The organism is Ruficoccus amylovorans, from assembly GCF_014230085.1.
GTDB lineage: Bacteria > Verrucomicrobiota > Verrucomicrobiia > Opitutales > Cerasicoccaceae > Ruficoccus > Ruficoccus amylovorans.
In genome coordinates this window covers 284,856-342,526 of record NZ_JACHVB010000035.1, presented here as the reverse complement: position 1 = coordinate 342,526, position 57,671 = coordinate 284,856, and the positions used below count along the sequence as shown (strand labels likewise).

40 protein-coding genes, 1 tRNA gene, 1 pseudogene and 1 CRISPR repeat array (2 of these 43 cut by a window edge) are annotated in these 57,671 nt (G+C 59.4%); of the genes and pseudogenes, 11 read left to right on the top strand and 31 right to left on the bottom strand.

From position 1 onward, the window contains the following. Window positions 1-137, bottom strand: partial view of a Gfo/Idh/MocA family protein gene (locus tag H5P28_RS13080; RefSeq protein WP_185676155.1) — the 5' portion only. Its footprint begins 1,177 nt before the window's first position; 137 of the gene's 1,314 nt are visible here — the first part of the coding sequence; its start codon is at window positions 135-137; its stop codon lies off the left edge, out of view. Window positions 138-283: 146 nt separating this feature from the next. On the opposite strand from H5P28_RS13080, the gene H5P28_RS13075 reads away from it, so the two are divergent. Continuing rightward, a complete protein-coding gene (locus tag H5P28_RS13075; protein WP_185676154.1) occupies window positions 284-1,048 on the top strand; it encodes a helix-turn-helix transcriptional regulator in 765 nt (254 codons plus the stop codon). A 17-nt stretch (window positions 1,049-1,065) separates the two neighbouring features. Here the strand turns inward: H5P28_RS13075 and H5P28_RS13070 are convergent, their stop codons facing one another. After that, window positions 1,066-1,701 carry an SGNH/GDSL hydrolase family protein gene (locus tag H5P28_RS13070; protein ID WP_185676153.1) on the bottom strand — a complete coding sequence of 212 codons (636 nt, stop codon included), beginning with the start codon at window positions 1,699-1,701 and terminating at the stop codon, window positions 1,066-1,068. A gap of 305 nt (window positions 1,702-2,006) precedes the next feature. On the opposite strand from H5P28_RS13070, the gene H5P28_RS13065 reads away from it, so the two are divergent. Beyond that, a complete protein-coding gene (locus H5P28_RS13065; RefSeq protein ID WP_221773421.1) occupies window positions 2,007-2,519 on the top strand; it encodes a DOMON domain-containing protein in 513 nt (170 codons plus the stop codon). An 89-nt stretch (window positions 2,520-2,608) separates the two neighbouring features. Here H5P28_RS13065 and H5P28_RS13060 read toward each other — a convergent pair whose 3' ends face one another. The 5 genes from H5P28_RS13060 to H5P28_RS13040 form a co-directional block, all read right to left on the bottom strand. Then, window positions 2,609-3,709: a PfkB family carbohydrate kinase gene (locus tag H5P28_RS13060; protein WP_185676151.1), complete on the bottom strand. Its 1,101-nt coding sequence runs from the start codon at window positions 3,707-3,709 to the stop codon at window positions 2,609-2,611. Between the two features lie 94 nt (window positions 3,710-3,803). Continuing rightward, complete coding sequence (locus tag H5P28_RS13055) at window positions 3,804-4,856, bottom strand: beta/alpha barrel domain-containing protein (RefSeq protein WP_185676150.1); 1,053 nt, start codon at window positions 4,854-4,856, stop codon at window positions 3,804-3,806. 42 nt (window positions 4,857-4,898) lie between these two features. Then, window positions 4,899-6,113, bottom strand: a complete 1,215-nt coding sequence (locus tag H5P28_RS13050; protein WP_185676149.1) for a Gfo/Idh/MocA family protein — start codon at window positions 6,111-6,113, stop codon at window positions 4,899-4,901. A gap of 21 nt (window positions 6,114-6,134) precedes the next feature. Then, complete coding sequence (locus H5P28_RS13045) at window positions 6,135-7,070, bottom strand: sugar phosphate isomerase family (protein ID WP_185676148.1); 936 nt, start codon at window positions 7,068-7,070, stop codon at window positions 6,135-6,137. A 19-nt stretch (window positions 7,071-7,089) separates the two neighbouring features. After that, a complete protein-coding gene (locus H5P28_RS13040) occupies window positions 7,090-7,902 on the bottom strand; it encodes a PIG-L deacetylase family protein (RefSeq protein WP_185676147.1) in 813 nt (270 codons plus the stop codon). A 522-nt stretch (window positions 7,903-8,424) separates the two neighbouring features. On the opposite strand from H5P28_RS13040, the gene H5P28_RS13035 reads away from it, so the two are divergent. Beyond that, the gene (locus H5P28_RS13035; RefSeq protein ID WP_185676146.1) at window positions 8,425-9,288 is read left to right on the top strand and encodes an HAD-IIA family hydrolase; all 864 of its coding nucleotides are present in this window, start codon (window positions 8,425-8,427) and stop codon (window positions 9,286-9,288) included. A 73-nt stretch (window positions 9,289-9,361) separates the two neighbouring features. Here the strand turns inward: H5P28_RS13035 and H5P28_RS13030 are convergent, their stop codons facing one another. Beyond that, entirely contained in the window at window positions 9,362-10,423 is a 1,062-nt protein-coding gene (locus H5P28_RS13030; protein ID WP_185676145.1) for a substrate-binding domain-containing protein, read from the bottom strand. 352 nt (window positions 10,424-10,775) lie between these two features. Between H5P28_RS13030 and H5P28_RS13025 the strand changes: the two genes are divergently transcribed. Beyond that, window positions 10,776-11,006, top strand: coding sequence for a hypothetical protein (locus H5P28_RS13025; RefSeq protein ID WP_185676144.1), 231 nt, complete (start codon window positions 10,776-10,778; stop codon window positions 11,004-11,006). 65 nt (window positions 11,007-11,071) lie between these two features. Here H5P28_RS13025 and H5P28_RS13020 read toward each other — a convergent pair whose 3' ends face one another. The 3 genes from H5P28_RS13020 to H5P28_RS13010 are packed head-to-tail and all read right to left on the bottom strand — an operon-like array spanning window position 11,072 to window position 16,768. Beyond that, window positions 11,072-12,550 (bottom strand): efflux transporter outer membrane subunit, encoded by a 1,479-nt coding sequence (locus tag H5P28_RS13020; RefSeq protein WP_185676143.1) that lies wholly within the window; start codon window positions 12,548-12,550, stop codon window positions 11,072-11,074. Between the two features lie 32 nt (window positions 12,551-12,582). Continuing rightward, window positions 12,583-15,693 carry an efflux RND transporter permease subunit gene (locus H5P28_RS13015; protein ID WP_185676142.1) on the bottom strand — a complete coding sequence of 1,037 codons (3,111 nt, stop codon included), beginning with the start codon at window positions 15,691-15,693 and terminating at the stop codon, window positions 12,583-12,585. A 7-nt stretch (window positions 15,694-15,700) separates the two neighbouring features. Continuing rightward, window positions 15,701-16,768 (bottom strand): efflux RND transporter periplasmic adaptor subunit, encoded by a 1,068-nt coding sequence (locus H5P28_RS13010; protein WP_185676141.1) that lies wholly within the window; start codon window positions 16,766-16,768, stop codon window positions 15,701-15,703. A 328-nt stretch (window positions 16,769-17,096) separates the two neighbouring features. Here H5P28_RS13010 and H5P28_RS13005 point away from each other — a divergent pair, with 328 nt between their 5' ends. Further along, window positions 17,097-19,223 carry an alginate lyase family protein gene (locus H5P28_RS13005; RefSeq protein ID WP_185676140.1) on the top strand — a complete coding sequence of 709 codons (2,127 nt, stop codon included), beginning with the start codon at window positions 17,097-17,099 and terminating at the stop codon, window positions 19,221-19,223. Window positions 19,224-19,597: 374 nt separating this feature from the next. Next, window positions 19,598-19,682: transfer RNA gene (locus tag H5P28_RS13000), tRNA-Leu, on the top strand. Window positions 19,683-20,309: 627 nt separating this feature from the next. Here H5P28_RS13000 and H5P28_RS12995 read toward each other — a convergent pair. From H5P28_RS12995 to H5P28_RS12985, 3 genes are all read right to left on the bottom strand, one after another. Continuing rightward, window positions 20,310-23,207 carry an alpha-amylase family glycosyl hydrolase gene (locus H5P28_RS12995; protein WP_221773420.1) on the bottom strand — a complete coding sequence of 966 codons (2,898 nt, stop codon included), beginning with the start codon at window positions 23,205-23,207 and terminating at the stop codon, window positions 20,310-20,312. A gap of 218 nt (window positions 23,208-23,425) precedes the next feature. Continuing rightward, entirely contained in the window at window positions 23,426-24,562 is a 1,137-nt protein-coding gene (locus H5P28_RS12990) for an ABC transporter ATP-binding protein (RefSeq protein WP_185676139.1), read from the bottom strand. 155 nt (window positions 24,563-24,717) lie between these two features. Further along, window positions 24,718-28,887: a TIM-barrel domain-containing protein gene (locus tag H5P28_RS12985; RefSeq protein ID WP_185676138.1), complete on the bottom strand. Its 4,170-nt coding sequence runs from the start codon at window positions 28,885-28,887 to the stop codon at window positions 24,718-24,720. A gap of 464 nt (window positions 28,888-29,351) precedes the next feature. Between H5P28_RS12985 and H5P28_RS12980 the strand changes: the two genes are divergently transcribed. Beyond that, window positions 29,352-32,231 (top strand): alpha-amylase family glycosyl hydrolase, encoded by a 2,880-nt coding sequence (locus tag H5P28_RS12980; protein ID WP_185676137.1) that lies wholly within the window; start codon window positions 29,352-29,354, stop codon window positions 32,229-32,231. 388 nt (window positions 32,232-32,619) lie between these two features. On the opposite strand, the gene H5P28_RS12975 is transcribed toward H5P28_RS12980, so the two are convergent. The 3 genes from H5P28_RS12975 to H5P28_RS12965 all read right to left on the bottom strand — a co-directional run bounded on the left by H5P28_RS12975 (window position 32,620) and on the right by H5P28_RS12965 (window position 38,361). Beyond that, the gene (locus H5P28_RS12975) at window positions 32,620-33,402 is read right to left on the bottom strand and encodes a hypothetical protein (protein WP_185676136.1); all 783 of its coding nucleotides are present in this window, start codon (window positions 33,400-33,402) and stop codon (window positions 32,620-32,622) included. Between the two features lie 256 nt (window positions 33,403-33,658). Continuing rightward, window positions 33,659-35,854: a glycoside hydrolase family 66 protein gene (locus H5P28_RS12970; RefSeq protein WP_185676135.1), complete on the bottom strand. Its 2,196-nt coding sequence runs from the start codon at window positions 35,852-35,854 to the stop codon at window positions 33,659-33,661. Next, complete coding sequence (locus H5P28_RS12965) at window positions 35,854-38,361, bottom strand: MGH1-like glycoside hydrolase domain-containing protein (RefSeq protein WP_185676134.1); 2,508 nt, start codon at window positions 38,359-38,361, stop codon at window positions 35,854-35,856. The genes H5P28_RS12970 and H5P28_RS12965 overlap by 1 nt, the downstream gene beginning before the upstream one ends. A 146-nt stretch (window positions 38,362-38,507) precedes the next feature. Between H5P28_RS12965 and H5P28_RS12960 the strand changes: the two genes are divergently transcribed. Beyond that, the gene (locus H5P28_RS12960) at window positions 38,508-39,530 is read left to right on the top strand and encodes a LacI family DNA-binding transcriptional regulator (RefSeq protein WP_185676133.1); all 1,023 of its coding nucleotides are present in this window, start codon (window positions 38,508-38,510) and stop codon (window positions 39,528-39,530) included. 8 nt (window positions 39,531-39,538) lie between these two features. Here the strand turns inward: H5P28_RS12960 and H5P28_RS12955 are convergent, their stop codons facing one another. The 4 genes from H5P28_RS12955 to H5P28_RS12940 all read right to left on the bottom strand — a co-directional run bounded on the left by H5P28_RS12955 (window position 39,539) and on the right by H5P28_RS12940 (window position 43,451). Continuing rightward, on the bottom strand, window positions 39,539-40,252 hold the full coding sequence (locus H5P28_RS12955; RefSeq protein ID WP_185676132.1) for a type II secretion system protein: 714 nt from the start codon (window positions 40,250-40,252) through the stop codon (window positions 39,539-39,541). 93 nt (window positions 40,253-40,345) lie between these two features. After that, complete coding sequence (locus H5P28_RS12950) at window positions 40,346-41,188, bottom strand: carbohydrate ABC transporter permease (protein ID WP_185676131.1); 843 nt, start codon at window positions 41,186-41,188, stop codon at window positions 40,346-40,348. Next, the gene (locus tag H5P28_RS12945) at window positions 41,185-42,102 is read right to left on the bottom strand and encodes a carbohydrate ABC transporter permease (protein ID WP_185676130.1); all 918 of its coding nucleotides are present in this window, start codon (window positions 42,100-42,102) and stop codon (window positions 41,185-41,187) included. The genes H5P28_RS12950 and H5P28_RS12945 overlap by 4 nt, the downstream gene beginning before the upstream one ends. Further along, window positions 42,099-43,451 (bottom strand): ABC transporter substrate-binding protein, encoded by a 1,353-nt coding sequence (locus H5P28_RS12940; RefSeq protein WP_185676129.1) that lies wholly within the window; start codon window positions 43,449-43,451, stop codon window positions 42,099-42,101. The genes H5P28_RS12945 and H5P28_RS12940 overlap by 4 nt, the downstream gene beginning before the upstream one ends. Before the next feature lie 380 nt (window positions 43,452-43,831). On the opposite strand from H5P28_RS12940, the gene H5P28_RS12935 reads away from it, so the two are divergent. After that, window positions 43,832-44,281, top strand: a complete 450-nt coding sequence (locus H5P28_RS12935) for an outer membrane protein (RefSeq protein WP_185676128.1) — start codon at window positions 43,832-43,834, stop codon at window positions 44,279-44,281. Window positions 44,282-44,369: 88 nt separating this feature from the next. Further along, a CRISPR array of direct repeats spans window positions 44,370-45,875; the repeat unit is 33 nt; unit sequence GTTTCAATCCGCACCCCCCTCGCGGGGGGTGAC. A gap of 197 nt (window positions 45,876-46,072) precedes the next feature. On the opposite strand, the gene cas2 is transcribed toward H5P28_RS12935, so the two are convergent. Genes cas2 through cas5c form a run of 6 tightly spaced genes read right to left on the bottom strand, consistent with a single transcriptional unit; the run spans window position 46,073 to window position 51,426 of the window. Then, window positions 46,073-46,366, bottom strand: a complete 294-nt coding sequence (gene cas2, locus H5P28_RS12930; RefSeq protein ID WP_185676367.1) for a CRISPR-associated endonuclease Cas2 — start codon at window positions 46,364-46,366, stop codon at window positions 46,073-46,075. A gap of 11 nt (window positions 46,367-46,377) precedes the next feature. Then, window positions 46,378-47,412 (bottom strand): type I-C CRISPR-associated endonuclease Cas1c, encoded by a 1,035-nt coding sequence (cas1c, locus tag H5P28_RS12925; RefSeq protein ID WP_185676127.1) that lies wholly within the window; start codon window positions 47,410-47,412, stop codon window positions 46,378-46,380. Next, complete coding sequence (cas4, locus tag H5P28_RS12920) at window positions 47,409-48,044, bottom strand: CRISPR-associated protein Cas4 (RefSeq protein WP_185676126.1); 636 nt, start codon at window positions 48,042-48,044, stop codon at window positions 47,409-47,411. The genes cas1c and cas4 overlap by 4 nt, the downstream gene beginning before the upstream one ends. Window positions 48,045-48,065: 21 nt before the next feature. After that, window positions 48,066-48,920 carry a type I-C CRISPR-associated protein Cas7/Csd2 gene (gene cas7c / locus H5P28_RS12915; RefSeq protein WP_185676125.1) on the bottom strand — a complete coding sequence of 285 codons (855 nt, stop codon included), beginning with the start codon at window positions 48,918-48,920 and terminating at the stop codon, window positions 48,066-48,068. An 11-nt stretch (window positions 48,921-48,931) separates the two neighbouring features. Next, window positions 48,932-50,704 carry a type I-C CRISPR-associated protein Cas8c/Csd1 gene (cas8c, locus tag H5P28_RS12910; protein ID WP_185676124.1) on the bottom strand — a complete coding sequence of 591 codons (1,773 nt, stop codon included), beginning with the start codon at window positions 50,702-50,704 and terminating at the stop codon, window positions 48,932-48,934. Further along, window positions 50,701-51,426: a type I-C CRISPR-associated protein Cas5c gene (cas5c, locus tag H5P28_RS12905; protein ID WP_185676123.1), complete on the bottom strand. Its 726-nt coding sequence runs from the start codon at window positions 51,424-51,426 to the stop codon at window positions 50,701-50,703. Before cas5c ends, cas8c begins: the two co-directional genes overlap by 4 nt. 112 nt (window positions 51,427-51,538) lie before the next feature. Here cas5c and H5P28_RS12900 point away from each other — a divergent pair, with 112 nt between their 5' ends. After that, window positions 51,539-51,727 (top strand): hypothetical protein, encoded by a 189-nt coding sequence (locus H5P28_RS12900; RefSeq protein WP_185676122.1) that lies wholly within the window; start codon window positions 51,539-51,541, stop codon window positions 51,725-51,727. A 75-nt stretch (window positions 51,728-51,802) separates the two neighbouring features. Here the strand turns inward: H5P28_RS12900 and H5P28_RS12895 are convergent, their stop codons facing one another. The 3 genes and pseudogenes from H5P28_RS12895 to H5P28_RS12890 all read right to left on the bottom strand — a co-directional run bounded on the left by H5P28_RS12895 (window position 51,803) and on the right by H5P28_RS12890 (window position 56,338). Beyond that, complete coding sequence (locus H5P28_RS12895; RefSeq protein WP_246456189.1) at window positions 51,803-53,530, bottom strand: CRISPR-associated helicase/endonuclease Cas3; 1,728 nt, start codon at window positions 53,528-53,530, stop codon at window positions 51,803-51,805. Between the two features lie 18 nt (window positions 53,531-53,548). Continuing rightward, a pseudogene (locus tag H5P28_RS20130) lies at window positions 53,549-54,088 on the bottom strand (CRISPR-associated endonuclease Cas3''); the annotation flags it as partial. A gap of 867 nt (window positions 54,089-54,955) precedes the next feature. Beyond that, a complete protein-coding gene (locus tag H5P28_RS12890) occupies window positions 54,956-56,338 on the bottom strand; it encodes a sulfatase family protein (RefSeq protein WP_185676120.1) in 1,383 nt (460 codons plus the stop codon). Window positions 56,339-56,472: 134 nt separating this feature from the next. Here H5P28_RS12890 and H5P28_RS12885 point away from each other — a divergent pair, with 134 nt between their 5' ends. Further along, on the top strand, window positions 56,473-57,108 hold the full coding sequence (locus tag H5P28_RS12885) for an acetylxylan esterase (RefSeq protein WP_281398234.1): 636 nt from the start codon (window positions 56,473-56,475) through the stop codon (window positions 57,106-57,108). Between the two features lie 36 nt (window positions 57,109-57,144). Here the strand turns inward: H5P28_RS12885 and H5P28_RS12880 are convergent, their stop codons facing one another. Beyond that, window positions 57,145-57,671, bottom strand: the 3' portion of a protein-coding gene (locus H5P28_RS12880; protein ID WP_185676118.1) for a thioredoxin-like domain-containing protein. Its footprint extends 175 nt past the window's final position; 527 of the gene's 702 nt are visible here — the last part of the coding sequence; its start codon lies off the right edge, out of view; its stop codon occupies window positions 57,145-57,147.

The following is a 57,671-nucleotide window of genomic DNA, read 5'->3' as shown; positions in this document are numbered from 1 at the left end:
GTTTGTGTCCGGTCACACAGGGCGACCAGTTCCGAGGTGCCGGAATAAGTTCCGAGCAAAGCCTCTGAGAACAGGCTGGAGCGCCCCCCCAACCCGACAATAGCATAACGTTTCCTGGAAGATGAAGAGTCTGACATGCCGCTATAATAGCGTAGACAGCCGATAGCGTCCATGACATGGACGCTCATTAATTTGACATTTTCACTCAGTCGGATACATTTCCGATATGCTCGCCTATTTCAGTTATGGCAAACGTCTCTACTACGAAAATCCGATTGCCATAATGACCCGAAAATTCTGGGAGTTCCAGGTAGTCCTAGACGGCAGCATAGCTCAAATCAGCACCGACCATCCCTCCGGGCACACCTCCCCCGCCTCAAGTCGTCTCTGGATATCTCCGCCGGGCTCCAAACACGGATGGACCGGAATCCCCGGACAACCGGCGACGATTGTTGTATTTCATTTCCACTACATTTCCGAAGAACTCAGCGCCCGCCTGATTGGCCGCAGTCATAATACCGTGATCGACCTCAGCAACGGGGAGGTACAGGAACTGCAAAGACTCGCCATCAGGGTCAACCGATACTGGCATCAACCCAGCGCTGAAACGCAACTTTGCTTCGAGCATGCGCTACTCAGCCTCTGCCTGCTCTCCTGCGAGGGCCTTAATCGCCAGGAACCGCCCAGCGGCTACCATCAAGCCGAAAAGCGCGTGCGTATCGCCCTCACCTGGTATCGGGAACACATGCACCTGGCTCCGGCTTTGCCCGAAATTGCCCAGGCAGCCCACAGCTCACCAGCCAATCTTCGCCGCCTCTTCCATCGGGTATTCCGGGCGTCACCGAAGCAGCTATTCGACCAGTTACGCTACCAGCGCTCCATGCAGTTGCTCACGGAAACCCAACTGCCGCTATCCGAGATCGCAGAACGCTGCGGGTTCCAGGACCTGAGCACTTTTTCGCGGGCCTTCAAACAGCGTTTCGGCTACTGCCCGAGCGAGACGCGTTCGCCGCCAGCGTCCAGCCCTGGATCAAGGCTATCCGGCTAAGCCGGAGGTTCAGCAGCTCAAGCTTCAAGCCCCACTGTTGCCAGCCAGTGCCGAGCCATGAGGGCATGACCGGCCGGAGTCGGGTGAATCCCGTCCACCGTCCAGTAGCTGGGGGGCTGCTTCATGGAGGCAGCAGCGAAGACGCCGTCGAAAGGGACATAAGGAGTCCCAAACTCACGTGCTAACTCACGGACTGCCTGTATCTTGGGGTCGAGATCTTCACGCCATACCTTGCGATCTTCCGGATACGGAAGAAGAAAAGGCTCACACAGGATCAGCCGGCAGCCCGCCTCAACACACTGCGTCAGAATACTCCGGTAACGCTCATAAAAATCCTCCACAGAGGTTGGGTCAGCGCTGTCGTAACGCCTCCAGGTGTCATTCAGGCCAATGAGGACCGACACCCAGTCTGGCTTCAACTCCAGGCAATCTTTTTGCCACCGCTCTACCAGATCAGTAATGCGGTTTCCGCTCATTCCCCGATTAATAAAGGACAGCCCAAGTTCCGGCCGGGAAGCCCCCAGCCAAGCCGCCGCCATTGAGGCGTAGCCACGCCCCATGTCAGCGAGATTCGTCTCCTTGTCGCGAAGAGCGTCAGTGATGCTGTCCCCTTGGAACAGGATGGTTTGACCAGGGTTGAAAAGCAGACTCATAGCAGTTAGTATTTGATTTTGGAGCTTTGGTTATTCTTTCCGCGCAAAACGTGTTTACAATACAAATTTGTTAACATACAAAATAAATACAGTTTCCATTCATTTCTACCATGTCCTTTCCAGCTTACTGCATTCTGACACTAGCTCCGTTTCTAAGCATGCCCGATACTCCCGCCATACCTGAGTCAACTGGCCCAGCTACCCCCGAGGACCATCAGCCATCGCAGGAGCAGGCTTCGCACACACTGAACTTTCGCCAGCATTGGCTCGATACCCCCAGCGATGATTTCACTGACGGGCAGGTAATGCTCCATTCCGACCAAATGGGACTCACCCTCAACATAACCCTTGAGGACAAAGATATCCACAACGAAGCAACCCGCCCCAATCAGCGTACCTGGGAGCTGGGCGACGTGGTGGAGATCTTCGTCGCAGTCCCGGGGAGCGCCCGCTATTGGGAACTCCATATCACGCCCGGTAATCAGCGGCTGCAACTGGCCTGGGACCCAGCCGGGTTTAAAGCGTATCGTCAAGGCGACCGCCCATTCAGCGATTTCTTCGTGGAGGACATGGGCTTTATGCAAAGTCAGACCCAGATCGACTCTGCAAACAACCGCTGGCACATACAGGCTTTTATTCCGTGGAGTTCACTGGGCCTGCCTGACGGTCAAAGCGAATACGCACTTGAAATCGCCGTCTGCCGCTACGATGCCACCCATAACAAGGACAAGGCGACGCTGTCATCCACCGCTCCCCTGACCAAGGCCAGCTACCACCGTCGCCACGAGTGGGACACCTTGCGACTGGCCACAGAATAACTACCAGTTCCTCAATAGCGGTCTACCAGACCTGAGCAACAAAGAGTCAAGCACCGACCCGGCAGGCCGCACCATCACGGCTTCCACCGTCAACTCGTCGTCAGAAAATCTATCAGTTCGGAAAGGGTGGCACTCCGACCAAGCCTCACATACAAACCGGAAGACGCCGTCCCAAGCGCCACACACTCCTGCGGCGGTAACTCCAGCAGCAAGCCCAAGGCGTAACCGGCGTTGAAGCGGTCGCCTGCGCCCGTCGATTTCGCTGGTTTCTCACAAAAGCGTCCCTCCCCCGCATGGACGCCGGAAGCGTTGGCCGCTACGGCGTATTTATGCGCGTGGATAACCACTTCATCTATCTTTAATGCACGGCGCAACACGGCAGCCTGCGAAGCGGTTTCGGCAATCCCCGGTTCCGCCAGAGCCTCGCCACCTGTGATTCGGGACAGGATGTTCGCCTCGTTCTGGTTCAACCCCAACGTGATCGGCCCACAGTTTTCAAAGCCCGGAAGCGCCTCGATCATACTACCGATGTCCGCCTCAGAGCGGCTTGAAGGATCGACCAGATCGATAAAAAATCGCGGACGAGCGGACAAGTGCTTGAACACTTCTTGCTGCAAGAGACGCCAGCATTCCGTCATGTGCGGATAGAGCGACCAATCGGTCAGTGCGATGACGCCAGCTCTTTCACAGGCCAGCCGGAAGCTTCCATCGGCCAGCCTCCCGGCGACGTACTCCGGGGTAAAGTCCGACAAAGGCGTAACGGCGGAAAACATCAGCTTTCCGTCGGCGAACTCGAAGGCAAGTGTGCGCCCCGGCTCGCGGCCCCAGGAATGCAACGAAGCCTGCCCTGCATAGGCGGCGAACGCATCGTCGCAGGGCTCACCTGCCGTGGCGAACGTGTCCACACGCACCCCGAATGCCGCCAGCCCATCCCCCATGTTAATCGCGCATCCGCCCGGTTCCCTGCGGTTGACCACAATCTCACGCAGGCTGCTGTGCCCGGCGGCCGACTTGATTAACTCGCCGAATTGCGAAATGGTTTCTACACGCCGGTAGGCTTCCAAGTGATGACGCTCATCGACCACGGAGATCATTTCATCCACGAAGGCATCAAAGCCGGTGACCGCCCTGCACCCACTGATGCGCGCGCGGTTCTCGTTAAGTAGCTGCGCTAGTTCACCAGAGTTCATAACCGTTGTTTGCTTACTGTTCGGCCTTTCCGGGCCCAATCCTGTTTGACTCCACTCGCAAGAGCCTCATGGAAAGCACCCATAAATAGCATGGTCAGGAATAGCTCATCTTGGCGTCCGTGAGCACGAGATCGTCCTGCAGGCTGCGTGCCGGGGAAATACCGCTCCGCTGCAAATGACCGTGGTAAGCCTTGACGGCTTCACGTGGATCGACCTCCCCGTCAGTAATACGCCGGAGGTACTCAATGAAAGCCAGAGGATGCTCCGAGAGGTTGATCTTACGCCCAAACAATGCCACCTTCGCACCATACTTTTGCGCGTCATGAATCAACTGAAAAGCATCGAGCGTAGTACCTGCACTTCCACCGAGGATGCCCACGACGAGACTGCTGTCGTAAGAAACCAGTTCCTCCAGCGGCCCCGGGCCGTTGTAAGGGATTTTGAGAAAGACCGGACGCCCCACGCGTGTCACACCTGCGAGGCAGCGGATGATGTTGTCATTAAGGAAGCCACCGACCTCTTTCGGATCGAAGCCCGGATCTACGTTCGGGTTAAAAACTTCCAGAAAGTAGCGGAAGTGCTTTCGCTCTGCTTCGAGACGGAAGTTATGAAACGCCTCCAGAGCCGTATAATCCCAATCCAGATTATTCGTGAATGTGATCGAATACAACCCCAGGTCCGCACCGGCCGGGGGCTTATGGTAGTTGGTCTCAAGCTTGCCATACTTGATGTGGTCCAGAGTCGCAGTACGGAAGTGGCGCGACGGCTCCTTGGGGTAGTGCCCCTCACGCACCGCCCATACATCAGTGGTATCATTTGCGCGGGCCGCCGGGGTGATCGGGGAATTCCTGAACACTCCCTCGTCAATCGCCAGCCGCTCAAGATTGGAGGCGGACAAAAGCATGATGTCCACCAGCCGCTGATTGATCACCTCGCGAATCTGGGCCAGGTAGTCAGTCAGCGTCTTATAGCAGCCCTGCCTCCGGTCGTAGCCGTGAGGACAGGTTCCTGCCCGGTTAGGCCCCGGAGCCATCACCCCAAAGGCCATGTCCGCATCTTTAGCATCGGCTATAATAAAGTCACTGCGAGTCGCCGTCCCCGCATGAATGCGGGCAAGTTTCTGGTCCAGGCTTTTTCTGAAAAACATAGAATTAGATCAGTTGAAGGTTAGAAACGGAAGCCGGGGCTCTTATAATTCGACTCGCCTCGCCCGGACTGTCCAGGTCAGGGGAGGTTGATCAAATTCGGAAAAAAGCACACCGCGCTCAAAACAGATTTCCATAGCAGTCGCAAGCCCCGGCATATAGACGAGACGGTTCCCCGGCTCAGTTTCCTTCTCCCGTATTTCATCGGGGGGAAACTCCTGCACGGGCATATGCTGGATCCCCTCAACGCAGAGAGTGTGGGCGGCAGCAGCCTCAGGCGGGCAAACAGCAGCACCCTTGCCTCCATCTCGACAGCGCTGGATACAGTGACGCATTTTGCGCATCGGATCATCGATGGGCGAGCCATAGGCTTTTACGGCACCATCACCAAAGCGGGCAACCATGCCGCCCTCCATCGTAAACTCAACCACCGCATTCTCATATTCGTAGCGCATGAGCGGACCGGAATACTCCTCTACACAATGCGCCGAATAAAACAGAATCTCCACCCCCTCGCGCGTTTCAATACGGCAACAGGCAGCATCGAAATTCTCAATCTTGTTCGCACGGTAACACTCCGCTGTAACGGCTGTCGGTCTCGCAGCGGCGCTGGACTCAAGGCCCGCGATGTAAAGCATGGCATGCAGATGATGAGCGGTCGCGTTATTGACCGGGCTGTCATAAACTACCCGCCCGGCGGCATCGCGGACTGCCCCGGCCCAGTTATTGCGCCCGTAGTAAGCACTTCCGCGCGGCCAGGCCACGCGCGTGAGAAAACGTCGAGGCGCCCCCAGCAAGCCCGCCAGCGCATCGCTTTTTAGCTCCTGCACAGCTTGGCTGAACACCCATTGGTATCCGATTTCGAGAAACCTTCCGCTGGAATCGCGATGCGCGATCATCCGCCGAGCCTCGTCCATCGTCGCGCAAATCGGTTTCTCACACAGCACATTCATTCCCGCCTCCAGGGCCAGGCAAGCTTGATGCGCATGAAATGCGATGGGTGAAGAAATCGCCGCCAAATCCGCACGGCTGCCACTGGCAAGGTAATCCTCCAGCGTCGAGAAATGCGGCACACTTTCAGCCTTGATCCGCTCCCAGGCGGGGCAATTTTCCGGGCACGGATCAACAACCGCCACCAAACGCGCCATACCCTTATGGGCGTATTCCCTGACCGCCTCAAGGTACCTCATCCCATAGCCGCCAATCCCTACGATCAGCACCTCGACCGGTTTCACTTCATCCGCCTTTCGTTTGTTCATGAGCTTCCGGACACGCAAATCTCAGTGCATTTCGACCGCGACCTCTCCGATTCCCGATCTCAGATAACTGAAACGCACATTGGGATGATCCGCCAGCAGAGACATCGGTACCGCCGTGTCCATGATGCTGTTGGCAATCATGAAAGCGGTAAGACGAATACCGAAGGGATTGTCGTGGTGGCCGGGATGCCAGATCGACACGCAATCAGCCTTCCAGGTCTCCCGCGGCCCCACCGTAACGGCTTCCGTCGGCACCATGCTTACGTTACCTCCGCCGCTCGTACGGGCATTTTGCATGACAGTAACGGGGTGAAGTTTTACTCTGCGCGTGCCCAGCGAACGATATTCATCCGGCGTGGGCGGCACATCGGTATATGCGCCTTCGCGCATCAGCGGGTCATTGAATGCCCAGTGCTTCACCTCGCCCTGGCCGCCCTGCATGATCGCGCAACGCACCGTGTCATAGCTCGCACTGTAGGCTTCAAGGTCACCCGTCGGAAAATGCTTGTTGGCCTCGGGCATGGCGAGCGCTGACTCGATACGGTCAAAGCACAGCTCGTTGTCGCAGCGCGCAAAGGAAAGCGGATGCTTTGGGCTGACGGTTTCACCATCAATCAGCCATTCGTCCATCCCCCAGAAATGCGCCTCGTGCCTGCCCAAGTCGAACCTCATCGCGTTCACCATCTGAGCCACCAACGGAAGATGTTCGGTCGGCCCGATCGGGCCGCAGATGCCCACCGGATTATCCGGAGTGGATTCACGCCAGGCCTCCAGGTACTCCAGTGCCTGCGCCGCGTAAAACTCCTGCGGCGTATCATAGATCCGTACCGAGAACCCAGGCCGGGAGAGTTGGGTCAGGTCCCTGGCGCTGAGCCGGGCAGCGTCGTTCAGGATCGCAGGGTCCAGTGTCGTATAGTCCCACCAGGCGGGAGCCAACTTGCTAATCGGTCGTGACATAGTGATTGGTTATTTGCGGTTAGCTACCCCGAGGTGACTGCGGGTAGTTTTTGTTGAGCCAAAGCGCACCCGCCAGCACTTCTTCCAGCGGGCGGTAGCTCTCGGCGGAAAGCCCAAGCGAAGAATGCCGGGTAAAACCTTCAGCGAACTTAAAGCATCCGGTGTCGCTCCCCTGCTCCAGCGCCATGCGCTCCATCTCCTCCAGATAAGCGTCCATTCCCTGCGTCTGATCCAGCCAGAGCTTCTGGCTCTCGTGGCAGGCAAGCGCTTCGCGCTTTAACGACAGAGCCTCACTGATATCGATATAGAAAGAAGGATAAGCCCGCGTGCCGTCACGTGGGCTTCGAAGCCCGTGCGGCAGCGCGTGGTAGAGCGCACAACTACCCGCTACCGGCGGGACGGAGGGTTCGGTAACATAGTTGGGCATCGACGCCGTAAAGGCCGCATGCAACGCCAGTCGAGCCGTCTCCATATGGTCCTCCATGTAGTCCTCAACCGCGTGCGTCAGGATAATATCCGGGCGAATGCGGCGGACAACAGCACTGACCCGCTGAGCACTTTCGCGCCCGTAAAAAATGTCCAGGTCATCAAACAGAGGCGGATGGGCAACAGCCCCAAGTACCTTGGCGGCGGACAGGTTTTCATTCCAGCGGCGGCGAGCTGTCTGTTCCCGGTCTTCGACCATGCTTCCACAACAGCCGTTGGCGAGCGTCAGGTAATGTGTCTCAACGCCACGGCTGTGCAACATCGCGAGCGTTCCCGCACACGAAAACTCAATGTCGTCCGGATGGGCGAACATGGCGAGCGCCTTGATGGTGCTTTCTTCCTGCATAGAATGACTTGCTCTAGTGATACTCCTGCGCGTTCCCATCGGATGCCCAGCCATCCGCCATGACTCCGCCACAGGGCAGATGCCCGGCGATTGGCTCACCGCAGAGTCGTTAAATTTCCGTTCATCAGCCAAAAGACTGATGATTAAACATGCTACGTTAGCCAACCCCATCTGCAACAATATTTTCATGTTAAGAAACAAAAATAAATTTACACTTGATAGCTGCCGCCTGCCAGACCCTTCGTTTGCATATTTCCAATCAAAAACCTGAAAAACCCAGCTATCATGTTAAAAATCAGATAGATATATTTTAGCCACGACTGCGACTGAAAGGGCATAACACACGTTTTTGTTAACTCAGGCACAGACTTTGCTCTAGGCGAAATGTGTGCAAAATACCGACAAGTGCGAAAAATACAGGCACCCGGAATGGCCATGCACGCACACTTTAGTCCTCACCTTGTTATCCTCAGGATCCATTACCCGACTAACATAAACGAAAACAACACTAGCAAGACAGTCATGGAACTAGGATTTCTCATCGATATGGACGGAGTGATCTACAAGGGATCACAGGTCATTGATGGCGCCGTCGATGTCATCAATCATCTGGTCAGAAAGAACATACCTTTCTGCTTCATCACCAACAACAGCCAGAAAACACGCCGCGACGTCGCCCTGAAACTCAAGAAGATGGGTATGCAGGTCGAAGATCGACACATTTTCACCTGCGCAATAGCCACTGCACGCTTCCTGGCTTCCCAGAAGCCACAGGGAACGGCCTTTGTCATCGGCGAAGGCGGCCTCAACCTCGCCCTTCACACCAACGGCTACTCGATCACCGAGGATAATCCCGATTATGTCGTCGTCGGCGAGGGCCGGGTGATCAATTTCGAAAACCTGGAAAAAGCAACCCAGCTTGTCCATGCCGGGGCCAAGCTCATCGCGACCAACCTCGACAGCAACTGCCCGATCGAAAACAGCATCCGTCCCGGCTGCGGGGCCATCGTGCGGCTGATCGAGGAGGCCACCGGCGTCAAAGCCTTTTCCGTCGGCAAGCCCAGTAGCGTCATGATGCGGCTGGCCCGCAAGCAGATGGAAACGACCACCAGCCAGACGGTCATGATCGGCGACACCATGTACACCGACATCCTCGGAGGCGTGGAAATGGGTTACCAGACTGTGCTCGTCCTCTCCGGAGGCACCAAGGCCGAAGAGGTCCGCAATTACTCCTACCGGCCAAACCACATCATCGGTAGCATTGCAGACCTTCCGAACCTCTTTCCGCAGGTTTTCGAGGAGCCCCTGCCCGTCCGGCAGAAAAAGAGTCCGCGTCCCCTGAGCAGGAAACGGCACGCGGTTCTGGCCGCTCATGCCTCCACCTGAGTCTTTTATCATCCACGGGAGTCACGGACTACGTCGGTTGGCTGCCACTCCGGCAGCCAACCGGGTCCCGCGCTCAAGTCGTTGAACCGATAACCAGCTCGAGCCTGAGATGCGAGCGATCGTGCAACTGCCCGGGATGCGCCGAGGCGGCCAGCCTTCCCAACTGCTCGAAATTAACCGATAGCGAACTGAAACCGCGATCCGAGACCATTTCGCTCCCAAGCCCTGCCAGGATACCAACATCCTCCGGTATCCGGTAACCGGCTGCGATAATGTTCTCATGCAGCGCAACCGCGAAATTGTCTTCCGGGCAGAAGATCCCTACCCGCTTATGCGAGCGAGCGATTGCCTTGAGCCAGCTCAGGTTCTTCGGATTACCGTCGAGTTCGACCACCTTGACCGTATCCCCACCACCGAGAACGCTGGAGGTCTTCTCAAATGCGTCCACGATCTGGTCCACCGTTCCATAACCGCGGAAGGGTCGGGCGACGATGACCTTTTCATAACCGCGGGAAAGAAAATGAGAAACGGCAAGCAACGCCCCCTGTTCGTAGTCTGGATAAGCCGACTCCACGCCTTCCACCGCGCAGGATCGCAACAGCATGCGCGGGGACGGCATTTCACGTGCGTAGCGCGCCAGGACCTCATCGTCCCATAAATCGTCCAAAATCGTAATCGCGCATTCGCTGGCATGCACCCGCATATAAGTCTGCAGGGCTGCCTGCTGTTCCTTGGGGCTGGCATAGTCAGGCCGCGCATCCGGACGCTCCTGCTTGAGCAATACATTAACCGGATGAATGAGCATTCCCCGCCCGCTCGCCTCACAGGTCTCGCTCACGCCCCCCATCAGGTGCGGATACCAGGAAGCCCAGGCGTTAATGCCCCGGATAAGACAACCCACGGGCTGCGGACGCGCAAGCAGCGCCTCGGCCTCCGGACTGTAAAAGCGGCCTCCCTTGCTCTGCCATAAAAGCTTCTCCTCGACCATCCGCTTCATCACGCGGGCCACCGTAACATGGGAAAGGTTGAAACGCTCCCCCAGTTCGCGCGTGGTCGGCAACGGCGTGGTAACCGTACTCGTTTTACGCAACAGCCGCAGGATATCCGCTTCGAGCTCTTTCCTTGTTCCGATCATGCCTAACCGAGAGACAAACAGGTTGATGCATAATATTCGAGCAGAATCTAATGTTTCCTAACAACGCTGTATGTAATTCCAAGTGTTTACCTCAAGCCAGACATCCGTAAACCCGCCGACGTCCCTCAGGCTCGGCAAGCCTTGCCACAGGTTAACACAACCAAAACGACAAGCCATTCTATATGGTTTTTTCTCAAGATCAGGACGTCCAGACTCTTTTTTCAGCATGATAATACCCGGTATTTAGCAGACGCATTACGTTAACGAATTAACATTGTATTTTAACAAAATTTAAAAGTTTCACACCGATATAAAGATCTACTCTCCGCTCGCCCACACCCTCAGTTTCTGAATGAACATACACCCTATCGACTGGCTCATCCCTGCGGTCATCGTGGCCCTGATGATCGGCATTTGCGCGGTAGCACACGTGCTGAACAAGAGCGTGGCGGACTTTCTCGCTGCAAACCGGATGGGGCGGCGTTACCTGCTGGCGGTGGGTCAGGGGATGGCGGGGATGGGGGCGATCTCCATCGCGGCCAATTTCGAGAAATACTATCAGGCGCGGCCGTCCGCACTGTAAACAACACACAGGTGAAACCGCATCGCCGCGATTCCGGGGTTTACTCCCGACCGGTTTTATTGACCTCAGCCCTGATCCAGCTCCGAGGACGACGGCGGTGTCGGAGCGGAGTTGGACAACGCGTCCAGCATGGCGTCCTCCCCCTGAAGCGAGCTCAGGCTGGCGGGTGACCAGCCCCCGCCCAACGCACGGATGAGGTCGAGCTGCCGCGCATAGAGGGAGTTTTCCAGCTCGGCCAGGAGGAGCGCGTTATTGAGCGCGGTGCGCTCGGTATCGACGACTTCGAGGTAGTTGACCAGCCCCGTCTCGTACCGCTGCTGCGCGACCTCGGCGGCGGACCGGGCCGCGCTCGCGGCGTCCTGCTGCGCCTCAATCTGGATGTGGAGCGTTCGCAGCGCGGCCAGCGCATCCTCAACTTCCTTGAATGCAGTCAAGACCTGCCCCCGATAAAGCTCCAGCAGTTCCCGGTACTCAGCGCGGGCTTCATCAACCTGGCTGGAGATACGACCGGCGTTGAAAACCGGCATGCTCACGCTCGGTCCGAGCGAACCAAACAGGCTGGAGCGCGTGAACCAGTTCCCGGCGTCGGCGGCAGCAAAGCCCACGTCGCCGGTGATCTGAATGCGCGGGAAATACTCGGCCACGCGGGCACCGATACGCTCGCTGGCGGCGCGGACAACACTCTCGGCCTGCGCGAGGTCCGGGCGACGCTCCAGCAGTGTAGAGGCCACGGCGGGGGGCGCGGGCGGCAGGTAGGGCACCCAGCCCGGATCGGGGGCCAGGGCAAAGTCCGAGGGGTAAGTCCCCATCAGGATGGCCAGCGCATTCTGGGCCAACGCCCGGCGGCGGCGGAAGCCTTCCAGTTCCGAACGCGCAATCGACCACTCCGTACTGGCCTGGTAAAACTCCAGGTCGTCGGCCAACCCGCTGTTGCGGCGGACTTCCACCAGGTCGAGCGAACGCTTGCGCCCGGCAACGGTTTTTTCCAGAAACTCGATCCGCTGATCGAGCGTGCGGATTTCAAAGTACTGTTGCGCGACAAGAGTCTGCACGAGCACGATAGCGTAGCCGTAGGCGTCGGCCTGCGCCTGAGCCTCAGCCATCGCGGAAGCGCTCAGGCGGCGTACCCGGCCCCACACATCCAGTTCCCAGGCCAGCCCGAGGGCGGAGGCGAAGTTGTTGCGAGTGGAGGCATCCCCATAGGGACGGGTCTGGTTACCGGAACTGCGCTGACGCATGGCCTCGGTGAAAAAGTCCACCTGCGGGAAAAGCTCCGAGCGGGCGACACCGACCGAGGCCGCCGCCCGGTCCACCCGGGCCAGCGCGGCTCCGATGTCGGGATTCGCCTCAGTGGCGGTTTCAATCAGCGCAGTCAGTTCGGGGTCGTCATAGGCCGTCCACCACTGGGCGGTTAACATCTCCCCCTCGGCAGAGTCTTCGTAGCGCAGTTGAGCCGGAGTCTCCAGGTCCGGGCGTTCGTAGTCGGGGCCGACCATGCAGCCCCCCACCCCGAGCGCAAGGAGCACCGGAAGAGTCGTTCGCAACGGCGAGGTTGTACGCGATAAGGTCAACGGGCTCATTCCTTGAAAGCTTTCTGCTCGGCCTCGGCTTCGATGCGCCGGGTACGTGCGTTGGGGCTGGTGGTGAAGCGGCCCAGAAAATTGTACGCCCAAGGCACGACGAAGAGCGTCAGCAGTGAGGCCACGGAGACGCCAAAGAAAATCACGATACCGATGGTCATACGGTTCTCGGAACCGGCCCCCGTGGCCATGACCAGCGGGATCGCCCCGAAAACGGTCGAAATCGCCGTCATCGCGATGGGCCGCAGGCGCAGTTGCGCGGCTCTCAGGATGGCATCGCGCACGCTCATGCCCTCCTCGTCGCGCAACTGGTTGGCGAACTCAACGATGAGGATACCGTTCTTGGCCGCCAGCCCGACGAGGATGACGATCCCGATCTGCGAGAAAATGTTCAGCGTGCCGTCAACCGTCATCAATCCCCATAAGCCCCCGGCGATGGCCAGCGGCACGGTCAGCAGGATCGTAAAGGGATGAATCCAGCTTTCAAACTGCGCGGCCAGCACGAGAAAGACCATGACGAGCGACATCCCGAACACGAAGTAGATCGCCCCCTGCGCGTCGATGAACTCCCGCGACTCGCCCTTGTAGTCGATCTGCGCGCGGGCGGGGAGTTTTTCCCGGACCGAGGCCCGCAGGAACTCCAGCGCCTCGCCCAAGGTGTAGCCTTCGGCCAGGTTGGCGGAGATAGTGATCGCCCGCAGTCGGTTAAAGCGGTTCAGGGTGGAGGCTTCGGCCGTCTCACGGATGTCAACCAGGTTGCTCAACGGGATGAGCGTCCCGCTCTGCTCGGAGCGCACGTAGATGTTGGTCAGGTCGGTCGTCGTCTGGCGGTCGCTGTCGCGGCCTTGCAGGATGACGTCGTACTCCTCCCCGCGTTCGAGGAAGGTCGTCACCCGGCGCGAGCCGAAAAAGGTCTCCAGCGTCTGCCCGATCTGGCGCAGTGAAACACCGAGGTCGGCGGCACGCTCCTTGTCGATGTTGACGCGCAGTTGCGGCTTGGTCTCCTTGAAGTCGGTATCGACGTTGAGCAGGTAGGGGTTATCGCGGGCGGCGTCGAGGATGATGTCCTGCCACTCACGCAGTTCCTCGTAGGTGTTGCCCCCGATGACGAACTGCACCGGTTCGCCCACGTTGCGCGTGAGGCCGCTGCGCTGGACCGGGAAAGCTTGTACTCCCGCCAGCCGGCCGAGCTTGGGAGCGATTTCACCGACGATCTCGTGCGAGGAACGTCGCTGCCCGAAATCGTCCAGCACCACGATAGCCATGCCCCCGTTGAAGGAGTTCGGAGTGCCAAAGCTGCGTGGCGTCCGCACGAGAATGCGCTTGGCCTCGCCCGACTCGACCAGTGGCATGAGGTCGCCCTCGATTTGGCGCATGTAGTCACGGGAGTACTCGTAGCTGGCCCCTTCCGGGGCGTTCATTATGACAAAGAAAACCCCGCGGTCCTCTCGCGGCGCGAACTCCGAAGTCAGCCCCCGGAAGCAGAAAACCATCGCTGCGGCGGAAACCAGTACGACCCCCGCGACCAGCAGCGGATGCCGCAGCGCGCCCGAGAGGCAGCGCCGGTAGAGGTTGGAGGCGTAATGCAGGGAGCGGTCCACCTGCTGCGCGAAGCGCCCCTCGGTCTGCCCGGAAGACAGGAGAAAGGAGCACATCATGGGCGAAAGGGTCAGCGCGATCAGGCTTGAGACGCCGACCGAGGCCGCCAGCGCGAAGGCGAACTCGCTAAAAAGCCGCCCCGTGTTGCCCGAGAGAAAGCCGATGGGCACGAAGACCGCGATCAACACGAGCGTCGTGGCGATGACCGCGAAGCTGACCTGCTTCGAGCCGCGCACAGAGGCCAGCGCCGGAGACTCCCCGAGGTGGATGCGGCGGTAAATATTTTCCAGCACCACGATGGCGTCGTCCACCACCAGGCCGATGGCCAGCAACAGCGCGAGCAGCGTAAGCAGGTTCAGGGAGTAGCCCATGAACTGCAAAAAGATCAGCGCCCCGGTGAGCGAGATCGGCACGGTGACGGCGGGCACAAGCACGGCCCGCACACTGCCCAGGAAGGCGAAGATCACCAGCACGACCAGCACGAGCGCGATCACCAGCGAGATGTAAATCTCGTTAATCGAGTCCTCGATGAAAACCGTCCGGTCAAAGCTGCTGAAGATCCGCGTCCCATCCGGCAGCGACTCCTTAATGCGCTCGATTTCCTTTTTTACCCCACGGGCCACCTCCAGGGTGTTGGCAGTGGACTGGGGAATGATGCCCAGGCCGATCATGTCCTGGCCGTTGCCGCGCAACTCCTGCCGGTGCTCGACCGCACCGATGCGGGCCTCGGCCACTTCGGCCAGGCGGATCAGATGCCCGTCCCTCCCCTCGCCTACCACAAGTTGCGCAAAGTCGTCCTCGGTCTCGTAGCCGCGCTGCGTGCGCACCGTAAAGTAACGGTCAGTGGAGTCCACCCGCCCGGCAGGCAGCTCGACATTTTCCGAGCGCAGGGCTTCTTCAATATCGGCGACCGTAATGCCGCGCGCAGCCATGGCGTCGCGATCCAGCCAGACACGCAGGGAGTACTCGCGGGAGCCGCCGATGCGCACCCGCGCCACACCGTTGACGGTCGAGAGGCGGTCCACCAGGTAGCGGTCGGCGTAGTCGGTCAACTCCAGCCCGTTGAGTTCGTCGCTGGCGAGGTTGTACCACATGATGACGTCGCCGCTGGAGTCCACTTTAAATATCTCCGGCGGGTCGGCCTCCAGCGGAAGGTTGTCCAGGGCTCGCCCTACGCGCTCGCGCACGTCGTTGGAGGCCGCGTCGATATCCCGGCTCAACTCGAACTCAATGCTGATGTCCGAACGTCCGTCCTGGCTCGACGAAGTAATTGATCGGATGCCCTCAATACCGCTGATGCGGTCCTCCAGCAATTGCGTGATCTTGGTATCGACCACCGCCGCCGACGCCCCCGGATACGAGGTCTCGACCGAGACGATGGGCGGGTCAATATTCGGGTACTCACGCACCGGCAGTTCGCGGAACGCAAGGTAGCCGACCACGATGAGCAACAGGCTCAGGACGGAGGCAAAGACCGGGCGCTTGACCGAGATTTCAGAAATATGCACGGCGCGCTCAGGAGTCGGTGGAGTGGTTGAAAACCTGCTCCTGGGTTAATGTGTTGACCGGCTGTCCGCTGCGGGCGCGATGGCCATGCGTGATGATCGCATCGCCCTTTTCCAGCCCCTCCAGCAACTCGGCCACGCCCTTCTGGCGGCGCCCGACCCGGACCGGCACGCGCTCGGCCAGGCCGTCCTCAGTCACGCGGTAAATATACTGCTGATCGCCAATCGGGCTCAAGGCGCTCTCGGGTACGGTGAGTACGCTCTTGCTGCCAAGGTTGAGCTCGACCAGCAGGAGCATCCCCGGGCGCAACGCAAAATCCTCGTTCGAGACAAAGGCGCGCACCCGCGCGGATCGGCTGACCGGGTCGATATTGGGCGAAACGGAGCGGACTTCGCCCTCGAAGACACGCCCCGGATAAGACTCAGAGCGGGCCGTGATCTTCAGGCCCGGCGCGATCTGTGCAAAGTTACGCTCGGGCACGGTGAAGTCCACCTTGACCGGAGTCAGATCGATAATCTCAACCAGATCGTCTCCGGCCTCGACCAGTTCACCGGGGCTGAGATCGCGCAAGCCGAGCACACCGTCAAAGGGGGCGTAAATCCGGCGGTCGTCCACACGGGCCTTGGCCAGATCGAGTTGGGCGCGGGCGACATTGAAGCGCGAAATCTCCTCGTCGATGACCGAGCGCGAAAGCGCCCCGCTGCCCTCGACCGAGCGCACGCGCTCCAGTTGCTGGGAACGCTCGTCGAGACTGGCCTGCATTTCCTCCAGTTGGGCCTGCTGCTCGGCGTCGTTGAGCTGGATGAGGAGGTGCCCCTTTTCGACGTGCTGGCCGGACTCGAAATTGACCGCGATCACCCGCTCGGTGATTTTTGGTGAGAGCATGGCCTGTTCGTTGGCCCGGACATTGCCAAGCGCGCGCACGGTCTCGTCCCAGACGATTTCCTCCACCTCTCCGGTCAGCACGGGGGGCGGCGGAGGGGCGGCACGCTCGTTCTCCCGCCCCGGAGCGGGCGCGAAAAAGAAGTACACCGCCAGGGCGGCGAAGGCGAGAGTGGCGAGGGCGGAGACCATCATCCCAAGCCGACGCTTGGGTTTCGAGTCCGTTGATGAATTTTCAGCGGGCACGCTACGGACTAAAATGGCACTTTCGCCGAATGCAACTGAAACCGCCCGTTTATTTCTCCGGTTTTACCTGGTAAATCCTCATTCGTTGTCCTGCAGCAATGAGCAGGAGTCATCTGTATCAGCAGCAAAGGCATTGCCGCCGAGTCCGATTTAATGGTTTTATGCAGACGGCCACCAACGGTGAAAACAAGAGTCGCGACTCACCGCCCGGCCTGCCTTTACTTCAGAAATAATTGACGCCGCGCTCCAGCACCCCCCTCCCCTTTCAACATCCGCTATGAATTACTCGCGAGCCCTTATCCTTGCCCTGTCCCTGCTTCCCATCGCTGTTTCGGTCCGGGCGTCCCTGGCCGGAGACGACCCCCGCGCCGACGGCTATCAGGAACTCTACACCGTGGCGGACGTATGCGAGATTTACCCCGAGCAGGTGGAGCAACTTTTTGAAGCCCTCGATCTTGATACCCCTGGCCTGGAAGCCGTCAAGGCCGCCTACCAATCGGGCGACACCGTCCGGGCTTCCGAACTGCTGCTGGCCTACTACCACGATCATCCCGAACACACGGCCCAGCGGATAGAGATCCCCCTCATCCCCAATGAGACTGACATCACGGACATTACCCTTGCGGATCTCATACTCGAAGACCGGATGACGTCCTACGAACTGACCGCCCCCATCGCCCGCCGCTCCAACGGGCGCGTGGACTGGTATGACGGCGGCCCTCAAGATGACAAACAATGGGCTGCCAAACTCAATCGCCACATCCCGCTACGCACCCTTTACTACGCCTACAGGCAAACCGGGAACCCCGCTTACATCGAGAAGCTGGACGAACTGATGCGCGACTGGATCGTGAGCAGCCTCCCGGCCTACACGGCGGACACGCCACAGGAGACCCGCCTGGCTGACCGCATGTGGCGGCCGATGGAAATGGGCATCCGCATCCACGGCTGGGGCAAGTTCTTTTACGGTTTGCAAGACTCCGGACAGTTTCGCCCCGCCACCCGACTCCTCATGCTGTGCAGCATCGTTGACCACGGGCGCGGCCTGCGTAAGGACCATTCGCTCGGCGGCAACCACGCAACCCTCGATCTTTCCGGGCTCGCCACCTGCGCCGTCCTCTGGCCCGAACTCAGCGAATCCGACGAATGGTTCACCCACGCGGCGGATTACCTGGGCAAGGACGCCTCCGAGCAATTCTACCCGGACGGCGTGCACGAGGAGTTGACCGCAGGTTACCACGCCTACGCCGCCGGTAACTACGAGCGCCTCGCCAACGCGGCCCGCAGCGCCGGTAAACCACTCTCGCCGGAGCTTCAGGACACGCTGCAAAAGGCCTGGAACTACTACGCGCTCATCATGCTCCCCGACGGTTCCCAGCCCGCCAACAACGACTCGGGCCTGAGCGACTCAAGAGAGATCATCCTCAAATACGCCGCGATCTACAATCGGCCCGACTGGCTTTACATCGCCACCAATGGCGAACAGGGAGAGCGCCCCAAAGGCCTGCCCTCGCGAATGTTCCCCTGGGCTGGGCACCTCATTATGCGAGACGGCTGGGGCAAGGACGCCCAATGGGCGATGTTCGACGCCGGTCCCGCCGGTCCCGGTTTCCATGCGCACTATGACCGCATGCACCTCTCACTCATGGCCTACGGGCGCAACCTCCTTGTCGATACGGACAAATTCGCCTATCAGGGCGAAGTGGCCGACAAATTCCGCGAACCCTACGCCGTGCACTCCCGGGGCCACAACGTCATCCTGATCGACGGCAAGGGCCAAACCCACGGCCCCAGCAAAGCCGAGGCCCCCCTCCCCAAAGACCAATACGCGATCACCGAGACCTTCGACTACGCCCGCTACGCCTACGACAAATTCGAGGAACTCACCGGCCAGGCCGAACATGAGCGGGCCATCTTTTACGTACGCGGCAAGTTCTGGATCGTGGTGGATCGCATCACCAGCAGCCAGCCCCGCCAAATCGAGGCCCTCTGGCACTACCACCCGGACTGCACTGTGGTCCTCGACGGCGAGGCCGTCGCCTCTGTCGATCCCGGCGTTGGAAATCTGCGCATCGAGCCAGTTGGGCAACTCGCCTGGCATCCGGAAATCACCAAGGGACAGGAAGAGCCTACCTTGCAAGGCTGGTTCTCACGTATTTATGGCCAGTACGAGCCTTCGCCCGCCGCCGTTTACAAGGCCGACATCGGCCAGGGCGCGACGGATTTCGCCTGGCTGCTGCTCCCCTACCGGGGAGAAAAAGCCCCAGCCGCCCGCGTTCGTATTCTCAGTGACACGGAGGCGGGACTTCAAGTCGAGGTCAAGCTGGACGACGAGCGCTATGTGGCTGACATTCCTCTGACTTCGGCCATGCAGCCCGCGCTTTCCACCAAGCCGCAACCGTAGCCACACGAGCTTCGTAACCTCAGTTGACCTGCCTATCGAACCATCGCTGCGCGTAGGCCTCGAACGGCAATTTACGCTCGAACCGGTCCGCCTTGAGTTGGCCGACTTTTCCCCGAAATTCTTTAAGTCGTCATTCTGCGAATTTGCGGTCTTGCGTTTTGAGCGATTTTCTAATCTGCTTCCCGTTCTTCTTGACCAACGCATAGTAGGTTCCTGATGACGAATTACGGTACAGACACTCTCCAACCTTAAAAAAGGCGTCCCAGATGATGGCGTTGCAGCCATGCACATCATCATCGGGTTACAAAAAGGGTGTCAAAAGCCAAAATTCGAACACCAGAGATACCCATTAAGTAGTTGATAGAAAGCACCTTGCCCGGGTGGCGGAATTGGCAGACGCGACGGACTCAAAATCCGTTTTCTTCGGAAGTGCGGGTTCGACCCCCGCCCCGGGTACCAAGGTATAAATCACTCATAAAAAAGAGCTTAACGGTAAGCGAAGGCCATCGATCATTCACAGCTTGAGCTGGGGCTAGGTGGCAAAAAAACGCAAAATCAGGGCAGAATTAAGCATTTGAGAGCAAATGCAGGACGGACTTAAATCTGATCTACTGTGCGAAGAAATTATGCCCTGACTCATGAGCAAAAGGCGGATGCCCGCTCAGCCTATGCGATCCTGAAGGGAACCGATGATAAGCCGGTCGCATTGGTCGAAGCTGTAGGCCTGGGCGCACTTGATGCCCATGAGCATGACGCGGGTAACCCAGCTCGGGATACTCCTGGCTCTTGCGACGCAAAGCACCCCGTAACCTTGCGAGCCAAGGGGTAGATCCCTTCACCTAATAACCAAAGGTGCGGCGATGCATCCTGAAGTGACGACAAGCCGCCGGGGGCGAACGTCTGCTTGCTGATACCAGCCTCGCGGCAGACATCTACGATCGATTTGCCCGCATCGACGGCACGTAATATGCGAATTCTTTACTCTGTTGTGTATCGCTTGCCTTTCATGCCCTGAGCCCTTTCTACGCACTCAGACTAACTTTGCAAGCGGCTCAGTTTACGTGGACACGATCAATCAGCAACAGCCTAAGGCTTGAGGTAAGTCCCGTCTTCGCCGATCTTTCCGGGCCCATTGAGCACATACACTTTCATATTGCCCTTGCCACTGACAGAGGCCGACAAGCTACCCGCTACGACATTCTGCACACCCCCGGTAATGGCGTCCACATAAGTTCCGTTGGGGATGCCGCTAAAGGTCGCTCCGCCGCTGATCGCCACCAAAACAAAGCTATCCGTCTCGGCATCCGTGTACCTGCGCTTAAAAGCGATTCCCCCGCTGATGCCGTCGGTCGAGTACTGCCCCTTTTGCAAGGCTGGCACGGCCCGACGAATCAGGTTCAGGCGGCGGATATGCTGAGCCAGCGGATGACTGAGCGTGACGGCCATTTCCCCGCTGGTGTTACTGTACTGGCCGAAATCACTCACGGACACGCTGCCCTGCAGATGATCTCCGTAGTAAGCCCGTCCAGTCTGCGAGAGCGGCTGATTCGGCCCGACATCTATCGGCATGCCTTTCTGGAACTCGATCTCACTGCCGTAGTAAATGCACGGGATGCCGCGGAACGTGAACATCAGACTCAGGTTTTCCGCCCAACTGTCCTGAGGCTGCGCGAAGCGCTGATTCTCCGGCGCGCCGTCCGGGGCGTAATCGTGCGAGTCAACGTAGGTCACGTTGAACGTGGCGTCGTTGTACCACAGGTCCCCGCCCACCGCTACGCCGAATGCATCGGCTGCGTACTGGAAGTTCCAGTGCATGGGAAAGTCGATCACCGCCATCCCCGAGTTCAGCGAATAGTCCGGGGCGTGGTAGTCGTTGCCGATGAGCCGGTGATTATTGCTCATGGGCTCATTGTCCACCGTCGAGTTGTCCTGCCAGTGCTGGTAAACGGAGGCTTCATTGAGCGTGCGCGTCCCCCACGGGTAGGACACCGTCTCGGCCCAGGTGTAGAACGGTGTGGAGATGGCAGGGATGTTACTGTTCCAGACCTGGCGGTAACGGCTCGCGATCTCGCCGAACATGAAAAAGTCCTCGCCCCCGCGCTGTTTGAAGGCCGGGACAAACGTGTTGTTGAACGTCAAGCGTGAGATATGCTTCACCGTGTCGATGCGGAACGCATCCACGCCCATGTCGATGTACTGGTTATACGCGTCGATCAGGTACTGCGCCGTCACGGGATTTTCCGTATTAAGATCAACAGTGTCACCGGCGATCTGTCCGGTCTGCACCGTGTAGCCCTCCCACTGAAGCGACTTCTCGTGGTGGTAGATAAAGTTCACGTCATTGGCGTCCTCCTTCATCGCGTCGATACGGGCCCCGTACTGGTTGTTTGGAGCCAGGCTCGCGTAATTCAAAGGCAGCACTCCCATCGGGTCATCAATGGTGACGGCGCTGTTCGCGGTTTCATTGAAGTTGATCGTCTCCGAGCGCTGGAAGAGTGGGTAGAGGTTTTCCTCGCCGTAGTTGCAACTGTGGTTGAGTACGATGTCCTGAATGAGCTTCATCCCCCGTGCATGCACTTCATCGATCAGGGTCTGGTAGCTCACGCCCGCGGATTCGTAGCGGAAATCCACCTTGCTGTGGTCGATGGCATGATAGCCGTGGTAATCATAGCCGCTGGCATTTTTCACCACCGGGGTGATCCAGATGGCCGAGAAACCGAGCGCCTTGATGTAGTCGAGCTTTTCGATCAGCCCCTTGAAATCTCCCCGCCAGGCCGGATCCGTACTGGGGTTCAGGCCGCCGTCCCAGCACTTCATGTTGTTGGAGGGGTCGCCGTCGTAGAAACGCGTCGTCATCACGAAATAGATCGTCTCCTCCCGGAAATCCCCGCCGCTCACGCCGAGTTCGCTCACGGTGATCGTCTTGGTCAGGATATCGAAGAGAATGCGGTAGGTCTTGTGATCCTGAACGGGATAGTCCTGCACCGGGTATCGCTCAGAGAAGTCACCGTAACGATCAATCAGAAACCGGGCCGGGCTCTCCTCGCCGTCGAAGGTGGCAATGTACTCGTAATATCCCTGTCCGAGATGCGTCATCTGTGCCGTGTTCCAGTTGTTCGATGTCCCCCGGAAATACCAGGGCTCGATCACCCCCAGTTCCTCCGTCGTGATCGCCTTCGTGTCGCTGTTGAAGGTGATGCGGTAAATGCGCTGGTCGGTCACGCTGACATCCGTCTGCGCGGGATAACGCTCGGAAAAGTCGCCCGTGTGGTCGATGAGGAACCGGGCCGGACTCTCCTCGCCGTCAAAGGTGGCGATATACTCGTAGGTATTGGCGGACAGGCGCGTCATCTCGGCCATGTTCCAAGCGTTGGGTGTCCCACGGAAATACCACGTGTCGGGCAACCAGATCTCTTCCGTCGTGATCGCCTTGGTCGCTTGGTTGAAAAGGATGCGGTAGGTTTTATAATCGTCCACCGGATAGTCCTGCGCGGGATAGCGCTCGGAAAAGTCTCCGTAACGGTCGATAAGGAAGCGCGCCGGGCTCTCCTCGCCATCGAAGGTGGCGATGTACTCGTACAGATTCGCGCCGAGATAGGTCATGGCCGCCGTATTCCAGGCATTGGGCGTCCCGCGAAAGTACCAGGTGTCCTGCGGCAGAATTTCCTCGGTCGTGATGGACTTGGACACCGTGTCAAACGTGATCCGGTAGGTCTTGTGGTCATCGACCACGCGGTCCGCCGCCGGATAGCTCTCGGCCCAGTCGCCGCTGCGGTCGATCTTGAAACGCGCGTTGGTGTCCTCACCGTCAAAGCTCTGAACGATCTCGTAAGTGGTGGTATCCACCGGGGTCATCGGCGCGGCGTCCCAACCGTTCGGGGTTCCCCGAAAATACCATTCGGCGTGCGAGACAAGGCTGCCCAACGTCAACATGACGAAAACAACCGGCAGAAGCTGACAAGCGTGGGGGACAAAGCGTTTCATGGGAATATCCTTTCGGTGGGGTAAGGGCAGGAGAGAACCGTGTTCTCGGACACCGCAGACCTTAACAAAACGGAGCCCGCGGATAAGTCCGTGCGAGTTTTACAGTTGAATCACGATCATAAGCGCTCATCCCAGGCACCCCGAAAACAGCACCATTCTGCCCGAGGCCATCGCACTACCAGCTTAAGGCGTTACGCGCACGTCGACCTCAACAGACCTTAGTTTCTCGCGTTTCGTGTGGCGAGGTTGGCCTCAGTCATCGGGTCGAAGAGGTGCGCCTTGCCCATATCGGGCACCAGGCCAACGATTTCGCCGCTCTGGAAACGCTGCGAACAACCGACCCGCGCGACAAACGCGTGCCCACCAGTATCCAAATGCAAATACGTCTCCGCGCCCATCGGCTCGGACACTTCCACCCTGGCCCTGATAGCAGACTCCTCATCCACCCCGGCCAGGCGCAGGTCCTCGGGCCGGAGGCCGAGCACAAACTCACCCCCGATCCCCTGCCCGACCTGCTCGCGGAAACGCGCGTCCAGGCCGACGGTGAATGCGTTCTCGCTATCGTTGCGCTCGGTGAAAAACAAAGCGCCAGCGTGCTGATGGACCGCTCCCCGGAAAAAATTCATGGGCGGACTCCCGATGAATCCGCCGACGAACATATTGGCCGGACGGTTGTACAGCTCGAGCGGTTCGGCCACCTGCATGATGTGCCCGTCTTTCATGACACAGATTCGGTCGCCCATCGTCATGGCTTCGACCTGGTCATGCGTCACATAAATCATCGTCGTGTTCAGCCGGGTGTGGAGTTTCGAGATTTCCGTGCGCATCTGCACGCGCATCTTCGCGTCCAGATTCGAGAGCGGCTCGTCAAAGAGAAAGACCTTGGGCTTGCGGACGATGGCCCGCCCCACGGCGACACGCTGGCGCTGCCCGCCGGAGAGCTGCTTGGGCTTGCGCTCCAGCAAGCTCTCCAGCCCCAGGATTCCCGCGGCATAACGGACCCGTTCGTCGATCTCGGCCTTGGAATACTTCATCAACTTCAAGCCGAAGGCCATATTGTCGTAAACGCTCATATGGGGATAGAGCGCGTAGTTCTGGAAAACCATGGCGATATCGCGGTTCTTCGGCAGCACGTCGTTCACCACCCGCTCGGCAATGCTGATGCTGCCGGCGGTAATATCCTCCAGGCCCGCGATCATCCGCAACGAGGTTGACTTCCCGCAGCCCGAAGGGCCCACCAGGACCATAAATTCGCGGTCACGGATCTCCAGATCGATGCCCTTGACCGCCCGGAAGACCGTGCGTTTGCCATCGCGGTACTCCTTGACCAGATTCGTTAGGTTTACCTTAGCCATAAAAATAATCGCTCGCCGGGGTTGGGGATCATGCCACCGCCGATGGGGCCGACGGCGATCTGTCCTCCTATCATGCACAATCCGGCCACAAAAAAAACGCGTAACGGGTTTAACCGTTACGCGTTGTGTTTAAGCGGGGTACAGGGCTACCTGACTCAGGGCGCTCCCAGCGTCAGGACACCGTTATCCACGGTATAGATACCCTTGGCGCTGACGGTGTAGTTCGAGCCACTACCATTGTCCCAGGTGCCGCTTCCGTTGTTGAAGACAAACTCCACCGCGGTCGCGTCGAGAGTGATGACCTTGTAGCCCGGCACGGAGCTGTTCGCCATGGTGGCACCCGGCAGGGCCGTCCATCCGGCGCTGTCGGCGTTGTAGTGGATGTTTGCCTGGCTCCAGGTCGTCGCGTAGTAGATCGTCACCGCCGGATAGCCGGAACTGACGCTGTGGGTGGCCGCGTCGATGGAGTATTTGCCCGGAGCACTGATCGTGTAGTTGCTGCCCGCGTTGTTCTCCCAGTTTGTGCCGTCGTCCGTGAAGGCGAACTCGACCGAGGTGCCTTCTATCGCGAGGTACGCGTAACCGGGGAAGTTCGCGTCCTCGACCATCAGCTCGCCGGGGAGCGTCGTCCAGCCCTTGTTGTCCACATTGTAGTGGATATGCGTCTGGGGCGTGAAGTCCGAGTCATAGTAGATCTCGATCCGGATCGGATTGTAGTCGGGCAGCAGGTTGCCCCCGAAGCCCACCGTGTAGAGACCGGGCTGGGTGATGGTGTAGTTACTCCCGTTGTTGCTGTCCCAAGTGCCGTTGCCGTCATTGAACGCGCACTCGAGGCTCTGGGCGTTGATCTCGATGTACTTGAAGTTCGACAGCGCGGTGGACTGCATCTGCACGCCGGGAGTCGTCGTCCAGCCGGCCCCATCTGCGTTGTAATGGATGTACGGGGTGCTCCAGCTCGTTTCATAATAGAGGCGGATGCCACCCGGTGTCCCGCTGACGACAGAGTTGTCCGTGGAGTCGAGGGTGTACGTCCCTGGCAGCGTGAGCGCATAGTTTGAGCCGGAATTGTTCTCCCAGTTCGTGCCGTTATCGGTGAACGCCACCTGCGTCAGCTCGTTGGCATACACGCTCAACTCGACGTATTCCGGGTCCAGCGAACTGGTCGTCATGGTCACGCCGGGGAACGCCGTCCAGTCTCCGCCGTTGGCCTGGTAGTGCATCTTCACGGATGTCCAACCAGCGGGTGGCAAATAGTAAATCGTGAAGCTCTTGGGCTCGCCGCTCATGATCGTCCCGGAAACCGGATCAATCGTATAGGTACCAGAGGAACTGATGGTGTAGTTGCTTCCTCCGTTGTTTTCCCAGTTCGTGCCGTCGTCCGTAAAGGCGAACTCCACGCTCGTGGCGGGGATGGTCACAGCCTTGACCCCGGGATAAACGCTACTGTACAGCAACTCGCCCGGGAACGCCGTCCAGCTCCCGTCGATGCCCGCGTCATAGTGGATGCGCTCGGCAAAGTCCGTGATGTAGTAGATCGTAATCTGGTTGGCCGAGCTGTCCGTAGCGGTGATCGTCACTGCCTGTTCGGTCTCGTCCGTTTTGACGTAGAGGATCCGGTCCGCGCTGTCGTAGTAGTAGCCCGTGTCCTCGGCTTCGAGCGCGGTCAGACTGGGGTACGGATCGGCGGGTGCGCCACCCAGTTGCACCGTGGTCGGCGCGTCGATAGCGTGCCGGGCAACCATATAGGAGGTGTGCCCATGATCGTACGTGCCCTGCTTGGCCCCGATGGTGAAGGTCCAGACTCCGGCGCTCGTAGTGTTGGTCAGCGGCGTGATGGCATACTCTCCGGACTCATAGTCGAAGCTCTCCCCGTCGTCTTCATAGAGGGTGAACGTCGTCGTCTCATCCCCCGGCCAGGCATGGATAATCAGTTGCTCGGCCTGGTATTCGTTCGCGTATTCCATGACCGGGCCCATCGGGATGATGGCGCCCTCGGTGACGTACATCGGCATGACGTCGATCGGCGTCGATTTCGTCACGGTCGTGCCACCGCCGTGGAAGCCGTCCCCGTACCAGTAATACCAGTCGGTACCGCTGGGCAGATAGGAACTGCGCTGAGTGGCCCCGGTCTGATAGACGGGCGAGGCCATGAGGAAGGGGCCGACCATGAAGTCGGTGTCGCTGCTGGCCTGGTGCGTCTGCGGATCATCCGGGAAGGAGAAGAACATCGGGTTGTTAAGCGGGAGGCCCGTCTGCGAGGCGCGGTAGGCGAGCGAATACAGGTACGGCATCAGGGCGTAGCGCATCTCGATCGCGCTCTTGATCTGAGCCGCATTGGCGTAGAGCCAGGGTTCGCGCATCTGGTCCCATTTGCCGGAGTGATTGCGGAAGAACGGCATCAGGCTGCACCACTGGGCCCAGCGGGCCATCGATGCGCTGGAGACATCCCCGAGGAAGCCCCCAAGGTCATGCCCGAAATACACCTGCCCGGAGATCATCGTGCTCAGGCCCACGCGCAGACTCGGCACCTGCCCATAGCCCGATCCTGCGCTTTCGTTGACATTGTCACCGCTCCAGTTGAAGGCGTAGCGCTGGATGCCGGGCCAGCCAGCCCGGGAGAGCACAAACGGGCGGCGGTTCGGGTACTGCTCCGCCAGGGTCGCGTAGGTATTGCTCGCCTGATACACGTTATAGGTGTTCTTCAGGTAGATCTGCTGGCGGCGATAGTCGCTGGTACTCGACCCATAGCGCCCGTCCGCCGAGTAGAGGCCATTGAGCGGGATGGGCTGCGACTGCGCGACGGTGTCTCGTTCGTCCGCCTGCTCGTTAAGGTCGTTCCAGATACCGTCAAAGGCGTAGGTATTGAGGTAGTTTTTCTGTTTTGTTTTCCACCAACTCTGTGTGCTTGAATTGGTAAAATCGATAAAGGACACATCGCCAAAGAAGACCCAGGCAATAGCTGAATTTCCGTTGTTATCCTTGATCAAGTGCGAGGCGTTGTTGGCCTCGGACCAGAGCGGATCAGCTGATGCTAGCCAAGCTTCGATGAGGGGGACCGCCTTGATATTATTGGTGTGCAGATCGTTAATCAGGCCCACTCCATCTTTAAACCAGTAATTCGCGTTATTGGGGTCGTCCTGAAAGGTCAGCTGCCGCATGTCGTTGTTGCCGCGGTACTCATTGTCGTCAAAAGTGCCGCCGGGCGGGACGATGTGCGGGTCGCTGTCCATGTAGTCGATATCAAAGTAGATAGCATCGAGCGGATAACCTTGCGCGCGCGCGGTCGCGACCACGTTGCGCATCTGGTCTTCCGTGTAGGTCCAGCGGGAGAGATGGTGCCCCATCGCCCAGCGGGGCGGGAGCGCCGGCAGGCCCGTCAGCTCGGAGTAACGGGAAAGCACCTGCGCGGGCGTATGATCGTCGCCGCCGCCGAAGAAGAAGTAGTCAATGTACCCCTCGGTCGCCTCAAAGGAAAACTGGTCGCTGACCGTGGTCAACTGGTCGCGCTGGGCACCGCCATAGGGGCGCTCCTTCTGAAACATAAAATTGGGACGGGCCGGGTTATTCCAGAAAACACCATAGGTGAAACCGGGCTGCGTGGAGGTGGCTGCCTGCACGCCGTACATGAACGGCATCGTCATGTACATCGGGTTTTTATCCTGGTTCCAATAAAAGGCGTCTGAGTTCCACCCCTGCACCACTTGCCCGCGGCGGTTGAGCTGGAAGGGGACTTCGCCCAGGCCGAAGTAAGACTCGTTGGTCGGGCTTTCCTTCACCACGCGCACGCGGTACCAGGCGGCGATGTTGTTGCTGTTCTTCAGCAACTGGAAGGACGTGTCATTGTAGGGATCGTAACCGGTGTCGTACTCCATGCGCTTGTCGCGCAGCAGGTATTGCCCGCTCTGCGTCTTGTCGATGAAGTCGATTTTCAGGCTCGGGCTCTTCGTCACATGGACAATCAACTCGTCGGTCTCGATCGTATAAACGGCGCCGTCCGTAAAGGTGGCGCTAAACGCGGGCCACTGGTCCAGCGGCTTGGCGATCGCGACATCCTCGTGGGACTCGATGCCGCCCCAGTCAAACTTCACCCGGATCAGGTCCGGGGCGTAGGGAATGACTTCGCAGACCCCGCCCGTGCTCAGGGCAAAGACCGCCTTCTGTTTTCCCGATTCCGTCGCCGTGGTCGCCGATGTCACGGAACCGACCGTGACCGTCTGGCCAAACAAAGCCGTGCTCCATCCGAAAAACAGGAGCGCGACGAACAACGCTATTTTTTGCACGCCGAGGCCCGTCAAGCCCGCGGCATTTTTATATTTTTTCATCATGATAAGACAGGGTTAAACGAACGCTTGTGAGGAGTCGTTGGGGCCGTCCTCGAAGCCGGCGTTGCTCAGCAAAACAACACCGGACGAAGGCAGTCACGTTAGGGAATAAATCCTGACCGGTAACGCGGGCAGAGGCATAACGCCCGCGAGAAGAGTCAGAGGTTTTCAGCAACAGGGGAAGAGGAGGCAGTCTCCTCGCAAGGGCGCTACCCTACCAACCGCTCCCGAACCTTAAAGCCCGATCGCGTTAAACAGTTCACAGATTGCCCGCGCCGCGTAGCTGCCCTCGCTCGTTTGCGCACGGGCATCGACCGCTGTTCAACTGTCAACACTCAAAGATATTACAAGCTTCGCCGGACGCGGATACCGTTCGGCCTGTGATTCTCATCTCACCGATCCTCTGACAGTCGGCCGGAGACATTCGGCTCAGCCGCCCGTCAGCCACCCCCAAGGAAAGCACCCGTATGAAAACCCGACCTTGTTATCTGCTCCTCACGATCCTCGCCCTGCTCCCGGGCGGCCCCGCGTTCGCCCAGGCCAGCAATTTCAGCCAGCTTCATTTTCGCGGCACCCCTAACGGATGGAACACACAGCCCATGACGCTCATCTACGATCACCTGTGGCTGACCGATACCACCTTCAACGGTCTCGGTGACGCCAACGGCGACGACCGGTTCAAGTTCGACACCTCCTATGACTTCTCCGGGGCCTACGGGGACACGGACGCCAACGGGATTGCCGAGCCCGGCGGCGGAGACATCTACCCGCCGCTGGGGCCGGGTTCGTACCGGATCCTCTTCGACGACGAGACCCTCGCCTACGCCGTCACCCGGCGCAACTACACCGAGGTCTATGTCCGGGGCACGGCCAACGGGTTCGACCTGAGCTGCCCAATGGCCCTGGTCAATCATCACACCTGGCAAGCCGAGCTGAGCTTCTCCGGCGACCCCAACGACCGCTTCGTTTTCGATCACTCGCAGGATTGGTCGGGCAAACTGGGTGACACGGCGCTCGACGGCACGGTCGAGTCCAACGGCGGGGACATTCCCATCCCGGCGGCAGGCAACTACCTGATCACGCTCAACGACCAGACGCACGCGTACAGCCTCGCCAACATGAGTGCCCGCAACTTCGACCAGGTTTACTTCCGCGGGACCCTCAACGGATGGGGCAACGCGCCCATGAGCTTCGTCGGCGACCACACCTGGGTGATCGAGGTCAACTTCGTCGGGCAGGCCTCCGACCGGTTCAAGTTCGACCGCTTCGGGGACTGGTCCGAGTACTACGGCGACAACCAGTCTGACGGGATCGCCGAAAGCGGCGGTGCCGACATCCACGTCTCCCCCGACCGCTATTTCATCACCTTCAACGACGACACGCTCACCTACTCCGTCACATCGACCGACGCCGCCGAGCCGATCAAACTCGGGCACACCTATTCACCCGAGCTGACCACTTTTGCCATTTGGTCCCCCGACACCGCCAATGTCAAGCTGTCCATCGACGGGGATGTGTACACGATGCTCAAGCAGCCCGATAATGGCGACTACACCGATGTTTACGCCATCCAGGTTTACGGCGACCTTGTCTTGAAAGAGTACTATTTTCTCGTCGACGATGTGCAGGTGCGCGACCCCTATGGCCGTATGGTTGTGCCGGGCACGGACACAAACATCGTGATCGATCCGTTCCAAACCACTCCAAGCGGTGGGCGTATCGCGCCGCCCTCCCTGGTCGAGCGCGAGGACGCCGTCATCTATGAAGTGCATGTGCGCGACTTCACCATCCACAGTTCCAGTGGCGTGGATGCGGACAAGCGCGGAAAGTTCCTCGGGATGGTCCAGCCCGGCACCAGCTATGGCGGGGTCAGCACCGGGCTTCAGCACTTGATCGACCTGGGGGTCACCCATGTGCAGCTTCTGCCCATCTTCGACTACGGGACCTGCTCCGCCAAAGACCCCGATTACCAACCGGACAGCTACAACTGGGGGTACGACCCGGAAAACTACAACATCCCCGAGGAACGCTACGCGGTCGATCCCTACGACTATCACGGGCGCATCCGCGAACTCAAGGAGATGATCGACCTTCTGCACGCGCATGGCCTCCGCGTCATCATGGACGTGGTTTACAACCACACCTGGGTCATCGAGACCGAGGACGCCTACGGGAACAAGCAGTTCTCCCATCCCGAGGGCGAGAACATGTTCTCGGACATCACGCTGGATTACTTCAACACCAACGCGCCCGGAACCTATGGGCTGGCCGGGACCGGCAACTCGATCAACCCGCGCGTCCCAATGGTCAGCCGCATGATCCGCGACTCCCTCGAATACTGGGCCGGTGAGATCGGGGTCGATGGATTCCGCTTCGACCTGATCGGCATCTTCGACTACTCGGAAGTGGCCGGCTGGGCCAGCTACCTCGAGACGCGCTTTCCCGACCGTCAACTCCTGATCTACGGCGAGCCCTGGAACGGCTACGCCACCGATCCGGACGAAGCCGAGCGCGTGCGGCTGGGTACGATCGGGCTCATCGCCGACACCCATGTCGGCTGCTTCAACCCGAAACTGCGCGAAGCCATCAAGGGCAACAACGACAACGGCAGTGGCGGCGGATACGCCTTCAACCAGCTCGCCAACATGTGGGAAATCCAGGTCGGAAGCCGGGGAGGCATCCGTTATGCCTATACCCCCAGCACCACGGTCAACACCTGGGACTCGATGTTCGCCAACGACCCGGAGCAATGCATCAACTACGTCTCCGCGCACGACAACCTCTGCCTCTGGGACAAAATCGAAGCCTGGGCGAGCTTGAACGGCATCAGTAACCCGACCTACAAAAAGCGCATCTCGACCTTTGCCAACGGGATCGTCCTGACCTCGCAGGGAATTCCCTTCCTTCACGGCGGTGAAGAGTTCCTGCGCACCAAGCAAGGCGACAGCAACAGCTACAAGTCGCCCGATGCTATCAACCAGTTCGACTGGCAGCGCAAGGCTGACAACCTCGACATCTTCGCCTACTATCAGGACCTCATCAGCACCCGCCGGGCTCATCCGGGCTTTCGCATGAATACTTGGCAGGAGATCACCGACAACATCACCACCTACAGCCCGACCTCCACCGTACTCGTCAACCACATCCACGGCGCCGCCAACAACACCGACAGTTGGAGCGAAATCTTCGTGATCTACAACTGCGGCCTCAATACGACTGTCACCCTCCCCTCGGGAGACTGGCACGTGGCGATCGAAAAAGCCGACCCAACCGAGGGCAACGGTCGCACGGTATCCGGCAGCATCGTAGCCGAGGGCACCGCCGTCACTGTGCTCTACCAGGAGTAGCTCCCGCTTTCGCAGTTATCAGATGAGCCTGTGGCTCTGGGGGTGTAACGCGCCGCCCGGGCCGCAGGCTTTCTTATTAACAGCCAGATCGAAAGCCATCGTTACAGGCAATGCTTTCGGCTCTTTCGAGTCGTCCTGTCATCCCTATCCCATTTGGTTCAAGATCATGACTCAGACGCGGATGAAACACGGATGGTGTTTTTAATCATTATTATCCGCGTTCATCCGCGGCGAATCTCATTTATCCGCCTCACGAGGACCCGTCTGATCCCTGCGTCAGCCACGATCAGACCGAACCGGCCTACCCCATCCGTCTCTATCCCAAAAAAAAGCGGCCCGGCATGCACTGCCGGACCGCTCTTTGACTGGCACAACAAAACCGCCCGAATCAGGCATTCTTACGGCGGCGCAGAGCAACAAGCCCATAGGCGACCGCCCCGAAAAGGACGGCCATCTGGCCCGGCTCGGGGATTGTCGAGAGATTGTTGAAAAACAGCGCGTCGGCGTCGGTACCGGCGGTGTCCCCGGCGTACAGCTTGATGCTCCGGGCAACGCCATCGTAGGTACCGCTGGCATAGTCTTCCACACCGCCGCTGCGGGTGATCGACCAGGTACCGCCCGAGGCGGAGTCTTGCGTGAATACGATGTGGAAAAGCGTGTCGTCGCTATAGGCGTTACCGATGCTTCCGTTACCGGTGGCGGCGCTGTTCACGACATAGTCGTCGCCGCCGACATTGAAGTTGAAGATGGTTTCCTCTGAGGCCCCGCGCAGGTCGATTCCCTTATTGCCGTTGCGGAAGTTGACCGCAATGTCGATGGAGAAGCTCTGCCCCGCGCTCAGGCCCGCCGGGTCAATGAAGCGGAACGCGGTGGCCTCGGATCCATTGGACCCCGCCATGCGGAACGACACCCCGTTGGTATCCAGAAGGGGCGCATTACTGCTGAGACTGGAGACGCTGGCCGTCTCGTGGGTGATATCCGAGGTGTCGCTGTTAAGGAACCACATACCATAGGCACCGGGACCGGTGATGAAACCATCGGTCCCATCCACCCATCCGCTATCATAGGCGGAGGCACTCGCATTATCCGTGCCGAGAGTCGCTGAGAAGGCCAGTGAAGGCAGCGCAATACCGCTCGCCAAAGCGAGGACAAGATTAGTTAGTTTATTCATATTTCGACAGTTGGGTTAGGCGTGAGATAGAAAGCAGGTACTCTCTCGCATGGCCCCAAAGGGCTCCATACCCCTGAGGCACGCCGAAGCGCTGAAACCCATAAACCGTTCGCCGCGCAATTCGGAATTGCCAACGAATAGCCCTCGGTGCCTGGTCCATGCGAAAAGTACACATCCTTGATTAACGGTGACAGGGTTAGTTTTGTTCAGAGTGGGCGGATTCTCCAGTTTGTCAGGATTTGACAGTTAAATGCTTTCAATACTGGACAATGACAGTGCCGTACACAGCCAGTTCAGGGACGGTGAACAGCACTTGGCCATTCTGAAGCTCAAAGGGAAGTTCGACCGGGAGCTGATACTGCGGACTGTCCGGGCTGGCGTAGAAAACAGCGGTCGGACGCACCCCGTCGGGAAGCACCATCGACACAGGAAAGTCCTTTTTCACCGAAACGGAGCCGGGAACTTCCGACCACTTCGGCTGGTTGCCCAGATTCAGCATCTGCAAGCACAGCGCCCGGCGGCGCGGAGCGAGGAAGGAGCGGGTTACACAACCCTCGACGGGGACATAGGCGTCCCAGTTATTCACCTCACGCCCGTGCGTATAGCCGTAGAGCATGGCGTCATGCGCGTAGTAGGCCTTGAGTATCGCCTCGCTGGCGGCGCTCAGGGGCTGATGGTCCGGGTAGAAAAGGGAGTTCAGCGCGTGCATGCTGCCTGTTGCCTCGTCGGGCTCGCCGACCACCATGAGGCTTCCGCCGCCCGTCATGGTCGCGCCCAGGATACGCGTCAGAGCCAGCGTGGGCCAGGTCGAGCGGGGCGGGTCCATATCGGCGGGGTAGAGTTTGAGAATGACGCGTTGGTTGCGAGCCGCGCGGTGATGGAAGCAGATATCGACCAGATCGCTCAGCATGGGGGCGTGCCAGCGCCAGATCTCCAGAAAGAGGAAATCCGTCACCCCGTACATATTCTCCACCCCGAACTCATTCACGCTGTTAAAGGAGACCAGCCCGTGTTCTTTGGTCCGGCGCGTCATCTCGGTGACATCGGCGACGAAGCCCTGAAGCACCTCCGCAAGCGGTTCGCCGTCGTAGCGGCTGCCGTCCGCGTAGAAGCGCGCGTCAGCGTTGTCACCGTAGGTGTCGATCTCAAAGCCGTCAAACGCGGCGATGTCTCCGTCCCCGGGGCGAAGGGCACGCTCCAGTTCCGGCATGATATAAGAGCGCCAGCGAGACCCTTCGGAAATGTTCATGAGCCAGAACCATTTTTGTTTACCTTCGGCGTCGGCCCGGCTTTCGGTCATGATCTCGCCGTTAAAGATCTTCGCCCTGCCCTGCGCGTCCGTCATCGGGTCGGGGATTTTCCGGTACACGCTTTCGGAGGCGGCGTAGGCCGCGATGTAGGCCAGCGCCAGAATCCCCTTACGCTGACAGGCTTCGATTTTCGCCTTCACATCGAGGCCGTTGATGGCGATGCCGAAAGGCTCGAACGGGTACGCTTCGCGCCGGGGGGCATAGTTGCCGTGAGCCGGGAAGTAGTCATAGAACTCGACCGCGTTAATGTACAGGTCCGCCAGCATGTCCGCCTTGGCCGTATAATCCGCGGGCTCGTCGGGATAACTGGCGAAAAACCCGTAGCGCAGATCGTCTTCGGGCTCGTCCGTCACCGACAGGATGATCCGCTCGATGGCAAGCGTCTCTCCGCTCGGCGAAGTCAGCGCGACATGGGCCACGTAGCCGCCGATCGCGGGGAAGCCCGGCACCGGCAGGACGTTCTCCGCTCCCCCGACCGGCTCGGAGGCCGAGTAAAGCTCCCGCCCCCACGGCGTCGTGACGCGCAGGTGCAGGGTCATTCCAGGCTCTGGCGCTTGCACACGGGCGTTGATCTCGTTCGGCTGGCCGGGGGCGGCCCAGACCTTGCCCGCCGACAGTTGCAGCACGGGCGATTTCTCAGGCAACACGGCTGGCGCTTCGCCCGGAAGCGTGGGTAAGCCGCTCAGCTGTCCGACCGAATTACTCCCGTCCCGCTCGTCCACATTCGGGTCCGCAACCCAGATCATGGCTCCGTCCGTCGTTTCCACCACGTACTGGTACACGAACCGTGCCTCCGGCAGGTCGATCAACTTGTACCAGACGCCGGAATCAGCCCGGCGCATCGCGAAGCGCGAGCCGCGGATCACGCCGTCGTCGTTACTGGCCCAACTGTTAAAAGAACCAGCCAGGTGGACCTGCTTCACGTCCAACTCCTCCGGGGGCGTAAAACGAAACAAAACTCCCGCGGTGCCAATCAGCGGCGGGCCATCGCTTTCCAACGATTGCTCAAAGGTTACGTCCATCGGCACCGCAGGCGGGGATGTCTTTGCAGTAGCTGACGCGGCGCTCCCGCCCAGAAGCATCAGGGCAAAAGCGAGCGCGGGCAGCAGGCGGGAGGGGGACAGGGTAAGGGGCGAAATCATCACTGATCCTGGCTGGCGTTGATGAGCGAGAGATGGACTCCCGCCAGGTTGACAAAGTTATAGCAAGAGTCGCCGCCACCAGCCCGCGCCGTGTACTTTTCGTTGCTGGCAAGGTAGCTCATATTCCGGGAGAGGGGATCTTCGAACAAGCGCAGGCGATAGTACGCCTTCTCGTCCAGATCAACAAGCAGGGAGTTGGACAGAGCGTACTTATCCCAACTGCCTGATTGCGGCATAATCACATGGGCCGAGCGGATCACTGCTCCGCTTTCCTGGGCCAGCACCTCCAGGCGCTTTACCGCGCAGGTGATACCGGTGTTGATCGGGCCGGAGCCGTTGGAGAACTCGACCCTCACCGCGTAGCGACCGGTGCGGGGCACCCTCACCCCCCGCAGGTCGATGACATCGTCCGGCCTGCCCCAGCGCTCGAGACTGCCGTGTTCGTCCCGTTGCCCGCCCGCGGAGGACATTTGCGCAACGGGAATACGCACCGACTGCCCGGCGCTGCGGGTGCTGCGCCCCGGTGTCGGATGGGACGTAAAGCCCGAGTGCAGATGGCGGCTCACGAGGTGGTAGCTGTAAATTTTTTCCCTATACGCCCCCGAGTCGGGGTCCACCCACTCTCCCTGCGTGATCCCATGCGCGCACACCTGCCCGTCACGGAAGATATCGACAACGATCCGGGGGTCGGAGGGTTGGGTAAAGCTCAGTCGTAGCCGGCCTTCTTCCGGCCTGACCGCGCCAGCGGCATCGTCCCATTCCGGGGCCGGCGGGCTGTAGATCCCGTTCCGCTCGTTGACCGTCAGGACGATCCCGTCCGGGGTATCTCCCGTATCTCCCCGGGAAGCGTCGAGGAAGACCTCCCACGCATTGCGGGGGCTCAGTTCGGAGGCGGAAAGAGTCCGCCCGGTCACATCCGTACCGTTCACCAGTACTCGGACGCAACGGGCGACGGCGGAGCTAAACTCCGCCACAGGCGGGAGGTGAACCAAAATGTCGTTGACCGTTCCCTGATAGGGCAAGTCCCTGATCTCCATGTGAGCGCTCCTGGCAAAGAGCGAGCGCCGCATCCAGGCCGTGACGGTGGGCTCCAGGCGAAGTCCCTCCTCCGTCGCCCGGAAGCCGAACACCACCTCGTGGACGAGAGACAAGTACCCGGCGACCGACCACAGTTGCCGCCGGGAGTTGATCACGGGCCCCACCCGTTCCCCCACGCTCACATGGGCGAGCCCGGATACGAAGTCGAAGTTTTCCATGTTGGAGAGATTGGACGCGGCCAGTTCCACCAGGGAACGGACCCCGGCATCCATCGCCGCAACGTTGTTCACCTTGCGGGCAGCCTTGAGCCAGTAGGCCGTCACGAACGGCCAAATCCCCTGATTGTGGTAGATGGGGACGTCAGCTTCCTGCGGCCAGACCACAGGCGGGCCGTACCGACCGACCGGGTAGCGGGCCAGCATCCGCCGGGCGCGCTCCTCGTCGGCAATATCAAAGAGGATCGCCAGGCATTGGCCGAGCAAGTCGTAGCGCTTGACCGGCAGGGTGCATTCGCCGGACTCCGTCAGTTGGTAGGCCCGGTAGAGCCCTTCGTCCGCGTCGTAAAAAACGCGGTTGACCGCCTCCCGCAGTTCCCGCGCCCAGCTCGCATAACGCTCCTGCTCGGCCGGGTGCCCCAGCTCGCGCGCGCAAGCCGAGGTCGTCTCCAGCATGAAAATATAGGCGGCGTTGGTGGAGAGAGCCTTGGACATGGCGATGGCGAGCACGTTGTCCGCCGTCCATTGCGGATAGGTCTGCTCCCGCCAGTCCAGGAACGATTGTTCCCCGCGATAGAGTCCATCGGCCTCGTCGAAAATCAGCCGCCGGTCCTGCTCGATGGTGTCACGCAGAAAGGGAAATATCTCCGCCCGCCACGCGGTACGTTGCGCGGGTTCCAGACAGCACAGGGTCTGGTGCGCGCCGAGCGCCCAGACGACACGGTCCGTCGAGACCGGGTAGCTCCCGCCCGAGCCGGTGTCCTGCACGATCTGGTGCCGGAACCCGCCCTCGACGCAGGCTTTGAGCTCCGAGGCCTTAAAGCGCAGCGAGCGCATGGCCCGCTCGGGGTCGTAAAGAGCCAGCCCCAGGTGAAGCGCGTAGGCCAGATCCCGCGTCCACACGAAGTGCCACTTTTCTCCGGTCTGGTAAACATCCGCCTCGAAGGCTTTACCGTGCGCGTAGTCGGCGTCGCTGACCCGGGAGACGGCGTTTTGCCGCGCCTCTTGGACCGCCATCGCGTAAAGCGCGTCAAAGCGCATACTGCCACTGCGGCAGCGCGGCCCCGCCTCCGGCTCCGCAATACGGATGCGTCCGTCGGGCGGAAACTCATCCCGCAAGGGCCGATCCGTCCGGAGCTCATACGCACGCGCGCCGCCGGCGGATTCATCGACCATTTCGACCGTTGGCAGACCGTTTGCTCCGGTGTGAGGTTGAAACAGCAGGTCCTTGTAAATGATTGAGGGTGTCGCCACAGGCAGGTTGAGTTATGGTTCGTCTGAAAGGGAGGGAAAATCGTTATAACCATAAGAGGCGCTGAGAGGAATTAATCAAAGGACGAGCCCTTAAACAGTTAACTTCGCGTTGACATTATCGAATATACAAGGACAGACTAAGAGCTATGCCCCCAACGATCAGGAGCCTTGCCAAATTGGCGGGCGTCTCGCCTGCTACCATCTCTCTCGCCCTTCGCAACGACATCCGCATCAGCGCACAGGTACGCAAGCGCGTGCAGGAACTCGCGGAAAAAGAAGGTTACAAGCCCAACCCCATCGTCTCTCAACTGATCGCCCAGGTGCGCACCGGCCAGAGCGCCAACTACAAATGCACGCTCGCAGTCATCAAAACCGCGCAGCACCGCAAGGACGCCGAAGAGCACACGGTCCTGAGTTGGAACCACGCCAGCATGGAGCGGGCGGCAGAACTGGGCTACACGGTGGACCACTTCGTCCTGGCCAGGGAGCCCATGCGCCCGCAGCGGCTCGCCAAGGTGCTGGAAACCCGCGGGATCAAGGGACTCATTGTGACCGGCCCCTTCCACGACGATGATATCGCGGCGAAATACGCGCCGCTGTGGGAGCGTTTCGCCGCCATCATCCTGGGGGAACGCCCGGACGGGACCTCGCTCTCCTCCGTCATTAACGACCAATACAACACGGTCCGCCAGGCGATGATCGAAGCGCACCGACTGGGCTATCGCAAACCGGCGCTCTGCGTCCATCCCTACGTCGATGAGATCCTCGAATACCGCCTCACGGGCGGCTATCTGGTGGAGTTGCGGACCCAGCCCTGGCAGAGCAAGCTGATGCCGTTCGACTACATGAGCGAGGGCAAGAAAGTTTTTCAGAAGTGGTTTTTACAACGCCGCCCCGACATCATCCTGACCCTGCACACCGAGATCCGCGCCTGGCTGGAGGAAATCAATATCCTCGCACCGCGGGATGTCGGCCTCATCCACCTCGATCACGAACCGGCCCTGGCCGACTGGGCGGGGATGAGCCAGAACCACCACCACGCGGGCAAGGCGGCCGTCGATATGCTCATCGGGAAAATCCACCGCAACGAGACCGCGTTCTCCAGCTTCCCCAAGTGCATCACGATCAAGAGCGAGTGGCAGCCTGGACCGAGCGTGAAGCAGCAATGACCCTCAGCTCAGTACTGCTTGTCCGGGGGCACGATTTCGCCCAGCTCGGCGCTGCCGTAGATCTCGTCCGCGGGCAGTAACTCGACGTGCCCATCGACAAAGCCGACGTGGCCCTTGCCGTCGAAACGGGAGGACGGGCGGTCGATGAACCAGACACAGAAAGCGTCGTTGGGGTTCTCCTCTTCGTACACGATCACCTTTTCGGCAGGATCGTCCACGTAGTACAGGTTGATCGTGGAGAGGGCCTTTTCAAAGCCGCTGGGCTCACTCGCCCCCTCTTGCAGTTCACCCTGGTTGATGAGGAAGTTAAACGTATAGCTGAAATTCCTGCCCGGCTGACCGACCTCGGCCAGGCCCGCGTCGTTGGGCGCACGCAGTCCGGCGGCGGCGGCCTCCGCTCCGCCCATATAGGCGGCCAGGGCGGTGCCCTCGGTTTCGGCTACGCCGTTACGGGTCACGTAAAAGTAGTCGCGCGGCTCGTCCAGCCCCACATTGTCCGAGGCGACTTTGGGCAGGTGTCCGCCATGCTCGTTGGCGTAGAGCTGCCCGGCCAGCAGAATCTGACGCACCTGAACCGCCGCCTCGCTCGCACGAGAATGCTTCAGGGTGTTGCCGCCCACCGTGATGATCAGGGATGCCAGAATCGCGATCACCGCGATCACCGCCAAAAGCTCGATCAGGGTAAATCCAGGACGGGGGGTATTTCCGGACCAATCTTTCATGGTTTTCCTATTTCAGTCGGGTTTGGGCCGTGCAGCAATGCAAGCACATGTAAACAGTTAACTCAAACGATTTCGTCCTAAGCGCAGCGTTCATCATCCTTTGCCCCCCGTGGTCGCGATTCCTTCCACGAAATAGCGCTGGGTGAAGAAGAAGAGCACGACGACGGGGATGACGACGAGGGTCGAGGCCGCCATCAGGTAATGCCAGTCCGTCCCCCCCTCGCGGCTCTGGTAGGCCTGCAGGCCGAGCGCGAGTGTGAAGTCCGACTGGTCCGTCAGGTAGATCAACGGCCCCAGGAAGTCGTTCCACGTGGCCATGAACTGGAAGAGTGCGACCACAATGAGCGCGGGCTTGGCCAGGGGCAGGATGACCTGGCAGAATATCTGCCACTCGCTGGCACCGTCGATCTTAGCCGCCTCGGAAAGTTCCTTGGGCAGCGTGAGGAAGAACTGCCGCAGCAGAAAAACGTTGAAGGCCCCGGCCATGAAGCTCGGCACCCACAGCGGCTTGAAGCTCCCGATCCAGCCCAGCTCGCGAAACAGCGTGTACAGCGGCACCATCACGACGGGAAAGGGGATCATCATCGTCGCCAGCACCAGAACAAAGACCTTGTCGCGCCCGCGCCACTCGATGCGGGAAAACCCGTAGGCCGCCAGTGCGCTGCTCAGCACCGTGCCGATGACCGTCATCGTGCACAGGTAAACCGTGTTGCCCGTGTAGCGCCAGAACATCTTCATCTCCTCGATGGCGCGGGGGTAGTTGTCCCACTGGATGTGCGAGGGCAGCCAGCGCGGCGGCACGGTCATGGTCTCGTTCAGCGGCTTGAGCGAGGTGGAGAGCATCCAGACAAAGGGCAGGATAAACACCACTGCGCCCGCCAGCAGGAGCACGTACAGGCAGAGGCGTTGGAGGATGTGCGCGGTCTTCGAACTCATTTTCCAGCGTAGTAGATATGGCGCTCGGCGACATAACTCGCCAGCAACGTCAGCACCAGGATGATGACGAACAGGATCAGCGCGATGGCGCAGGCGTAGCCCATGCTCCAGGCCTGGAACCCCTTATTGAAAACATAGGTGGCGGCGAAAAGCAGCGAGCGTCCGGGGCCCTCCCCGCCGTTCGTCATCACGTAGGGTACGGCGAACACCTGGAACGAACCGATCAGCCCCATGATGCCGTTAAAGTAAATAACCGGCGAGATGATCGGAAGCGTCACGTGGACGGTCTTCCGCCAGAAACCGCAGCCGTCGATCTCCGCCGCCTCGTAGAGGGCGCGCGGCACGTCCTGCAGGCCGGCCAGGAAGATCACCACGGCATTGCCCACGCCCCACATGCTGGCCAGGACCAGGCCGAGCTTGGCGTAGGCCGGGTCCGCGAGCCAGTTGGGCGGGTTGACGCTCGTGCCGAGCACGGCGTTGATCGCGTCGCATAGCGGGCTCAGCATTTGGTTGATCAGCCCCATCTGCCCGTTGAGCATCCACTGCCACAGCACCCCGAGGCAGACCATAGGCACCAGCGAGGGCAGGAAATACACCGTACGGAAGATTTTCTTGCCCGGCAGGTCGAAGTTCAAGAGCACGGCCAGCAGGATGGCCGAGACGAGGTTGATCGGGATCGAGAGCGCGGCGAAGTAAAAGGTGTTCCACAGCGACTGCCAGAAAAGCTCGTCGCGCATCAGCTCGCGGTAGTTGTCCAGCCCGGTGTACACGGGCTTGGACAGCACGGAGTAGTCCGTGAGCGAGTAATAGCCGGAGCTGATGAGCGGATACAGGCTCATCAGGATAAAGCCTGCCAGCCAGGGACTGATGAAAATCAGTCCGACGCGGAGGTTACGTTTTTCATGCCGGGTCATTGCTGGTCCCACTCCTTCATGCGTTCGTCGCGCACTTTTTGCCAGTTGTCGTACTTGCGTTTAAAAAGGCCCTGCTGGCGCTCCTGCAATTCCCCGGCGGCCTGCTCCGGGCTCTCCGCCCCGCGCATGATGTCGTCGATGGCGCTGCCCATATCCGCGCTGAACTCGTTAAAGGTCAGCATCTGCGGACGCCAGCGCGCCAGCGGGCTTTCCGCCAGATGGCGATAGACGCGGATGTGCGGGTTGGGGTGGCGGACGTAAAAGTCCTCGCTGACCTGTGCCAGCGGGCTGAATTTCAACTGCGCCAGGCACAGCCGCTCCATCTGGGCGGGCTCCTGCAACCAGGCGATAAAGGCAAAGGCTTCCTCGGGATGCCGGGCCCCGCGGGGGATGACCAGGCAGTCGCACTCAACCAGGCTCGTGCCGTAGTTTTCCGCCTTCAGCGAAGGGAAAGGCGCCACCCCCCACTCGAAGTCGTCCGGGGCGAAGTTCTGGATAAAGTTGTACATCCACGGCCCCTGCAAAGCCATCGCCACCCGCCCGCGAAAAAACGGATTCTCCGGCGATGCGAAAACGCCGCTGAGCTGGCGAAACCCCAGCAGGGGCCCCACCCCGTAACGCTCCGGATAGCTGGCGATCCATTTCAGGGCGGCCATGTTGGCCTCGCCGGTCGCGGTCACCGCATCCTCCCCGTTCCAGACATCGCCCCCGAACCAGAAGCTCCAGTTGGCGTTCCACCACCCCGGCTCCGTCGGCAGGTGTCCGAGCACGAGGATGTCGCCCTCGTCGTTAATACGGGTGAGGCGGTCGTTGTACGCCTCCAGCTCGGCGATGGTGCGCGGCGGCTTGTCCGGGTCCAGACCCGCCTCGCGAAACAGTCGTTTATTCCAGTGCAGGGCATTCGCGCTCGGCGTCGTCGGCAGGCCCCAGAGCCGGTCGTAAACGACCAGTTGCCCCCAGACCGAGGGCAGATAATCTCCGGGCTCGATCCCGGCGCGCTCCGCGTATGGGTTGAGTGGAGTGAGCGCCCCATTGGTGGAAAAAACCGGCAAGTCCGCCGCCCAGACACCGGCGACATCAGGGGGATTTCCGCCCGCCGTCGCCAGCATGAGCTTGCGGGTGATGTTGCTGACCGAGAGGAATTTGACGTAAATACGATCCTGCGAAGCGTTGAACTCGTCCACCAGATCCGCCATTGCCTGGCGCTCCGGTCCGCTCCACTTCTCCCAGTATTCGATGACGATGCGATCACCGCCCACCTGATCGTCGGCGGTCTCCCCGAGCCAGAAACCGAACGCGACAATACCGGCAAAGATGACACCAAAAATCAATACACGCGGGGCAGGCATAGCACTTGATAAGAGAATAACAACACAATGCCATTGAGCAAACTATACTCACCCCAAAGGACGACTTTGCCATTGCTAATCAGTTAAACAAATGAGCAGCCGCTCACAATATTGACGCGTCCAGGCGAAGTGGGCCTCTTGCAAAGTTAGTCGTCACTTAAAAAGCCCTATTAGGCGGCGCTTTTGATTTTGAGGTATTCTGTGGTGGGTCCGGGCATAGGTGGTCGAGGTTACGAAAATCGCGCATCTGCTCAAAAAGGACGGCTGGGACGTGGGCAAGCGACTCGTGCAGCGTCTGCGCCAGCAGATGGGGCCGTTTACTTAAATCCGCCCTTGAACTTGAAGGGATTTATATCAGTGAACATTCGCCGGTCAGTACCATGCCGGTTCACTCCAGCTTTCTGGGCACGCAGTATGTGACGGTTCCCATCTCCACCAGCATCGTCCTGCCCAACGCGGTTCTTGTCCTTCAGACTCCGCACTCCGACAAGATTTTTCCTTACTTCGAGCTGGGAGCCGGAGGGGCCTTTGTCTCCATCAGCGGATCGGACTCCGCGAACCCGTCCGAATCCGGCATCAACCATTTCAATTCGGACCCGGACGCCTCCGACTTCGTCTTCGCGTGGCAGTTGAAAGCCGGTATCAAAGCTGAAATATTCAAAAACACTTACCTGTTTCTCGAATACCGGTACCTCTTCATCGATCCGACCAGCTATACGTTTGGCTCCACGGACTATCCCGGCGTTCACCTCCCGACGACGAGCTGGAACGTCAATCTTGGCCGCCAAGAATACAATTTGTTCATCACCGACCTGCAATACAAGTTCTGACTTAGGGGTCCTTCTGATGGATGTTGCCCTCAACAATAGCTTCAAATGGCGGCGTTATCCTGACCATAGTCCAGACTGATGTCCGGCGCGCTCAATCCGCACCCCCCTCGCGGGGGGTGACTGCGCGGACGATGCGCCACGAGGCGGGAACCTTGTTTCAATCCGCACCCCCCTCGCGGGGGGTGACAGCGCTGGCCACACGTCCCGCATGAGGCGCTGGTGTTTCAATCCGCACCCCCCTCGCGGGGGGTGACAGGTGCGCCACGGCAAAGCGGGCGATGAGCGCGAGTTTCAATCCGCACCCCCCTCGCGGGGGGTGACCCTTTCCATCTTGGTAGAAAATATTGGAATAACGTTTCAATCCGCACCCCCCTCGCGGGGGGTGACGCGCCGCCTCGCACCGGCGGCACAGGCTGGTCCCGTTTCAATCCGCACCCCCCTCGCGGGGGGTGACCGGTGTGGAGCGGCCGCCTGATGAACTCGCAGAAGTTTCAATCCGCACCCCCCTCGCGGGGGGGTGACGCCAGATCACGGGCGTTGGCATCGAGCTTTTGATGTTTCAATCCGCACCCCCCTCGCGGGGGGTGACATGGTTTTTCCATCCGTATGTGGGATTACGAAAACGTTTCAATCCGCACCCCCCTCGCGGGGGGTGACCGAGTGATGCGACCGGGGTAGCCAATGTCCTGCGGTTTCAATCCGCACCCCCCTCGCGGGGGGTGACTGCTGGATGACGGGCGCTCGGTGACGCGCTCGTTTGTTTCAATCCGCACCCCCCTCGCGGGGGGTGACGCCCTCGCCTCCTCGATCGCTTCCAGCGCCGCCGGTTTCAATCCGCACCCCCCTCGCGGGGGGTGACTCGGTGATCTCGTCGTGCTGCTTGTTGCTGGTGCGTTTCAATCCGCACCCCCCTCGCGGGGGGTGACAGGGGGTCAGGTCGGTCGGCTTTTCGTCAAGCAGTTTCAATCCGCACCCCCCTCGCGGGGGGTGACATTTTATGCGGCAAATCGTACACACACCCTGTCGTTTCAATCCGCACCCCCCTCGCGGGGGGTGACCGGGCGGCAGCCGCGGCACGTGCCCAGGGACGAGTTTCAATCCGCACCCCCCTCGCGGGGGGTGACCCCTCGGTGAGTTCAGCCGAGGCCCCCAGCGCGAGTTTCAATCCGCACCCCCCTCGCGGGGGGTGACGCCAACGATCACAGCATGAAGCTCACGATCAGCGAGTTTCAATCCGCACCCCCCTCGCGGGGGGTGACACGGCGGCCCTGAGCTTGCGAGCCGTGCGTGTGGTTTCAATCCGCACCCCCCTCGCGGGGGGTGACTCGGCTGAACTGAGGAGGGCATGACGATGGTGATCGTTTCAATCCGCACCCCCCTCGCGGGGGGTGACGCATCGCCCCGAGTAACCAGCGCTGGAGCCGGCTGTTTCAATCCGCACCCCCCTCGCGGGGGGTGACTTGGCGACGCGCAAGTGTAACTCGGAGGTGCTGGTTTCAATCCGCACCCCCCTCGCGGGGGGTGACGTATGCAGCCCATACACCATCAGACAAAGCGCACGGTTTCAATCCGCACCCCCCTCGCGGGGGGTGACCGTACATAAGCCAAGTTATGGATATAGAGCGGGTTATGGGCAAGAAAACGCGAACCTATCGTTCACTTAGTTCGCTCAGGATGAAAAATCAATAGACACAACTGTCAAAGAACGCGTGGCCAAGCGCTTGCGACAATCGCGAACCTCACGGGAAAACACAGTGAACTTCAGGTTCGCGCACCGTTATGCGCTATAGATCACTCGACCAAAAGAAGCCCTTCGATGTCGTAGCCAGTATTTTTACCGTACTGCTCGACACGATGCTTCCAGTTTCTTCCCAAGTGATAGAACCTCAACGAGTCTGTTTGGGAATTTATGATAGTAAGGAGACTTTGCTTGAATGCAACATAGTGCGCTGGCTCGACTTTACATTCGAAAACCGAATTCTGCACGCGTTGACCGTAATCCTGGCAGACTTTCGCCACTCTGCGCAAGCGACGCTGACCAGCGGGTGTCGAGGTGGAAACATCGTAGGCTACGAGAAGATACATAAGGCAGTCGATCAACGAGTGAGAAAAGCGGGATAGCCGTCGAGATCACCCCGCAGATGTCGGGCCAGCAGGCGAGCCTGTATATGCGGCAAGAGCCCGTAACTGATGCGCTCGTCGAGCAGAGGATGCAGGATCTCAGTCTGCTTACGCTCTTGCCAGGCGGCAAAGACAGTCTTGCGCCCATCGGGTTTGAGGTAAACCCCACCGTTCTCCCGTGTCTCAAAATCTTTGTGACCGAGTTGGCGGCGATTGAGCAGTGTGAGGGCAACCCGGTCAGCAATAGGTGCCCTTAACTCCTCCATCAGATCAAGAGCCAAGCTCTGACGGCCAGGACGATCACGGTGAAGGAACCCGCATTGCGGATCTAGTCCGCATCCCTCCAACGCACTACGACAGTCATGCATCAGCAGCGTGTAGCAGAAGGACAAGAGCGCGTTAACCGGATCGATCGGGGGGCGGCGCTGACGGGCATCCAGCACGAACTCGTTGTTGGTTAGCAGATCCGAAAACGCTCCAAAATAAAAAGTCGCCGCGTCACCCTCGACTCCGCGCAGGCTGTCGAGATTATCTGCGGCCTGCGCAAAACGCACACGGTGGGTAAGCTGTTCGGCAGCGGCAGACAAACGTGCGGCTTTCTCCTCATCTCGCGAACCGTGATCGCGCACAACTCGCAAGATGACCTGCCGGGCGTTGGCAATTTTGGCCGCCACCATGTTGCGAGCGATCGCCAGTGAGAGCGATTCATCCTCGCTGGCGCGATACTGAGCCCGGCGCAGGAGGATATTACCAGAGGTAAACCCGCGCGTCGCGGCCTGGAACTTACCACTGGGTGTGTGAAAGGAGACGGTCACATCGGCCTCCGCGCAAGCTGCCAGCAAGGCGGCACTAGCCGTACAATCCCAGGCAAAGCAGCAGATCCCATCCAAGTTGTGAAGAGGCACCCGCAGACGGGGCTTGCCCTCCTGGCGCACCTCGACAGCAGCACCGTCCCGGTGCAGATAGGTTCCCTCCTGGGTGACAAACAGCGTGTTCAAATGCGTTTTCATTCCATCAATGATTTGTCCAGACTTCTCAGGAACCATCGGTCCACCCCTTGCCTGAGCCGCAGGGAGCGTGGCTGACAAAGTTCGATCAGCGAACAGCGGTCACAGAGTCGAGACGAATACTCCCCGGGTGGAGTAAGGCCGGATGCAATCATACTCCGCGTCTTTTCAGCCGTCTCCAGCGTCAGAGCCCGAAGCTCAGCCCCCAGGGGCACGACGGTGCGCCGCTTGAGTTTTCCATAGTAGAGGTGACCTTCGTCGATGAAGCCTTCTCCCCGGCCAAAGGTTTCTTCCAGGCAGATAGCCTGACCGCAGAGCTGGATCTCATCGGCGCGGTGTCCTTTGGGACGCCCACGCTTATACTCCACCGGGATAATCGTCCCTGCCTGATGGATTTCCACAACATCGCAGACGCCATGAAGCTCATAGCGGACGGAGCGCACCTCCAGCCCGCGCACGATGCGTACTCCGGGCCGGGACTCACCCTGCCCGGAGTGTGCCTTCTCATGCATGACCTTTCCCTCGGCTGTGCCGGTGTTCTCGCTCCACTCGCGTTCGACATGGATCAACGCGCACTGCCGCGGGCAGTACAGGTAGTGCTGCAAGGCCGAAAGGGGCACAGACTGCGAAGCCATCCGCATGAGGTGCTTCTCCTGCTACCAACTCCAGATACGACGGTGCAAGGTAATGCCCGTGGGGATCGCTGCCTCGTCGATCCGCGCCTCGTAATCCCGACAACTGCGGGCGACCTCGACGCCGTCTTTGCGCTGGACCTGCACCGCGTCAAAGAGTCGGTGCGAGGGAGCCTTGCCAAGTTGGTTGTCATGTTCAAAAACCAGCAGACCGCGCGGATTCATGCTGCCTGCCGGGCGGGCCGCCGACTGGTCAAACTGGAAGGCGTTCTCCAAGGCTTGGAACAACAGTTCGCGGTCCTCCTCACCAAATCCCGTCTGCGCGGCCAGAAACGGATTTATAAACCCATGACAACGGTACAGGCCGTAGGGGACGGTGAATTTGCGGCCGATCGTACGCTCCTTTTCGATGTCCTTTTCGTTCGTCACCGAGGTGCGAGTGATGGCGTGTTCGCTCGTCACAATCGGGTCGAGTGAACGAGCGAACGAAAGCTGCACCGGGCCACGCACCTGCCCACAGTTAACCTCGGTGGACATGACCGCCCCAAAGGTGCGTACATCGTAGTAGTTGCGGCACATCCACTCGCGCGCCTCGTCTTTCTTCCCCCCCTTGGGAGCCTTGGCGTCTTTAGTATCAATGCCGACAGCGGCATGAGCATCCTTGTGCTGGTTGTTGTGGACGGCACCCTCGACGAAGTAAATCCGCTCCGGCGTCGCCTGAGCAACGAAGTTGCGGATCTTGCGCTTGAGGCAAACGTCGGTGACGAGGCCCTGGCCGGTCTCCACATCAATACGGGGCAGGTTCCCGGCATCGGGGTCGCCGTTGGGGTTAGCGTCCTGGCAGTCGAAGAGGTAGATGAAGTCGTATCGTTTATCCATAGTTTTAATAATTAAAGGGTGGCGGGTTCGGAGGTTTCGGGCTCGGCATTTTTAGCCTTGGCCGTGAAAAGGGACTTGCGCTGGTGGTAGTAGCCGATGGCGAAAATACCCTGCTCTTGCAGGTTGAGCTGCCTCGGAAAGCCGCCGCTGCTGATCGCTTCCATGATGTCCTGCAAGAGGCGCTCACGGTTCACCTTCGCCCCGCCTAGAAGCTTCCCCAGGTGATGCTGGTAGGTGCGCAGGAGCCGGGGAAACACACTGGCCGGGGTGGCCGAGGCCGCGCTGTAGAAGCGGTCCCGAATAGTGGCGTTAAGGCCGGGAAGCGCATCGAGCTGAGTTTTCTCCAGCACGGCGAACAAGCGTCCGAGCAGGTAGGCGGGGTCAGTATTGTCGGTATCGAGCATGGTTTTGAGTTTGAATGAGTAGTTGCGAACGAGAACGGCCTTCAAGGTGGCCGCCCGCAGGTAATTGATGGTCCGGTCGGCCTGTATCCGTCGCAGGATAGCCGCGTAGAGCCCGACCGGGTACGGGCTGCCGGTAATGACAGCACGCATAAGCGCGCCACCCAAGAGCGGAGCCGGGTCGTCTCCCCGGCGCACCGTCTCGCGCAGCAACGCCCACAGAGGGGGGAACTCCGGGTCGGCAAAACGTTTGCCCACGGGCTGTTCGAACTCCCGCACGATCTGCATGCAGGCATGGTGCTCGCGGAGCCGCTCCAGCGTGTCACCAACCGTCGAGTTGTAAAAGAAACGCACCGAAAGACGGGCTGCATTGGGCGCGAGTCCAAGCAGGAAAAACGGTGTTCCGGCCTCGACATCGTCCAGGTCGGCATAGCGCCCACCCGATGTCACAGCCTTGAGCAGGCGCTTGAGCTGATCCAGTTTGTCCGGATCCTGAGCTTCCTCTACCGCGAAGGAGCCACTGCCCAGAAGCTCCGCAAAAACATCCTCGACCGGGCACTTTTTCTCCGTCCAGAACACGCAAGAGGTGTCACCGATGCGCAGTCGATGACGTGAGGCCATCGGCCCGCTCAGTAAGGCATTCAGGGCCGTGCCGTAACAAAAGGCCGCCTCCTCCCCCACCGGGCTGTTGTAGCTCTGCTCCTTACCGTAGGACTCGTAGGCGGTGGCGTTAAAGGACACTATCGAAGCGCCCGCAGACTGCGCCCCGACCACGCCCTTGATCTTCGGGTGCAGGCGGGCGATCTCGACCTGCTGCTCCCCCGTAATCAGGCACTGACCCAACACCGCTGCCGACGACGCTTCCCCGGCGGTCTGGGTCTTATTCCACCAGGCACGCACCACCGGGTCATCGTGGACATACCCGCGCTCACCCTGTATCTGGAAAACGCCAAAGCCTGTGCCAGCCTCTTCAAGCAGCGGGTACTCGCTCAAGCGTTCGGGGTTCCAAGCTTCGAGAAAGCGACACACCGCGCTGAAGGCAGGCGAACCAATCTCCTGCTCCACGGCCAGGTGCCGGGCGCGAAAGGCCTCGAAACGATCCTGCCCGAACCCGTCTTTCTTATCCTCAGGCTGACGGCCAAGCAGGTAGGTCTGGTTATCCCACAAAAAGCAGGGATTAATACCCGAGCCGGGCGGCTTGCCCTCTCCGAGCACAAGCGTCTGCACCTTGGGGTCCACGCTCTGGGGCTCCAGCAGCGAGCCGTCCGGCTTCAACACGAGCTTGAAGCTGACTTTCTGCGAGGAAAAGCCCCGAAGTGGCAGGCCGTACTCGGGGTCGTCGGCCAGGCGTTCGTAGAGTTTGTAGAGGGATTGCAGGATCATCGCTTGAGGGGAAAGGGTAAGGCGGGGACGCGGATGACACCGTCGCTCATCTGCGCACGGAAAAAGTGCGGCGTGGTGGACTTGACCTTCTTGGTGGCTCGGTCCTGCGAGAACTCGATGTCGTGGAGCATGTAGCCGAGGTCTTTCTCCCCGAGGAGCGCGCTGTCCGGGGTCGGCAGCGCTGCCTCGTCCTCGATCAGCTCAAAATCCACCGGAAACTCACGGCAGCCGAAGTAGGGCTGATGAAAGACCTGACCACTCCGGGCCCGGCGTTTGAACATCTCCAGGTGCTTGCCAGCCGCCTCATTTTCGGCCACCGGATCGCTGCCCTTCTCCAGCCGTTGGTCAAGTACCACTACGTGCGCCCGAATCACATAGGCCACGTCCTTGAGCACCATCGAGGCGCGTTGCTGGCGGTTCTCGTCCACCGCCATGTGCGGCACGATCTCCGGGTTCTTCATGGCGGCGTTGACCCCCGCCGCCCCCTTGACGGATATCTTCGAAGCCACCTCGTTGCGGCGGATGTTGGTGAAGCGCACGGGCTTGAGCACGGTAATCTCGTCGATCACCCAGCGGATCTGGGGCTTCCAGTAGATCGCCTCCAGCACCCCACGGGCAGCAGAGGGGGTAATCACGTCGTAGGACACGCGCTCCACCTTCATCTCAGGCCGGGAGAACAACGCGTAGTTGCCGGATATTTTCAGGGTTATGCCAAAATTCATTTTGTTCTCGTATCAATCTTTTAAATATTCCTGTTATAGTAAATGCTTGATGATAAATTCGCTCTTAACCAAAGCATATTTATCTGTTCCTGTTCTATTATATGCTTGAAAAATGGACGACCCTAAAAAAGAGATTCTAAAGTTACTTCCCCCGAAAGTACGCTTTTGCGCATTAGCGCTTATGATGTCCTTTTCATTGATCGGGGCCGGATTTTGGGTAGAAAATGAACAAATCATATTTATCGCCTCAATGCTTTTATTCGGATCGCTCATTGCTGGTGTTTTATTGTCGCGCGAATAATCGTGCGCGGATTGAAACCTGTTATAGGAAATGCTAGTATCCATGCTCCCCTCGGGCAAAGCCCGAGGGGAGCTTTTAATATATCAATAGTCTCTCGCTCGCCGTTTCATCCAGGCACAGGCCGGTCTCACAGGAATAATGGAGTTCGGGAGAAATCAGCACGTGAAACTCATCATCACGCAGATGCTCGAAACAGTGCCAGTTCGCGTTCAGCTCGGCGGGTCGGATCTGCACTGTGTAGCGTTGAAGCGCGCGCAGGAGACGACGGCTGAGCGGGATGTGCTCGTTGCGCAGCTCGGCGACGAGCGCCTCAGCCTTTTCGCCGTGTTCGATGATGACGGACACCTGCCCGTCGTCGATCAGCCGGAAGTTTTCCCCAATCGTGCGGAAGTTAAAGTGAAAGGGCAGCTCGGGCTTGTCGCGGCACAGCCGGAGATTTTCCGGGGCGAGAATATTGCGAGAATCCCAACGGTTTTTCTGCTGATAGTAATAAAGATCGAAATAGTGGCGGATGGCATCCTCTCCGAGCAGGTCTTCGTGCAGACCAAGCAATTGGCTGGTGACCTGGGCCGTTTCCCGAAAATACCGTTCCGCTGCCTGATCCTGGGGACGAAAGACAAAGACCTTTCCCAGTGTATCGAGTTTACCATTACGGTTGCAGCGACCCGCCGCCTGGGCAATAGAGTCCAGCCCGGCCAAAGCACGGTAAACAACGGGAAAGTCTACGTCCACCCCCGCCTCAATCAACTGGGTAGAGATCAAGCGCACTGGCAAACCACGCTCCAACCGGGCACGCACGCGTTTGAGAATCTGCGTGCGATGTTCGGGGCACATCAAGGCCGAGAGGTGAAAGTGCGCCTCGTCCGCCTCCAAGAGCCGGAATAGCTCCTGCGCGTGCCGACGGCGATTGACAATACACAGTACCTGCCTGTGTGAACAAAGGCGTTGGGTCAGTTCGGCATCGTCCAACTCTCCAAGCTCTTGAATCTCCACCCGCTTGAGCGCCGCAAACAGCTTACATGTATCGGAGATAATCTCCCTGCACCCCCTCAGTCCGATCGGGAATGCCGCCGCGTCATAGCGGATAGCAGGCTGCGTCGCCGTGCACAAAACGCTGGTCGTATTGTAGTGATCGCCCAGCTCCTGCAACACCCGCAGGCACGGGTGCAGGTAATCCACTGGCAGCGTCTGCGCTTCATCCAGCACGACGACTGCATTGGCGATGTTGTGCACCTTTCGCGCACGCGACGTACGGGCCGCAAAGAGTGACTCGTAAAATTGCACCGCCGTGGTGATAACCAAAGGAGCATCCCAGTTTTCCGCAGCCAGACGGGCCATAGGCGTGTCCTTGTCCGGGTCAAGCGAGCTGTGGTGCTCGATCAGGGGAGTGAAGGTATCGCTCGCCAGCGGGCGAACAATCTCGCGCAGCACCTCGGCATTCTGTTCGATGATCGAGGTGAAGGGGACGACGTAGATCACACGCAGTTGGCCATTGGCAAGCGCGTGACGTAGCGCAAACAACAGCGAAGAGAGAGTCTTGCCTCCGCCGGTCGGGACCGTGAGCGTATAAATACCCGTCGGTCCCACCGCCGCGCGCGCACAGTCTGCCACCACTTCAGCGCGCATAGCGTTGACAACGTCGCCGGGTACCGGAGACGGGAACCCCGCGATCCTGGCCGTGACAAGCTGCTCAATCTTGTTTAGGACACCCGCCTGAACAGCGTTACGCTGCTCATGAAGGCCGGGGGACATAAACGATTCCGTGGCCAGGAAATCCGCATCGACCAGACAGGAAAATAGCATTCGTGCATAAAAGCCTGCACTGAACGCATCCTCCCTCTCTCGCAGAGCATTGAGTAGAAACGGTGGCAATAACGGCACCGGCATCCGCAATAGCTCAAGAGGTATATCCGACTCCCGAAAAGAAAGCCCACGATGCAGACGCTCCCGCAAGCAAGCTGGTGTGCCCTCCGCGTCGGGCAAGCCTGCGTGGTGCCCGGCAATCCCGTATGCCAGCAGATGACCCAGCAGGCTCTGCGCCCGCACAGCCTGCTGCGCGCCCGCCGTTGAGTGATCCACTGATCCGGATTCCCCTTCAGCCTTCCGGCGCAAATATGCCTGCCACTCGGGCGCAAACTTTCCCAGGTCATGCCACCAGCCAGCGAGTTCTCCCCAATCACGGGCGCATTGGGCCTCCTGACTTCCTTTCCGGAAGAGAGTCTCGGCATTGAGCCCGGCGAGATGAGCAACTTTGTTCAAGTGCCCGTGTTGCGGATCGAGTTTACAACAAAAGGGGCAACCTCGATCCAAGCCTGACAGGCATTGAAACGTCAGCAACGGCTCCCACTCATCAGACGACATCAGGCGACCATCCGGACCTGTCCGGGTATGAGCATAGGGCGAATGAGATAGAGAGGACATGCAACCGACTTGCAATCACATAATAATATTAAGATTGGTCATTCAAGAACAAATGCGAAACTTAATTGAAAGCCTGATCTCGCCGCCGGGGTCAGGATGAGCATTTTCTCAAGCCCCCTACCTCGGCGAGAGAATTCACTAAACGAGGTACACGGGTCCCACACGGAACCACTCGGAAATATGGACGGTAAAAAAGTGATCCCAACCCCCACGCCGAGGAGTTTAGTCCCGTTCAACAGGTACGCCGAAGGCGAATAGAAACCACGCTCAATCGGCCCAAACGGGCACTGAGAGAAAGCCCCGCCAGCCATCGGATTTCGTTAGTGAATGAGGAACAAGCCGTTGCCTTGTCGTTTGTGTCGGAACTGGGTCTTCACCCAAGATAGGGACACGCAAACCCGGTGTTTCGGTAGAAGTTCATCTATTAAACTGCTCACTCAGCCACACATGGCTTCGAAAACGAACACCACAATGGGACATCCGCCCCGAAAGATTTCCGCCGGACGTTCCGGACGCATATCTTGCAATTCCCTTCTGGTTAGGAACAATAAGAACCTTCAGACTAAAAACTGGCGTTGCTCCTCAGGCAAAGAATACACGATTTGCCAATTATTTGCCCCAAAACAAGCATTTATATGCACTTCCACGCATCTGACGTCCGCCTCCCCCTCTCGTAAGCTGCTGGTAACTAATAAAAAGTGAAATCACAGCACGGAGTTGGAAATAGTGAGAATCGATTTCAGAAAACAAATCCTGGTATCAATATAGACGCTATATCAGTAACTCACTAATACTTGTAATAAGAGTTTACGTAATGGCGGGTATCGTCTCAGGTTCACCAAAATACCGCTGGCTCTTGTTCCATTCGTCAAGCAGGCCATTTTCCTTGAGTAGGTTAGGCCAAGGGATCAGGGCATCATACTCGTCAGCGAAGGCTTTGACTCGGGCTTGCAGAGCACTCAAAATATCCGCGTATGCACGATCCGCGACGAGATTGTTGCGCTGGGCAGGGTCGGCCAAGTTATCGAAAAACAGTGCTGGCTCGCCATTATCACTACACGCGTAAGTGTAACGCCGAGTACGCACGGCTCGCCAGGCACCCGTACCACGCCTGGCCGACTGATGGCACGGCACCAGATCAAAGAGGTAACACTCATCCAGCCCCGTAGCTGAGTTATCGGAAAAAATGCTCGAAAGATCCCGGCCATCAGCCCCATCAAGCTCGACACCGGCCAGAGACAGTACTGTAACGGGAAGGTCCGTGGTTCCAATCATGGCCGAAGTGCGGGCGCCGGGTTGAATCCCCGGACCGCGAACGATCAGCGGCACGCGCACAGACTCCTCATAGGGTAGTTGCTTGTTGGTATAGCCGTTACTGCCGAGTTGATCACCGTGGTCACTCGTATAGACAACGATTGTGTTCTCAAGCTGGCCACTCTCCTCCAAGGTTTTGACCAGACGCCCGAACTGTTCATCCAGCGCGGTAATGTGCGCATAATATCCCTTCAAATTGCGACGAGCCTCCTCCCTCGTCCATCGATGTCCGAGACTGTGGACAATCGTATCAGGAACATTTGGACGCAGGCTGAGCGTTTGCTCGTCGTAGCGGGCCAGGTACTTTTCCGGGACGGCAAAGTACGGGTCGTGCGGCGGCCCCCAGGAAAGCCAGAGAGCCCAGGGCTGGTCTTCGTCCTTGTTTCGCCTGATAAAGTCAACCGCCAGCGTGGTGTAGGTTTCGGCGTCGTAACCATTGATCTCATGCCGTCGGTTTTTCTCATCGTAGTAGTAGGAGTTCAGATAGTCGTGACTACAGTTGCACACCTTCCACTCCGTAAATCCAAGACGCCGTTCCTGCTCAATCGCCTGGTCCCGGGGAATACCGCCCAAGTGCCATTTCCCCATGTAGCCAGTATGATATCCCTTCCCGTTGAGAGCATGAGCAACACTGTTGGCCGAAGGATCAATCGGCAGGTCGTTCGAAACAGCCCTGTGCTTCATTGGGTAGAGGCCGGTCAACAGAGAGCCACGAGCGGGCACACATAGCGGGCAGTTCGATAGACAAGCTTCCACCGTTGTTCCGCTCCGCGCAAACTCATCAAGATAAGGTGACTGTACTTCCTTGTTACCGTAGCACCCCAGATCCGACCAGCGATGTTGATCCGAGAAAACAAATAAAATATTCGGCCGCATAAGGCATAAAATATACAATTTCAGATCGCGGCTACAAATATAAAGCTGAACACCTTTTAGGGACTGTCAGGTAAACGGAAAAGATGGTCAGCCCTTCGACGTTTTCGCGCCGTGGGCACCGGATATGACAGTGCCTGCCCATCTACGAGCCTCAGTCGTTCTATGATGAACTCAAGGAAGGCGCGCTCAAAGACTACCCCAAGATCGGCAACGACGACCGGGAGACCAGCTACTTTCTGCGCATGTACCTGAGCTGCACCCAGGCTGTCCGATACCTCAAGGACCGTCCGGACTGGGACGGTAAGACGCTCGTCGTTCGTGGCACCAGCCAGGGCGGTATGCAAACGCTCGTCACCGCCGCCCTGTGCAATGACCTCGTCACCGCAGCCTGCGCGAAAGTCCCCGCTGGCTGCGACCTGAACGGCCCGGTCAACCGCAACGCCCCCGGCTGGCCCCGCTCTTACTACGCCACCGGCGGCAAGGACCCCGAAAAAGTCCGCCAGACCGCGCAGTATTTTGACGTGGTCAACTTCGCCCCGGACATCCGCTGCCCCACCCTCATCGGCATGGGTCTGGCCGACGTCACCTGCCCCCCGGCTGGGATTTTCATCGCGGCCAACCAGATCGAGGGGCCGGTCGAGATCGTCACCATGCCTTCTTCCGGACACCAGGCGACGGACCTTGACCCACACAGCGCCTTCACTGAACAGGAAAGCCTCTGGCTCAAGGAAATCAAAGCCGGAGAAATTCCGCTCACAGTCGGGCAGTAACGACCATCCCCTCACCCGAACCCGGACGCAGTTGACTCACTCCGACAGCCATTCGGCGAGCTGGTTCATCACGCGAGTCGGGCCGATGTATTTGCCGTCCTGATAGCTGTCCATGAGCAGGTTTCCCTCGCGGTCAACAATCGTCAGGCAGGGAATGCCGTTGCCGGTTTTCTTTCGGGCGTCGCTGCTTTTGCGCTTGTCGTAGTCCAGCCCCGGCCAGGGCATGTCCATCACACGCATGTATTCCGCCATCGCTTCCTCGTCCTTGTCGGAGCTGATGAAGATGATTTCAAAGTCAGGGTGCTTCGCCTTCTGCTCGTTATAAAACGACACCAGTTTCGGGGTAAAGGCACGGCACGGCGGGCACCAGTGGGCCGAGTAGTACAGGGCGATGTACCGGGCCTGCGGGATATCGGAGGTGCGCTCACGCTTCAGCTTGCCTCCCTGAAGGCTGACGAGGTTCGCCTCCAGCCAGGAGGTGTAGGTGGTTGGCTTGAGTGGCTCGACCGACAGTTCACCCGCCGCGAGCTGCTCCTTGAGATAGGCCTGGTCAGCCTCGCTCA

Coding starts and splice junctions, on each gene's coding strand:
- H5P28_RS13040 (WP_185676147.1), bottom strand. CDS start 7,902: ATGCAGGAAGAAAGCACCATCAAGGCGCTCGCCATGTTCGCCCATCCG.
- H5P28_RS12900 (WP_185676122.1), top strand. CDS start 51,539: ATGGACGACCCTAAAAAAGAGATTCTAAAGTTACTTCCCCCGAAAGTA.
- H5P28_RS12940 (WP_185676129.1), bottom strand. CDS start 43,451: ATGCCTGCCCCGCGTGTATTGATTTTTGGTGTCATCTTTGCCGGTATT.
- H5P28_RS12935 (WP_185676128.1), top strand. CDS start 43,832: ATGCCGGTTCACTCCAGCTTTCTGGGCACGCAGTATGTGACGGTTCCC.
- H5P28_RS12975 (WP_185676136.1), bottom strand. CDS start 33,402: ATGAATAAACTAACTAATCTTGTCCTCGCTTTGGCGAGCGGTATTGCG.
- H5P28_RS12990 (WP_185676139.1), bottom strand. CDS start 24,562: ATGGCTAAGGTAAACCTAACGAATCTGGTCAAGGAGTACCGCGATGGC.
- H5P28_RS12970 (WP_185676135.1), bottom strand. CDS start 35,854: ATGATTTCGCCCCTTACCCTGTCCCCCTCCCGCCTGCTGCCCGCGCTC.
- H5P28_RS13035 (WP_185676146.1), top strand. CDS start 8,425: ATGGAACTAGGATTTCTCATCGATATGGACGGAGTGATCTACAAGGGA.
- H5P28_RS13055 (WP_185676150.1), bottom strand. CDS start 4,856: ATGTTTTTCAGAAAAAGCCTGGACCAGAAACTTGCCCGCATTCATGCG.
- H5P28_RS13025 (WP_185676144.1), top strand. CDS start 10,776: ATGAACATACACCCTATCGACTGGCTCATCCCTGCGGTCATCGTGGCC.
- H5P28_RS12895 (WP_246456189.1), bottom strand. CDS start 53,530: ATGCTATTTTCCTGTCTGGTCGATGCGGATTTCCTGGCCACGGAATCG.
- cas4 (WP_185676126.1), bottom strand. CDS start 48,044: ATGGCTTCGCAGTCTGTGCCCCTTTCGGCCTTGCAGCACTACCTGTAC.
- H5P28_RS13005 (WP_185676140.1), top strand. CDS start 17,097: ATGAATTACTCGCGAGCCCTTATCCTTGCCCTGTCCCTGCTTCCCATC.
- H5P28_RS13030 (WP_185676145.1), bottom strand. CDS start 10,423: ATGATCGGAACAAGGAAAGAGCTCGAAGCGGATATCCTGCGGCTGTTG.
- cas7c (WP_185676125.1), bottom strand. CDS start 48,920: ATGGATAAACGATACGACTTCATCTACCTCTTCGACTGCCAGGACGCT.
- cas8c (WP_185676124.1), bottom strand. CDS start 50,704: ATGATCCTGCAATCCCTCTACAAACTCTACGAACGCCTGGCCGACGAC.
- cas5c (WP_185676123.1), bottom strand. CDS start 51,426: ATGAATTTTGGCATAACCCTGAAAATATCCGGCAACTACGCGTTGTTC.
- H5P28_RS12955 (WP_185676132.1), bottom strand. CDS start 40,252: ATGAAAGATTGGTCCGGAAATACCCCCCGTCCTGGATTTACCCTGATC.
- cas2 (WP_185676367.1), bottom strand. CDS start 46,366: ATGTATCTTCTCGTAGCCTACGATGTTTCCACCTCGACACCCGCTGGT.
- H5P28_RS13065 (WP_221773421.1), top strand. CDS start 2,007: ATGCTCCATTCCGACCAAATGGGACTCACCCTCAACATAACCCTTGAG.
- H5P28_RS13075 (WP_185676154.1), top strand. CDS start 284: ATGACCCGAAAATTCTGGGAGTTCCAGGTAGTCCTAGACGGCAGCATA.
- H5P28_RS12890 (WP_185676120.1), bottom strand. CDS start 56,338: ATGCGGCCGAATATTTTATTTGTTTTCTCGGATCAACATCGCTGGTCG.
- H5P28_RS13010 (WP_185676141.1), bottom strand. CDS start 16,768: ATGATGGTCTCCGCCCTCGCCACTCTCGCCTTCGCCGCCCTGGCGGTG.
- H5P28_RS12960 (WP_185676133.1), top strand. CDS start 38,508: ATGCCCCCAACGATCAGGAGCCTTGCCAAATTGGCGGGCGTCTCGCCT.
- H5P28_RS12995 (WP_221773420.1), bottom strand. CDS start 23,207: ATGAAACGCTTTGTCCCCCACGCTTGTCAGCTTCTGCCGGTTGTTTTC.
- H5P28_RS12985 (WP_185676138.1), bottom strand. CDS start 28,887: ATGATGAAAAAATATAAAAATGCCGCGGGCTTGACGGGCCTCGGCGTG.
- cas1c (WP_185676127.1), bottom strand. CDS start 47,412: ATGAAAACGCATTTGAACACGCTGTTTGTCACCCAGGAGGGAACCTAT.
- H5P28_RS13045 (WP_185676148.1), bottom strand. CDS start 7,070: ATGTCACGACCGATTAGCAAGTTGGCTCCCGCCTGGTGGGACTATACG.
- H5P28_RS12980 (WP_185676137.1), top strand. CDS start 29,352: ATGAAAACCCGACCTTGTTATCTGCTCCTCACGATCCTCGCCCTGCTC.
- H5P28_RS13060 (WP_185676151.1), bottom strand. CDS start 3,709: ATGAACTCTGGTGAACTAGCGCAGCTACTTAACGAGAACCGCGCGCGC.
- H5P28_RS12950 (WP_185676131.1), bottom strand. CDS start 41,188: ATGAGTTCGAAGACCGCGCACATCCTCCAACGCCTCTGCCTGTACGTG.
- H5P28_RS13070 (WP_185676153.1), bottom strand. CDS start 1,701: ATGAGTCTGCTTTTCAACCCTGGTCAAACCATCCTGTTCCAAGGGGAC.
- H5P28_RS13050 (WP_185676149.1), bottom strand. CDS start 6,113: ATGAACAAACGAAAGGCGGATGAAGTGAAACCGGTCGAGGTGCTGATC.
- H5P28_RS12945 (WP_185676130.1), bottom strand. CDS start 42,102: ATGACCCGGCATGAAAAACGTAACCTCCGCGTCGGACTGATTTTCATC.